Genomic DNA, 55,492 nt, shown 5'->3' with positions numbered 1-55,492 from the left:
GTAGACGATGGTCACCGTTTCAAAGCCCCGGTGCGGGTGCGAACCGACGCCGGGCGGACGCGTGCCGGGCGCAAATTCGGCGGGACCGGCATAGTCGAGCAGCAGGAAGGGACTCAGCTGCTTGCCATGGCCGCCGTAGGAAAACATCGAGCGCACGGGAAAACCGTCGCCGACCCAGTGCTGGCGCGGTGCGCTGTAGATACCTGTGACTGTGTTCATCTCGATCTCCTGTTGGGGTTTCTATTACGATACAGATAGCATACTCCCGCAACGATGAAGGCGATAGACGGTAAAATTCGCCATCAGCGTTCCAAAAATAGAACGATCAAGGAGGCGGCATGCAGGACCTGAATGACTTGTATTACTTTGCGCAGGTGGTCGAGCATGGCGGTTTCGCGCCGGCCGGGCGCGCGCTGGGCATGCCGAAATCCAAGCTGAGCCGGCGCATCGCGCTGCTGGAAGAGCGCCTCGGCGCGCGCCTGCTGCAGCGCACGACGCGGCATTTTTCCGTCACCGACTTGGGCCAGACGTTTTACGAGCATTGCAAGGCCATGCTGGTGGAAGCGGAGGCGGCGCAGGACGCGATCGAGCTGACGCGGGCCGCGCCACGCGGCACGGTGCGCCTGTCCTGCCCCATCGCCCTGCTGCATTCCCTGGTCGCGCCCATGCTGGCCAGCTTCATGCGCGCGCATCCGCAGGTGACCCTGCTGCTCGAAGCGAGCAACCGCCGCGTCGACCTGGTGGCCGAAGGCATCGACGTGGCCATCCGCGTGCGCCCGCCGCCGCTGCCCGACAGCGACCTGGTGCTGCGCGTGCTGGCCGAACGCAGCCAGTGCATGGCGGGCAGCCCGCTGCTGTTCGCCGGCGCGCCGCTGCCGCAAGCGCCAGCCGACCTGGCCGATTGGCCCAGCCTGGCCCTGGGCGCGCCGCAACAGCAGTACCAGTGGGATTTGCATGGCCCCGATGGCGCGCGCGCCCAGCTGCGCCACACACCGCGCTTCGTCACGGGCGACATGCTGGCCCTGCGCGACGCGGCCGTGGCCGGCGTGGGCGTGGTGCAGCTGCCGACCATGATGATCACCGCGCAAGTGGCCGATGGCAGCCTGCTGCCGCTGATGGCGCAGTGGCGGCCGCAGCGCGAAATCATCCACGCCGTCTTCCCGTCGCGGCGCGGCCTGCTGCCGGCCGTGCGCGCGCTGATCGACCACCTGGCGCACGGCTTCGCCGCGCTGGAGGAAGAGTGAGGGTTTTCAGGTACGATGGCGCATTCGCCAACCGCCCGGATGCCGCATGCGTTTACTGATTTTGTCGGACCTGCACCATGAGCTGTGGCGCGACGAAGCGCCGCAGGGCGACCTTGCGCTCAGCTGCCCCGACGCCGTCATCCTGGCGGGCGACATCGACACGGGGTCACGCGCCGTCGCCTGGGCCGCCACCACGTTCGCGGGCCTGCCCGTGCTGTACGTGCATGGCAACCACGAAGGCTATGGCCACCACCTCGACAAGGTGCGCCAGGAGCTGCGCGCGGCCTGCGCCGCCACGGACAACGTGCATTTTCTCGACGCCGACAGCCACGTCATCGCCGACCAGGCAGGCAACAAGGTGCGCTTCCTGGGCGCCACCCTGTGGACGGATTTCCGCCTGCTGGGCGACGACACGCGGCAGGCGGCCATGCGCGACGCGGAAGCCGTCATGAACGACTACAAGCGCATCCGCCTGGCCAACATGGGCTTTCGCAAGCTGCGCGCGGCCGACACGGCCATGTTCCACGCGCAGCAAAAAGCCTGGCTGGCGCGCGAACTGGCGCAGCCCTTCGACGGCCGCACGGTGGTCATCAGCCACATGGCGCCGTCCCTGCTGTCGGTCGACGATGCCTACGGCAGCGAGGGATGTTCGCCCGCCTACGCCTCGCGCCTGGACGAGCTGGCCGCGCAGGCGGACCTGTGGGTACATGGCCACATCCATGCTTCGCGCGATTATCGCATCGGCCCGTGCCGCGTCGTCAGCAATCCGTGCGGCTACAAGTCGCGCAGCGGCACGCCGCAAAATCCCGCTTTTGATCCGAACCTCATCGTCGAGCTGGCCGCACCTTAATCCTCCGGCTTCAGACGGCCCGCCAGCCATTGCTGCAGGCGGTGCTTGCCGGCCCGGCGCGCCGCGCGCGGCGATGCCTCCGACTGGTGCGCACCGGCGCCGCCGCGCAGCCTGGCGGCCGCCACGAGCGGATTGCGCGGCTTCGGCGTGGCTTTCAGTTTGATTTTCATGGTTGCTCCTTTCAGCCCTTGATGCAGACGACCTGGCGCAGGGTATGCACCACTTCCACCAGGTCGCTCTGGTGCGCCATGACGGCGTCGATATTTTTATACGCGGCCGGGATCTCGTCGACCACGCCGCCATCCTTGCGGCACTCGATGCCGGCCGTCTGCTCGGCCAGGTCGAAGCGGTTGAAGCGGCGCTTCGCCTCGCTGCGGCTCATGCTGCGCCCCGCCCCATGCGAGCAGGAACAGAACGATTCCGGGTTGCCCTTGCCGCGCACGATGAAGCTGCGTGCCCCCATGCTGCCGGGGATGATGCCCAGCTCCCCCTGCCGCGCCGAAATGGCGCCCTTGCGCGTCACATACAAATCCGCATTGCCATGCGTTTCGCGCGCAATGTAGTTGTGATGGCAGTTGATCGCTTCGCCATCGAGCCGGAACGGCGGCGCATGCTTCGCCAGCACGTCGAGCACGCGGCGCATCATCTCGCTGCGGTTGAGCAGCGCATAATCCTGCGCCCAGTCCACGGCCTCCACGTAGTCGTCGAACACCGCGGAGCCTTCGCTCAAGTACGCCAGGTCGGCGTCCGGCAGCTGCAGCTGGTGGCGCCGCATGTCCTTCTGCGCGGCGGCGATGAAGTAACGGCCAATCACGTTGCCGATGCCGCGCGAACCCGAATGCAGCATGATCCACACGCGCTGTTCCTCGTCGAGGCAGATTTCGATGAAGTGATTGCCGCCGCCCAGGGTGCCTGCCTGGCAGATCCACGTGCGCTCGAACTGGCGCAGCATCTTGGCGATGCCGCGGTGGCGCTCGACGATGCGCGCCAGGCGGTCGCCGAGGGGCCGCACGGCGCGCGCCTGGCGCGAGCCTTGCACGCGGCTCCATTCGTGCTGCTCGAAGCCGACGGGCACTTCCGCTTCGATGGCGCTGCGCAGGCGCGCCAGGTTGTCGGGCAGGTCGCTGGCCGTCAGCGTCGTGCGCACGGCATTCATGCCGCAGCCGATGTCGACGCCGACGGCGGCCGGGATGATGGCGCCGCGCGTGGGAATCACGCTGCCGACGGTGGCGCCGATGCCGGCATGCACGTCAGGCATGGCCGCCACATGCGGATGGACGATGGGCAGGCTGGCGATATTGTGCAGCTGGCGCAGCGCCTGCGCATCGATATCGTCGGTAAAAATATGCACGGGCACCTGGGCGCCGTGCAATGTCTGATGGATGGGCATAACGTATTCCTTGGTCTTGTCGTCATGCCGGGGCTCCCATGAAACAAAAAACCCCGGCGAGTTTCCTCACCGGGGTTTTGAAGGACACCGGCTCGGGATCGGCAATGTGCCGATGGCCCCGAGCGTCATGCACGGGGCTAGTGGTCGTACTTGCTGCCAGCCTGCTCGAACATGGGTTTCCTTTCTTTTATCTGGTTAATCTGAACTGCGGACGATGATTCTGCACCTTATGCTGCAGTGCGTCAACCGCTTTTCATGGCGAAGACGCCAACGTTGTTATTTTGTCGCAGCCGCCTTTTCTTTCGCGATGCGGGCATCGAGCCTGGCTTCATTGTTGGCCGCGTAATGGCTGCACGCCTGCGCATCGATGAAGGGATTCGGCGTGACGCCTTCCAGCAATTGCGTCAGCTTCTGGTCGCCGCCGGAGTGGTCGGGGTGGGCCGAGATCAGGATGTCGCACGGCAGTTTGGCGAAGTCCTGCATGACGCGGCGGAAGGCCGGCGTCAGGTCCGCATGGCGTTCATCGCCCAGGTAATGAAAATCGTCGGCCGCCACCGGCGTGAGGCTGGCGCCGAACACCACGCTCAGGCATTCCTGACGCTCGGCATCCTCGCACGACACCCAGGTCCAGCTGGTGCTGCCCGGCGTATGCCCGGGCGTGTAGCGCGCCGTGATGGTCACGTCGCCCAGTTGCAGGGTTTCGCCATCGGCGATCTCGCGCACGTTCTCCACGGCCGGCATGGGATCGATTTCGCCCGCTTGCGGGTCCATGGCGAGCACCGATCCCGCGCGCAGCGCCTGCGCGCCGAGCGGGCTGGCCACCACTTGCGCGCCGCTGTCGCGGGCCAGGGCGGCGATGCCGCCCGAATGGTCGAAATGCGCTTCCGTATTCAGGATGAACTTGATGTCTTGCAGGCGAAAGCCCAGCTCGAGGATGTGTTCCTTGATGGCGGCCACCGATTGCGGCAACGCGCCGTCGATCAGGATCAAGCCTGCGCGCGTATCGATCAGCACCACGCTCAAGCCGCCCACGCCCACGTAATACGTGTCGCCGTGGATGCGCGCCGGCTGCTGCGGGCGGTTCCATTGCGCCGCATACGGCGAGGCGATCGGCTGCGTCAAAGGATCGACGGCGGGCGTGGCGGCATGCGCCGTCAACGGCAGCGCCATGGCGGCCAGCGCGACACTGAGCAAGGTCTTGGGAAAGAAGAAAGGCGGCATGCGGCTCCAGGAAGATAGGCGGGATGAATCGATGCCATAGAGTAACGTCGCCAGCCTCGCACGGTCAAGCGGACGGACGCGGCCACTTGCGCTACGATAGAGGCCCATCGACTGCCGTGCGCCTTGCCGCGCCCACCGCCATGCGCTTGCTGATCCTGTCCGACCTGCACCTGGAAGTCTGGGGTGAAGACACGCCCGCCATCGAGCTTGCCGCCTGCCGCCCCGACGTGGTGATCCTGGCCGGCGACATCGACACGGGCAGCCATGCCGTCGCCTGGGCCGCGCGCACCTTCGGCGCCCTGCCCGTGCTGTACGTGCATGGCAACCACGAAGGCTATGGCCATCAGCTCGAACGCATGCAGGACGCCGTGCGCGACGCCTGCGCCAGCGCGAATGCGCACGGCGCCAACATCCGCCTGCTCGACGGCGACGCCGTGGAACTGGGCGGCGTGCGCTTCCTCGGCGCGACCCTGTGGACGGATTTCCTGCTGTTCGGCGCCGAGCGCCAGGAAGAAGCGCTTAACGCGGCGCAAGCCTACATGCCCGACTACAAGCGCATCAGCACTGGCGGCGATGCGCCGCGCCTCTTGTGCGCGGCCGACACGGCGCAGCTGCACGCGCGCCACCGCGCCTGGCTGGAACGGCAGTTGGCGCAGCCCTTCGATGGCAAGACGGTCGTCATCACGCACATGGCGCCCTCGATGCTGTCGGTGGAAGAACAGTACGCGACGAACCTGGGTTCGCCCGCCTTCGCCTCGCGGCTGGACGATCTCGTGGCGCAAGCGGACCTGTGGGTACATGGCCACATGCATGCATCGCTCGACTATCGCATAGGCGGCTGCCGCGTCGTGTGCAACCCGTGCGGCTACAAGCGGCCGGACGGCACGCCCGAAAACGAACGCTACGATCCCGGCTGCATCGTCGACATCGCCAGCGCGGTTTAATTTTTCCGATAGCGCAGCTGCGCCACGCCGCTGGGCAGCTGGCGCGTGCCGTCCAGGCGCCAGTCGCTGCGCGGCAAGCCATCCTCGAACAGGCGCACGCCCTTGCCCAGCACCACGGGCAGCACGGACAAGGTGACGCTGTCGATGACGCCTTCGCGCAAACCGGCGCGGATGACGGCGCCGCCGTCCAGATACACGTGGCGGCACCCCTCCTCTGCCAGCTCCCGCAGCACTTCCCGCACGCTGCCTTCGCGGCGCTGCTCGCCATGGCGCGGCGCGAAGTCGCGGTGGCTCAAGACCACCACGCGCTTGCCCGCATACGGCCATGGCTCGAATCCCAGCACGGCGTCATACGTGGTGCGGCCGATCAGCAGGGTATCGACCTGCTCCATCAAGGCCGCGTAGCCGGTCGCCTCGGGCGAGTCGGGCGCCAGCTCGGCCAGCCAGGACAGGTCGCCATTCTCTCCCGCGATACAGCCGTCGATACTGATGCCGAGAAAAACGCTGACAGAAGATTTTTGCATGGGTGTGCTTTCATTTAATTCTACGGTGTAGAATTATGCCCATGAAAACCGCAAAACTTCAAGCCATCGCCTCTCCCGTGCGCCGCGCCGGGCGTCCGCGCCGCGCCGCGCCCGCGCTGGACAGCGCCAGCATCCTGCAGGCGGCCCTGGCCCTGCTGGAAGAGCAAGGCGAAGCGTTTTCCATGCGCGCGCTGGCGCAACGCCTGGGCGTCGACGCCATGGCCGTGTATCACTACTACGCGGGAAAAGAGGAATTATTGCTGGCCTTGATGGCGCAGCGTTTTGCCGCGCTCGATCCGCAGCGGCCGCCGTTTACGCGGCGCCAGGCCGCGCCACGACGTGTGCTCGCGCTGTGCGCGCTGTACCTGGAACTGGTCAGCGCCACGCCGTATTTCGTGCGCCTGATGGCGCGCGGGCTGGTGACGCAAGCCGACGTGACCGAGCGCTTCACGGCGCTGTTCGAGCTGGCCGTCGACGGGCTCGCGCTGGACAAAAAAACCCGGCTGCGCGGGCGCGATGCGCTCGTCGATTTCCTGCACGGCTACGCGCTGGCGGGCCGGCCCGCCAGCGAGACAGCCTGGCATGCTTCGGTCGGCCTGATCCTGGCGGGCATGGCCGCCCGCAGCTAGCCTGGCATCAGGCCAGCAGCTTGAGCAGCGCCTGGGCGGCCGCTTCCGACGACGCGGGATTCTGGCCCGTGACCAGCAAGCCATCGGTGACGGCGTACGGCTGCCAGTCGCCCAGCCTGGAGTAAACGCCGCCGTTTTGCTTGAGCATGTCCTCGACCAGGAAAGGCACGATGGCACTCAGGCCGACGGCATCTTCCTCGCTATTCGTAAAGCCCGTCACCTGCTTGCCGCGCACCAGCGGCGTGCCATCCGCCGCCTTCACGTGGCGCAGCACGCCGGGCGCGTGGCAGACGGCGGCGACGGGCTTGCCGGCGGCGATCATCCGCTCGATCAGCGCGATCGAGTGCGCATCTTCGGCCAGGTCCCACAGCGGGCCATGGCCGCCCGGGTAGAACACGGCGTCAAAGTCGGCCGCCTTCACGTCGGCCAGCTTGCCCGTGTTGGCCAGCACGGCTTGCGCAGCGGCGTCCTGCTTGAAGCGGCGCGTGGCGTCCGTTTGCGCATCGGGTTCGTCGCTTTTCGGATCCAGCGGCGGCTGGCCGCCGTGGGGCGACACCACCGTCAGCCTGGCGCCCGCTTCCTGCAGGGCATAGTAGGGCGCGGCGAATTCTTCCAGCCAGAAGCCGGTTTTCTTGCCGGTGTCGCCGAGTTGGTCGTGCGAGGTCAGTACCATCAGGATGTTCATGTTGCGTCCTTTTATGTCAGGGTTACAGTGCTGCTTCGAGGATACGGCGGCTGCGCGCGAGGTCGATATCGCGGTGTTCGCCGAGGGAGGTCATGCCATGTGCTTCCAGCTGTTTCAGTACCGCTTCCACCGCGTCCTGGCCCAGCTGGTAAGCGGACAAGCGGGTCGGGATGCCCAGGCCTTCAAAGAAGGCGCGGGTGCGGGCGATGGCCGCGGTGATGCGCTCGTCGTCGCTGCCGCTGCTGATGTTCCAGACACGTTCGCCATACTGTAGCAATTTTCCGCGTTTCTGCTCGCGCTGCACATCCAGCAGCGCGGGCAGCACCAGGGCCAAGGTGCGCGCATGGTCGATGTCGTACAGGGCCGTCAGTTCGTGGCCGATCATGTGGGTGGCCCAGTCCTGCGGCACGCCGGCGCCGATCAGACCATTCAGGGCCAGGGTGGCAGTCCACATCAGGTTGGCGCGGGTGGCGTAATCGTCGGGCGCGGCGACGGCCTGCGGCGCGATCTCGACCAGGGTTTGCAGCAAGCCTTCGGCAAAGCGGTCCTGCACCCTCGCCTGCACCGGATAGGTCAGATACTGCTCCGTGGTGTGGACAAAGGCGTCGACCAGGCCATTGGCCACCTGCGTGGCCGGCAAGGTGAACGTTTTACTGGGGTCGAGCACGGAAAACTGCGGATACAGCAGCGGGTTGCGGAAACTCAGCTTGTCGTGCGTGGCTTTTTTCGTCACCACGCCGCCACTGTTCATTTCCGAGCCCGTGGCCGGCAAGGTCAGCACCGTGCCAAACGGCAGGGCGCGCTGCACGTTGGCGCCGCCGCGCTCGGCGATTTCCCACGGCTCGCCGTCGTACAGGGCGGCAGCGGCGACGAACTTGGTGCCATCGATCACGGAGCCGCCGCCGACGGCCAGCAGGAAGTCCACTTTCTCGCTGCGCACCTGGGCCACGGCGCGCATCAGGGTTTCGTAGCTGGGATTCGGTTCGATGCCGCCAAACTCCTGCACGCTGCGCTGGCCCAGCGCGGCGCGTACCTCGGCCAGGGTGCCGGTCTTTTCCGCGCTGGCGCCGCCGTACAAGATCAGCACGCGCGCATCGTGCGGCACCAGGGTGGACAATTTGGCGACGCTATCAAGACCGAACACGATACGGGTCGGGTTATGGAATTCAAAGTTTTTCATCATGTCGCTCCTTATTATTAGACTGGTCGTCTAGAATGGGTTTTCAAAAAAAGCGGACGTGGTGCGTCCGCTTGCCTGCTGTCTATCGGTCGTAGCTGTCCGGCGGCAGCTGCAACATGGCCAGGGTCGCCCGCCAGGCCGTTTGCAGGGCGCTGGCATCGCGCCGCAGCTTGGTCAGCAAGGCCGCGCCCAGCCACAACTGGTACAAGGTGGCTGCCATCTGCGCCGGATCGGCCACCGATGGCAGCGTATCGTCCACCCTGCCCCGCGCGATGGCCAGGGCCAGCCGGGCGATGATGCGATGGGTGCCATCGAGCAGCGCCACGCGCATCGGTTCCGACATGTCGGCCACTTCGCTGCTGAGCTTAACCACCAGGCAACGGCAGTCGCAACCGCTGCCATCGACGCTCTCGCTGGTCCAACTGGCCCAGTAATCCATCAGCGACTGCGCCGCGCTCCGGCCAGGCTGGCCCAGCACGTCTTCCATCGCGGCCAGGTAGCCGGTGACGTAATCTTCCAGCATCGCCTCGCCAAACAATTCTTTGGACTTGAAGTAATGGTAGAACGAGCCCTTGGGCACGTCGGCGGCCGACAGGATCTCGTTGAGCCCCACGCCGGCAAAACCCTTGCGCGTGATGATGGCCTTGCCCTGGTCGATAATGTGCTGGCGCACGTCGGTGTATTCAGCTTTCATGCGAAGCATTGTAGCACAATTAGACCAGTCGTCTAGATTAAAGCGAGTCCAGAGAAAAATTCTGGGGTCAGACCCCCAAGGCCGCTAACTCAGCGGCTTGCACTCACGGGCGCGGGGGGCTGACCCCGGCGGTCAGCTTAGGCGAACTGCTTGAAATCCGGCTTCCTCTTTTCAAAGAAGGCCGTAAACGCTTCCTTCGCCTCGGCGCCGCCCAGCATGGCGCTGAACAGTTTGTTTTCGTCGGCGATGGCGGCCTTCATCGGCTCCATGCGGCTTTGCTTCATCAGGCGCTTGGTGGCGCGAATCGAGGCGGCAGGCAGGGCCACCAGCTTGGCGGCCTGGCCTTGCGCGAAGGTCATCAATTCGTACAGGGGCACGACTTTCGACACGAGGCCCATTTCCAGCGCTTCGCTGGCTGGGAAGGCTTCGCCCAGCATCAGCTTTTCCGCCGCGCGCGGGTAGCCGGCCAGTTGCGTGAGCAGCAGGCTGGAACCGAATTCCGGACACAGGCCCAGCTGCGTGAACGGCATCGAGAAGCTGGCGTTGTCGGCCGCATACACCAGGTCGCAGTGCATCAGCAGGGTCGTGCCGATGCCGATGGCCGGGCCGGAGACGGCCGCCACCACGGGCTTGCTGCTGCCGTACAGGGCGCGCATGAACTGGAACACGGGGCGGTCGTGGTCGAGCGAACCATCCTTCGGACGCGCCGTCTTCATGAAGTCATCGAGGTCGTTGCCAGCCGTGAAAATCTCGCGCTTGCCGCAGATCAGGATGGCGCGTATTTCGTCGTCCGTCTCGGCCGCCACCAGCGCATCGGCCAGGGTCTGGTACATGGCGCCCGTGATCGCATTCTTGCGTTCCAGGCGGTTGAATTCCAGGGTCAGGATGCCCTCGCTCTTGCTGCACACAATATCCATGTCGTCTCCAAAAGATAAAGGGCGCCGGGGTAATCCCGCAGCGCCCAAGTGTTGACTAATCTAATCTGACCTCTTGCGTCACGACGCCTGTGTCATCAGACGCGCTCGAAGATGCCTGCGGCACCCATGCCGGCGCCCACGCACATCGTGACCATGCCGTATTTCTGCTTGGTGCGCTGCAGCGCGTGGATCACGGTGGCCGCGCGGATGGCGCCGGTGGCGCCCAGCGGGTGGCCCAGGGCGATCGCGCCGCCCATCGGGTTGACCTTCGATGGATCCAGGCCCAGGTCGCCGATCACGGCCAGGGCTTGCGCGGCAAACGCTTCGTTCAGCTCGATCCAGTCCAGCTGGTCTTGCGTGATGCCGGCGGCGGCGCACGCCGCGGGAATCGCGAATTTAGGACCGATGCCCATGATTTCCGGCGGCACGCCGCGCACGGCGAACGAGGAGAATTTCGCCAGCGGGGTCAGGTTATGCTCGCGCAAAATCTTCTCGCTGACGATCAGCAGCGCGCCGGCGCCGTCGGACATCTGCGAGCTGTTGGCGGCCGTGACGGTGCCCTTGGCGGCGAAGACTGGCTTCAATTTTGCCAGCGACTCCATCGACGAATCGGCGCGCGCGCCTTCGTCGGTGTCGACGGTGCGGCGGCTCACGTCCACCTGGCCGGTGGCCAGGTTCGGCGTGCGCGTGATGATCTCGACGGGCGTCGTTTCCGCCTTGAAGAAGCCGGCTTGCTGCGCGGCGATGGCGCGGCGGTGCGATTCGACGGAGAACGCATCCTGCTGTTCGCGCGACACCTTCCATTGCTGCGCCACTTTCTCGGCCGTCAAGCCCATGCCGTAGGCCATGCCGATGTTTTCATCGCTGAACATGTCCAGGTTCATCGACGGGTGGTGGCCCATCATCGGCACCATCGACATCGATTCGATGCCGCCGGCGATCATCACGTCGGCTTCGCCCACGCGGATACGGTCGGCCGCCATGGCAATCGCCGTGATGCCCGAAGCGCAATAACGGTTGACGGTGACGCCGCCCACGGTTTTCGGCAGGCCGGCCAGCAGCACCGAGTTACGCGCGATGTTGAAGCCCTGCTCCGCTTCCGGGAACGAGCAGCCGATGATGGCGTCGGTGATCAGCGCCGGGTCGAGGCCAGGCGCTTGCGCCAGGGCCGATTGCAGCACGCGCACCAGCAGGTCGTCCGGGCGGGTGTTCTTGAACATGCCGCGCGGCGCCTTGCCGATCGGGGTGCGGGTTGCAGAGACGATGTAGGCGTCTTGAAGTTGTTTGCTCATTTTGTTCTTTCAAAGATGTTGAACGAGGTTCGTGTTCTGTCGAATGTCCGGAGTGGCGGCTTATCGCTTCTGCGACAAATACCAGTCCACCGTCACCTGTGCCGCCAGCGTGCCTTCCGCGTCGAAAATGTCGACTGCCACGGGAAACGCCACCTTGCCGTCCTGCGCCAGCTGCGCCTTCAAGGCCGCCAGGTCGCCCGGCACCCGGCCTTCGGCGCGCGTCGCGCCCCGCGCCACTTTCTGGTAGGCGATGCGCGACGACTTGGCCACCGGGCGCAAGCCCAGTATCAGCTCGGCGAAGCCGCCAGCCATGGCCGCGCCGGATGCCGTTTCAGCCAGGGTAAACAAGGCGCCCGCATGCTGCGTGCCCAGGTGATTATTCAGTTTGGGATCTTCCGGCATCGACACCTTCGAGGTGCCGGCGCCGATCTCGTCGATGCTGATCCCCAGCAGCCGCACGAAGGGCAAGGTGTCCATCATCTGTTGTTTGATACGGTCATACACCATGCTTGGCCTCACGCGCAGCAGTACTTTAAAAACGAGGGACAGGATCGTCATCGACGTTGTGCTTAGTTGCGTACCGGCTTACCGGTCTGCATCATGCCCATGATCCGTTCCTGGGTTTTCGGATGGTTCAACAGCTCCAGGAATGCCTTGCGTTCCATATCCAGCAGCCACTGTTCGCTGACGAAGCTGCCCTGGTCCACGTCGCCGCCCGATACGATCTCGGCGATCATCTCGCCCAGCTTGAAATCGTGCGCCGAAATGAAGCCGCCGTCGCGCATGTTGACCAGCTGCGCCTTGATGGTGCCCCAGCCGTAACGGCCCGTGACCTGGATCAGCGACGGCAGTTGCGGACGGAAGCCGGCGTCGAACATGGCGCGCGCTTCGACCTTGGCCACGTGCAGCAGCTCGTAGGCGTTGAACACGATCACGTCGTCTTCCTTCAGGTAGCCCATTTTTTTCGCTTCCAGCGCCGATTTCGACACGTTGGCGGTGGCCGCATTGGTGAAGCCCGTTTTCAGGAATTGCAGGATGTCGTTACCCTTGGCTTCCTTGTAGGCGCGCTGCGCCGCTTCCTTCAAGCCGCCGCCGGCTGGAATCAGGCCCACGCCCACTTCCACCAGGCCGATGTAGGACTCGATCGAGGCCACGCGCTTCGATGCGTGCAGGGCCAGCTCGCAACCGCCGCCCAGCGCCAGGCCAGCGACCGCGGCGATCACCGGCACGTTCGCGTATTTCAGCGACATGAAGGTGTTCTGCAGTTCGGCGATGATCGGATCGACGGCTTTCACGCCGCCTTGCATGAACGCCGGCAGGGCCGATTGCAGGTCGGCGCCGGCCGAGAAGGCGCCGCCTTCGGCTGCGTCGGCGTGCCAGATCACCAGGCCCTTGAAATTCTTCTCGGCTTCGGCCAGCGCGAGCTTGAGTCCGTTAATCACGCCTTCGCCGATCACGTGCATCTTGGTCTTGAACGAGATGATCAATACATCGTCGCCCGTGTGCCAGACGCGCACGGATTCGTCTTCGAAGACGGTGGTGCCGGCGGTCTTGGGGTCGGCAGCGCCGCTGCCCAAGTTGGTGCCAAAAACGGGCGCGCGGAATGGCTGGCGGTCGTACACGGCCAGGCTCGAACGGGGCACGAAGCTGTTCGACACGGCCGAGTAGGAGCCTTCCGGCGTATGCACGCCGCCTTTTTCAGCGACCGGACCTTCGAATACCCAGGCAGGCAAAGGTGCGTTGCACAGCGCGTGGCCGGCGTCGATGTCTTCCTTGACCCAGTTGGCCACTTGCAGCCAGTTCGATGCCTGCCACGTTTCAAACGGGCCGACGTTCCAGCCGAAGCCCCAGCGCATGGCGAAGTCGATGTCGCGCGCGTTGTCGGCCACGGTGTCGAGATGGATGGCGATGTAGTGGAAAGCATCGCGGAAGATCGCCCACAGGAACTGGCCTTGCGGATTGGTCGATTCGCGCAGCGCCTTCATCTTCTTGACCGGATCCTTTTCTTTCAGGATGCGGGCGATGATGTCGGCGGCCTTGGCGCCGCCGGCCACGTATTCACCGGTGGCGAAGTCCAGGCGCAGGATATCCTTGCCGACCTTCTTGTAGAAGCCCGCGCCGCTCTTCTGGCCCAGCGCGCCTTTTTCCACCAGCTGCGCCAGCACGGCCGGCGTCTTGTAGACGGCGGCGAACGGATCGTTCGGCAGGTAGTCCTGCATGGTCTTGATCACATGGCCCATGGTGTCCAGGCCGACCACGTCCGCCGTGCGGAAGGTGCCCGACTTGGCGCGGCCCAGCTTGGAGCCGGTCAGGTCATCGACGACGTCCACGGACAGGCCGAATTTCTCCGCTTCGTGCACGATGGCCAGGATGCCGAACACGCCAACGCGGTTGGCGATGAAGTTCGGCGTGTCCTTGGCGCGGACCACGCCCTTGCCCAGGGTGGTGGTCAGGAAGCCTTCCAGCTGGTCGGCAATCTCCGGCTTGGTGAATGCGGTCGGGATGATCTCGACCAGGTGCATATAGCGCGGCGGGTTGAAGAAGTGCACGCCGCAGTAGCGCGATTTCAGGTCGGCGTCGAAGCCTTCGGCCAGCTTGGTGATCGACAGGCCCGAAGTATTCGAGGCGAAGATCGCGTTCGGGCCGATGTGCGGCGCGACCTTTTGATACAGGTCGTGTTTCCAGTCCATGCGCTCGGCGATGGCTTCGATGATCAGGTCGCAACCGGCCAGCAGGTCCAGGTTGTCTTCGTAGTTGGCCACCTGGATCAGCGCGGCGTCATCCTTGTTGCCCAGCGGCGCAGGCGACAGCTTTTTCAGGTTCTCGATGGCGCGCAGCACGATGCCATTCTTTGGACCTTCCTTCGCAGGCAGGTCGAACAGCACGACCGGCACTTTCGCGTTGATGCAGTGGGCGGCGATCTGCGCGCCCATCACGCCGGCGCCGAGGACGGCTACTTTTTTAACGATGAAATTGGTCATATTTTCCTCAAGTCTTAGAACAGGTCTGCGTCGAGTGCCATCAGGTTGGCCGAACCGGAACGCGCCTGACGGATCAGGGTTGCCGTCTCAGGCTGCAAGCGGGCGAAGTAGAAACGTGCGGTAGCCAGTTTGGCGGTATAGAAGGTGTCGCCGCTGGACTCTTTTTCGAGGGCGATCTTGGCCATCTGCGCGAACAGGTAGCTGTAGATCATGTGGCCGACGACGCGCAGGTAAGGCACGCATGCCGCGCCCACTTCGTCCGGATTCTGGAAGGCCTTCATGCCGATTTCCATGGTCAGCTTGGTGACTTTGTCGCCCAGGTCGCCCAGTGGCGTGACGAATTCGCTCATCGCTTCATCGGTGCCGTTGTCTTCGACGAAAGCCTTGATCTTTTCGCCGAACTTGCGCAGCTTGGCGCCGTTGTCGCCCAGGATCTTGCGGCCCAGCAGATCCAGCGACTGGATCGTGTTCGTGCCTTCGTAGATCATGTTGATGCGCGCGTCGCGCACATACTGTTCCATGCCCCATTCCGCGATGTAGCCGTGGCCGCCGAACACTTGCATCGCGTCCGAGGTGGCGATCCAGGCGTTGTCGGTGATGAAGGCCTTGATGACGGGCGTCAGCAGCGCCACTTCGTCGGCCGCTTCCTTGCGCACGTCGGCGTCCGGGTGATGCAGTTCGCGGTCGATCTGCAGCGCCACGTACGAGGTGAAGGCGCGCGCGCCTTCGGCGTAGGCTTTGCCCGTCAACAGCATGCGGCGCACGTCAGGGTGCACGATGATGCGGTCGGCCGGCAGTTCCGGGTTCTTGATGCCGGACAGCGAACGCATTTGCGTGCGGTCCTTGGCGTAGATCAGCGCGTTCTGGTAAGCGATTTCCGTCAGGCCCAGCGACTGCATGCCCACGCCCAGGCGGGCCGCGTTCATGAAGACGAACATGGCGTTGAGGCCCTTGTTCGGCTGGCCGATGATCCAGCCTTTCGCGCCGTCCAGGTTCATCTGGCAGGTCGAATTGCCGTGGATGCCCATTTTTTCTTCGATGGCGCCGCAGGTGATCGGGTTGCGCGCACCGACCGTGCCGTCGGCGTTCGGCAGGAATTTCGGCACCAGGAACAGCGAGATGCCTTTCGAGCCTTCCGGCGCGTCCGGCACGCGGGCCAGCACCAGGTGCAGGATGTTTTCCGCCATGTCGTGCTCGCCGGCCGAGATGAAGATCTTGTTGCCGGTGATGGTCCAGGAACCGTCCGCCTCAGGCAGCGCCTTCGAGCGCAGCAGGCCCAGGTCGGTGCCGCAGTGCGGTTCGGTCAGGCACATGGTGCCCGTCCACTCGCCCGACACCAGTTTCGGCAGGTAGACTTCCTTCTGGTGTTCGGTGCCGTGTTCCTTCAGGCACTCGTAGGCGCCGTGCGACAGGCCTGGGTACATGGACCATGCCTGGTTCGACGAGTTCAGCATTTCATAGAACGAATTGTTCAGCACGACCGGCAAGCCCTGGCCGCCGTATTCCGGATCGCACGCCAGGGCCGCCCAGCCGCCTTCGACGTACTGCTTGTAGGCTTCCTTGAAGCCTTTCGGCGTGGTCACGCTTTTCGTGACGGGATCGTGGTGGCAGCCTTCGCGGTCGCCGGAGTGGTTCAGCGGGAACAAGACTTCGGAGGTGAATTTGCCGCCCTCTTCCAGCACCTGGTTGATGATGTCGGCGTCGACGTCGGCGTACGACGGCATTTGCTTCAGTTCTTCTTCCACTTGCAGGAACTCATGCAGGACGAATTGCATATCCCGGATTGGCGCGACGTATTGACCCATAATTTTCTCCTGAAGGCGATTAGCTAAAGTGTTGTACTTGTAAGTGCGTGTGCGTTGTTGCGGATACTGTCTGACGGCTTATTTGCTGGTGACGGAGTTCTGGTACGACGCCAGCAGGCGGATAAAGCCCGCTTGCGCCCGTTCGATGCTGCCCGGCACGCGCAGGAAGCGCGCGTCGTGATGCAGGGCCAGGATCAGGCCATACATCTCGTACACCAGCTGCTGGGCGTCCGTGTCCGCTTTCAGGTCGCCCGTGGCGATCGATTGCTCGACACAGCGCAGCAGCGCGCCCTGCCAGGCCCGCACCATGGCCACCAGGGCCTCGCGGATGGGACCGGGACGGTCGTCATACTCGACGGCACCGCTGATGTAGATGCAGCCGGAAGCGATTTCCACGCTGACCCGCTTGACCCAGCGCGCAAACATCGATTGCAGGCGGGCGATGCCGCGTGGTTCTTTCATGCTGGGGAAAAAGACTTCTTGCTCGAAACGATAGTGGTAAAGCTTCAGCACTTCCATCTGCAAGTCTTCGCGCGAGCCAAAGTGGGCAAACACGCCCGACTTGCTCATGTTCATTTTGTCCGCAAGCAACCCAATCGTCAGGCCTTCCAGGCCGTCGCGGCTGGACAAGTCCAGCGCCACGTCGAGGATGGCTGCACGGGTCAGTTCGCCCTTGCGCATGAATTTGACTGAAGTATTCAAGATGTCCGTTCTAAAAGTGATGTTGCCGATTTGGCGGACTGAAGCGAGTGTAAAAAAAAGCACGCTCCGAAAAAATCCGAACGCTCGTACTATTATCCACTACCACGTAAAAGTCAAACGGGAACTTTAGAGCCAGCATTCTATTGGTGCGGCGCAGCATTATCGGGCTGCGCGTTTCCATCGATTGCAGGAGGCGAAAGCGGCGCGCGCCCTTGCCTTACAAGCACAGACGAGCCTCAGTCGAGGCCGCCTGCCTTGTTCAATTGACGGCGGTCGCGCTTGGTCGGCCGCCCCTTGATGGTGCTGCCCGGCTCACGGAACAGCTTGCGCTCCTCGGCCAGCTGCTCGCGGCGGGCGATGCTGGCCGGCGTTTCGCCATACAGCAGGCGCGCCACGGGCGCCGCGCCGCGCTTGTCGGACAGGCCCAGCACGGCCACCTCCCACGTATCAAAGCCATTGTCGATGGCCAGCTCGTCGCCCACGCGCACGCTGCGCGCCGGCTTGACCTTCTCTCCGCCCACCTTCACCTTGCCCGTGTCGACGGCTTCGCTGGCCAGCGAGCGCGTCTTGAAAAAGCGCGCCGCCCACAGCCATTTGTCCAGCCTGACCGTTGTCATCTCGTTCATGCGTATTTGCCTACTGAAAAAATGCGCATCACCAGCCGGTACACGAGAAACGCCGCTTCGTAGCCGATGCGCCGGAAACGGCCGATGTGCTTGAAGTCATCCTGGTGAATGACGATGCCGTCGGCCACGCCCTGCTCGATATGCTGGCGCAGGCTTTGCGCGAAGGTCACATCCTTGATGACCACGTTCGCTTCCTGGTTCAGGAACAGGCTCAGCGCGTCAATATTGCTCGAACCCACCGTCGCCCAGTCATCGTCGACGACGGCTACCTTGGCGTGCAGCTGCGTCTTGCGGTATTCGACGATTTTCACGCCGGCGGCCAGCAGTTTCGGGTAAAACGAGTGCGCCACGGCATCCTGCATGCGGAACTCGCCCACGCCGATCAGCAGCACCACGTCGACGCCCCGCTGGGCCGCCTGGGCCAGCGCGCGGCGCAGCTTGTGCCCGGGCGCGAAATACGGGTTGGCCAGCATCACGCTTTTCCTCGCCTGACCCAGCGCCTGCAGGTAGGCGCGCTGGATGGTGCGGCGGTTGCGCAGGTTGTCGCGCACGACAAAGCCGGCCACGACGGGGTTTTTCGCCAGCTCCTTGCTGACGACGCGCATCTTGCGATACAGCTTGATGCGCCGCACCAGGTTCATCTTGCCCAAGCGCGCCCACTGCGCCTGGACTTCTTCATGGATGGCGTCGACCAGCGGCCCCTTCACCTGCACGGCGAAATCCCAGCGCGGCGCTGCCAGACTGATGCTGTGGTCGTAGTCGCAAAACATGTCGTCGTTGATATTAATGCCGCCCACCAGGGCGATTTCGCCATCGGCCACGCAGATCTTGCGGTGCGTGCGCGTGATTCCGCGCCGGAACCAGGGGTTGAAGATGCGGTGGTGCACGCCCGCCGCTTCCAGCTGCGCATGCATGGCCTTGACCCGGCGGTTGCCCGTGCCGAACCAGTCCGTGATCATGCACACCAGCACGCCGCGCGCGGCCGCGCGCTTCAAGGCGTCGAGCACCAGCATGCCCGTGGCGTCATCGGCGAAGATATACGTTTCGAAATAGACTTCCGAACGCGCACCGTCGATGGCCGCGATCAGCGCGGGAAAGTACTCAGTGCCGCAATACAGCAGCTCGATGTCGTTGTGGGCGATGAAATTGACTGTGCGCATGCCGGCAGTCTACGCGAGTTTCAAAGCGGCAACTATCGGCGCGTGGTCCGACAATTTGGCCCACAGGGTGCCGTGCATCACTTGCGCGCCTTCCACGTGGAAACCGCGCACATAGATGCGGTCCAGGCGGAACCATGGCAAGGCGGCGGGAAAGGTGCGCGCCGGCACGGGCACGGGCGGCTTCGTCTGGCGCCGCGCCAGGGTGCGCACCAGGTCGCCCAAGGCCGAGTTCGACGCGCGCTGGTCGAACACTTCCACCACGCCGAGCGCATTGCGCAGCTTGTCGCTGAGCGTGTTGCGCCAGTCGTTGAAGTCGCCGGCGATGATGACGGGTTCGCCGTTCGGCGCCGATTCCATGACGGCGTCGATCAGCGCCTGCGTCTGGCGGCCCCGTCCCGATTCGAACAGGCCCAGGTGCACCACGTAGCAGTGCACGTCGGCCTGCGGCGTGTTGAGCACGCAATGCAGGATGCCGCGCTGCTCATAGGCATGGTCGGACACGTCGTGGTTGGTTTGCGAGGCGATGGGAAATTTGCTGAGCAAGGCGTTGCCATGGTGGCCATGGTCATACACGGCATTCATGCCGTAGGCGGAGTGGTGCTCGGCGCCGGCAAAGAACTCATGCTGCGACGCTACAGGCCAGTGCTTGTGACCATGTTTTTCGGCGCCATAGCGGGCCGCATTACGGTCGTGCTTGCCCTGCACTTCCTGCAAAAAGACGACATCGGCATGGAAGAGAGCGATCGCCTGCTTCAATGCGTGAACTCTGGGCAAGCCTCGCACGGAGGAGACACCCTTGTGGATATTATAAGTTGCTACGCGGATTTTCATGCATTGATTCTACTCCCAGACGGGCCCCGCGCGGCGCCATCCTCGGTGCGCGTGCGCACCCAAATCCCACTTTATCTGCCTGCCATCGCAACCAGCAAACTATCGACGGCACTGATGCTGCCCACGACGCTGCCGATGAGCCATAAGCCCTTCACAAGCACGGGTGCGCTGCTCCAGCTGAAAGCGCCCCGTCCGCCGGCAAAGCAGCGGGGGTGCAGAAGAAATCCCAGCATCAGCAGGGGCAAGCCAGCCTGCGGCAAGCGGGCATGCGGCTGATCGGGGAAACACACGGCATACAGGGCGCCAAAGATCCAGGACAGAAATATGGCACCCCAGAGGCGCTGCTGAAAAGAAAGTTGAGACCAGTTCAGCATGTACACCTTTCGTCAGGAGTGGAATTGCGATTAAAGCAATAATACCATACAACAATATTTCCAGCGCCTCAGGCCAGCATGCGGCCCACGCCCGCCGTCACGCTGACGATCAGCGCGGTGATGCCGGCCGCCCAGACGATTTTCACCAGCAAGGGCGCGCCGCGCCAGGCCACGCTGCGCTTGCCCTTGGCAAACGCGCCCGGATGCAACAGCCAGCCGATCGCCATCAGCGGCATGCCGATGGGCGGCGTGCGGCCAGGCACGGTGGAGCTGAACAGCAAGAAAATAAAGCACAGGCAGAAAACGATGCCCAGGGTGCCCAGCAGTTTTTGCTGCGCGGTCAAATGTAACCAGTTCAACATGGTGCGCTTTCTAGAAAATCAGGTGGGACGCGCCAGGCCCGTGATGGCCGGCAATTGCAAGATCGCTTCCGCGTTGGACGACGAGAAACAGCGGTCGGCCGCCGCCAGGTACGGCAGCCACGCATACTGCAAGTGTTCGCGGGGACTCAGGGTGATGGCGATATCGCGCGGCACTTGCACGCTGAACACGTGTTCCGTGTTGCGCGTCACGCCCGGCGCATAGCGGTGGCGCCAGATCGGATAGATCTCGTACACATTCGACACCTTCCAGTCGCGCAGCGCGATGTGCCGTCCATCGGCGACGATGCCGGTTTCTTCAGCCAATTCGCGCGCGGCCGTCTGCAGCAGCGGTTCGTCGACGGCGTCGACGGAACCGGTCACCGATTGCCAGAAACCGGGTTGGCCCGCGCGCTCGATCAGCAAGACGTCAAGGTCAGCCGTATGGATGACGACCAGCACGGAAACGGGAATTTTATGGCTCATATCAAGAATGAAAAAGGCGCCTCGCAGCGCCTTTTTTTGCCTCAGCAAGTAAAACGGTAGCGGCCGCCTGAGCGGCCGCATGCTTCATTACACTACTTTTGGCTCGGCGCTGCGCAAACGGATGTGCAGTTCGCGCAATTGCTTCTCGTCCACCTCCGACGGCGCATGGGTCAGCAAGTCTTGCGCGCGCTGGGTTTTCGGGAAGGCGATCACGTCGCGGATCGATTCGGAACCCGTCATCATGGTCACGATACGGTCCAGGCCGAATGCCAGGCCACCATGCGGCGGCGCGCCGTATTGCAGGGCGTCGAGCAGGAAGCCGAATTTCAGCTGCGCTTCTTCGGCGTCGATCTTCAACGCGCGGAAGACCTTGCTCTGCACTTCTTCGCGGTGGATACGGATGGAACCGCCACCCAGTTCCCAGCCGTTCAAGACCATGTCGTAGGCCTTGGCGATGCAGGCGCCCGGATTGGTTTCCAGCATGTCTTCATGGCCGTCTTTCGGCGCCGTGAATGGATGGTGGGTCGCCGTCCAGCGGTCCGCTTCCTCGTCGTGCTCGAACATCGGGAAGTCGACCACCCACAATGGCTTCCACACGTCTTCGAACAGGCCGGCCTTCTTGCCGAACTCGCTGTGACCGATTTTCACGCGCAGCGCGCCGATGGCGTCGTTGACGACCTTGGCCTTGTCCGCGCCGAAGAAGATCAGGTCGCCGTCTTGCGCGCCCGTCTGCTCGAGGATCGTGGCCAGCACGTCGGCAGGCAGGAACTTGACGATCGGCGACTGCAAGCCTTCAGGACCCTTGGCTTTCTCGTTGACCTTGATGTAGGCGAGGCCCTTGGCGCCGTAGATGGCGACGAACTGGGTGTAGGCGTCGATTTCCGAACGGGGCATGCTGCCGCCCTGCGGTACGCGCAGGGCCACCACGCGGCCGCCCTTCATGTTGGCGGCGCCGTTGAAGACCTTGAATTCGACCGACTTCATGACTTCGGTCAAGTCCGTGAAGGCCAGCTTGACGCGCATGTCCGGCTTGTCGGAACCGTACAGGCCCATCGCTTCGGCGAAATCCATCACCGGGAACGGGTTCGGCAGGTCGATGTTCAAGGTGTTCTTGAAGACGACGCGGATCATGTCTTCGAACAGGTCGCGGATTTCCTGTTCCGTCAGGAACGAGGTTTCGCAGTCGATCTGCGTAAATTCAGGCTGGCGGTCAGCGCGCAAGTCTTCGTCGCGGAAACACTTGGTGATCTGGTAGTAACGGTCGAAGTTGGCAACCATCAACAGTTGCTTGAACAACTGTGGCGATTGCGGCAAGGCGAAGAAGCTGCCCGCGTTCACGCGCGACGGCACCAGGTAATCGCGCGCGCCTTCTGGCGTCGACTTGGTCAGCATCGGCGTTTCGATGTCGATGAAGCCCAGCGCGTCGAGGTACTTGCGCACTTCCATCGTCACCTTGTAGCGCAGGCGCAGGTTGTTCTGCATTTGCGGGCGGCGCAGGTCCAGCACGCGGTGCGTCAGGCGCGTCGTTTCCGACAGGTTGTCGTCGTCCAGCTGGAACGGCACGGGCACGGAAGGGTTCAGCACTTCCAGCTCCGAGCAGACCACTTCGATCTTGCCCGATTTCAGGTTGTTGTTGATCGTGCCTTCGATACGGTTGGTCACGACGCCCGTCACGCGCAGGCAGAACTCGTTACGCACGGCTTCGGCGACCTTGAACATCTCCGCTTGTTCCGGGTTGCAGACGATTTGCACCAGGCCTTCACGGTCGCGCAAGTCGATGAAAATCAGGCTGCCGTGGTCGCGGCGGCGATGTACCCAGCCGCACAGGCTGACGGTTTGTCCCAGCATGGCTTCGGTAACGAGGCCGCAGTATTCAGTACGCATAGACATAAAATTCTCAGTTCAGGTTAGTGAGTGTTCAATCCGGCCACGTCCCGCATGGGACGCCTGCCTCTATTCTTTGGCTGCCGGGGCCGGTACAGCAACAACTTCCGCAGGCGCCACCACGCCCATCGAGACAATATATTTGAGCGCCGCATCGACGCTCATGTCGAGTTCGACGACATCGCTGCGTTTCATCATCAGGAAAAAGCCCGATGTGGGATTCGGCGTCGTCGGCACATACACGCTGACATAGTCGCCCACCAGGTGGTTCGCCGCATCGCCGCCCGGCACGCCGGTCAGGAAAGCGATGGTCCAGGAGTTCTGGTGCGGATACGGCACCAGCACGGCCTTGCGGAAGGCATTGCCCGACGAGGAAAACAGGGTATCGGACACTTGCTTGACGCTCGAATACAGGGAATTGACGATGGGTATGCGTTGCAGCAATTTTTCCCACAGTTTCACCACGTAGTTGCCGACCAGGTTATTCGTCAACAATCCCGTCAGGAAAACGATGAGTATCGTCAGTATCGTGCCCAGGCCAGGAATGTCAAAGCCGAACAGCGAGTTCGGACGGAAACGCTCCGGCACCAGCAGCAGCGACTGGTCCAGCGTGCCGATCACCAGATTCAGTACCCAGACGGTGATGGCCAGCGGGACTAAAATCAGCAATCCGGTAATAAAGTATTTACGCATCGGTTTCTCGGTAATGGAATGGGTCGGCGCGGCGCGCGTGTCAGTCCGCTTTCGGCGCAGCGGCGGCAGGCGCGGATGCGGCAGGCGCGCTCTCGGCAGCAGGCGCTGGCTTGGCGTTGTCGGCCGGGCCCGTCGGAATGGCCGTGGTGGGCGCCGTGCCGCCGCGGAAATCGGTCGCGTACCAGCCGGTGCCCTTCAATTGGAAACCGGCGGCCGTCAATTGTTTCTTGAAACTGGGCTTGCCGCACGACAGGCACACCGTCAGTACTGGATCGGAGATCTTTTGCAAGACATCCTTGGCAAAACCACACTCGTCACAACGGTAAGCGTAAATCGGCATCTCTACTCCGAGAAAATCATCAAAAACCCTGAATTATAAAGCTTTTCCACCATTCCCAGCGGAAAATGCCCGCTCGCCCGGCCTGCCAAGCTCAGTCCGCCCGGCGGCGCCAGCTCATCCAGCGCTCCTTGCCGGCGAACACGGCGATGGAATCGTCCACGGTTTCATCGGCCAGGCAGTCGAAATGCGGCGCCAGCAATTCCTGCAGTGTCTCGCGCGACATGCCGAACGGCGGTCCCTTGGCATTGTCGTCAAAGAAAAAGTAACCGGCCAGCATGGCGCCCGGCGCCAGCAGCTGCGCCCAGCGGGCCGCCACTTGCGGCCACATGGCGCGCGGCATGGCGCACAGGAACGCCCGTTCATAGATCAGGTCCAGCGGCGCTGCGGGTTCCCAGGCAAAAAAATCCGCTTCCGCCACCTGCCCTGCCCGTTCGCCCAGCTGCCCGCGCGCGGCGGCCACGGCGGCCGGAGAAAAGTCGATGGCCGTGGCATCCCAGCCGTGATCGAGCATGAACACCAGTTCATACGCCGAGCCGCAGCCGGGAATCAGGCAGCGCAGCGGCGCAGGACTGCCGGCAACGAAGCTGCGCAGGCGCGACGGCACGCCGCCGTGGTCCCAGGGCGTGAATTGCTTCTCGAAACGCTCGTCCCAGAAGGCGGGCGAGAGTGGATCGCGGGTATGGAAGTCAGCCATCACTTACATCCTCAGGCAGTTAAAACGGCAGTTGATGCCAGCGCATGAACACTTGCAAGCCCAGCGCGCCGAGCGCGAAGGCGCCCACGAAGTACACGATAAAGCTCAGCAAGCGATTCGTCTGGCGTTGCTCCGCCAGCAAGGTTTTCATCAATTCCACGTCGTTTTCGCGCGGTTCGCCATGCACCGTCAAGGCCTGGTGCAGCAGGCGCGGCAACTGCGGGAAGATGTGCGCGTAACGGGGCGCCTCGGCGCGCAGGCGTTCCATGAAGCCTTGCGGCCCCACCTGGTTGCTCATCCATTTTTCCAGGTAGGGCTTGGCCGTTTGCCACAGGTCCAGTTCCGGGTCCAGCTGGCGGCCCAGGCCTTCGATGTTGAGCAGGGTCTTTTGCAGCAGCACCAGCTGCGGCTGCACTTCCACATTGAAGCGGCGCGAGGTCTGGAACAGGCGCAGCAGCACCTGGCCGAACGAGATATCCTTCAGCGGACGGTCGAAGATCGGTTCGCAGCAGGCGCGCACGGCTGCCTCCAGCTCATCGACGCGCGTATCCTTGGGCGCCCAGCCCGATTCGATGTGCGCCTCGGCCACGCGCTTGTAGTCGCGGCGGAAGAAGGCCAGGAAGTTTTGCGACAGATAATCCTTGTCGTAGTCGTTCAACGTTCCCACGATGCCGAAGTCGAGCGCGATGTAGCGGCCAAACGATGCGGGGGCGATCGACACGAGAATATTCCCCGGATGCATGTCCGCATGGAAAAAGCCGTCGCGGAACACTTGCGTGAAGAAAATCTCCACGCCATCGCTGGACAGCTTGCGCAAGTCCACGCCGGCCGCCACCAGGCGTTCGGTCTGCGACACGGGAATCCCGACCATGCGTTCCATCACGATGACGCTGCTGGAGCAGTAATCCCAGTGCATTTCCGGCACCAGCAGCAAGTCCGAGTTGGCGAAATTGCGGCGCAGCTGGCTGGCGTTGGCCGCCTCGCGCATCAGGTCCAGCTCGTCATGCAGGTATTTATCGAACTCGCCCACCACTTCCTTGGGTTTCAGACGCTTGCTGTCGGCCCACAGGCGGCTGATCCAGCCGGCCGCGATGTGCATCAGGGCCACGTCTTCATCGATCAGCTTTTTCATGCCTGGACGCAAGACCTTCACGGCCACTTCACGGCCATCTTTCAAGGTGGCGAAGTGCACTTGGGCAATCGAGGCGGACGCCACCGGCTCGCGCTCGAAGCGGTCAAACAACTGATCCGGGTGCGCGCCGAGCGACTTGACGATCTGCGCCACGGCCAGGTCGGAATCGAAGGGCGGCACCCGGTCTTGCAGGCGCGCCAATTCTTCGGCGATGTCGAGCGGCATCAGGTCGCGCCGGGTCGACAGCACCTGGCCGAATTTGACGAAAATCGGGCCCAGCTCTTCCAGCGCCAGGCGCAGGCGCAAGCCCCGCGGCGACGACAGGTCGCGCCAGAAAATCAGGGTGTCGATCAATTTGGCGGTGCGGGGAACTTGCAGACCAGAAATCGCTATCTCATCCAGACCGTACTTGATGGAAACACGGATGATTTTAAACAGGCGCAGGAATTTCAATATCATGTAGACAAATCCGGTGAGGAGGACTGCGGCTGGACGGCGGCGGCCGCCTTTTCCAGCCGGGCAAGGCGCTTGGCCAGGCGTTCGACGTCATCGCGCACGCGCGTCACGCCAGCGGAATACTCTTGCAGGGTGGAAGGACGGATCAGCATGGGCTGTTCGTCGAGAAAATACTCGGCCACGTTTTCCGCCAGCTTTTGCTGGCCCGTGCGCACAAAGGCGGCGGCATCCTTCGCGCCGGAAACGAGGCGCGTGGCCAGCATGGGACCGACCAGCTTTTCCAGGTCGTGCTCGGCTTCCCAGCGCAAGCCCTTGCTCAATTGCGAAATCGCATTGGCAAACTCGGCATCGCCCTCGATCTTGACGTAGGAAAACGCCCGTTCGCGGTTTTGCAGGATCAGCGGCACATCGGACAGTTTCACGCGGATGGTGACGTTGGCCGGCATGTCGGCCGGCGCAGCCTCCAGCATGCCGGCGCTGTCGACGCGCAAGCGCAAGGCCACGGCGCCCGTGTCGATGCAGGCCAGCTTGCCGGCGTGCACGGCCAGCTGCTGGCGCGCCCACGGCTCCTGCGCCAGCAAATGGTTGATAGTCGCGATGACGGGCGTCATCAGGGAAAGGTCGGAAAGTGGTGCCATCTGTATACAGCGCGCCAGGCGCGCCCCTAAAAAGAAAAAACCGCCCGTAAAACAACGCGGGCGGTTTCGATCTTACCAGTTCGGCAGGAAATATCTGTCAAGCATCACGCATTCAGCATGAACTTAAGCCATTATTCAGCAAGTTTTGACAATTAATTCAATTGCTGGATGCCTGCCAGGACCCAGCCGCTATTGCCGCTGACGGGTTTCGACATATTCCACACTTCCGCGAACGGTTCGGCCGCCGCGCCCGGCGCCGAGCGGATCAGGCCCGTAAATTTCACGCTGGCCAGGTAATCGTTGACGCTCGTCTCGATCCCCAGCAGTTCGGCGTCGATGGTGACGACGTCGGTGAAGTCCGGCTGCGCGCCCCGTTCCTGGATTTGCATGCGCAGTTCCGCATACACTTCCGGCGAGGTGAATTCGCGGATATCGTTGACGTCGGCCTTGTCCCAGGCCGCTTGCAGGCGAATGAAATTGCTTTTCGCGTGGCGCAGGAAGGCTTCCTTGTCGAAGTCGCCTGGCACGCCCCATGGCGCGGCAGCCGGGACCGGCTTATCCAGGCCGACGCCCGACGAGACCGGCTGCAGCGGCGGCAGCGGTGGAATGCGCGAACCGATGTCGGGCACGTTGCCTGCCGGCGCAGGCTGGTTGCCGAAGCCGGCGAACGGCGCATTGCCGCTGGCGTTATTGTCGCGCTTGCCGCGCACCATGCGGTAGATGAAGAAGGCCACGCCGGCCAGCAAGGCCACCATCAGCAGGGTGCTGATCATGCTGGCCAGGGCGCCGCCCAGGCCGAAATGCGACAGCAGCGCGCCCAGGCCCAGGCCCAGCAAGGCGCCGCCCAGCAAGCCCTTCCAGCGGCTCGGCGCCTTGGCGGCAGGCGCCGGTGCGGGAGCTGGCGCCGGTTGCGCCTGGCGTGGCGCGGCGGCCGGCGCCGGGGTTGGCGCAGGCGCGGGCGCCTGGCGGCCCACGTTTTGCGACTGGCGGCCAAACGAACGGCCACCGCCCATGGGACGGGCCAGCGCCTCGCCCAGCATGGATACCGTGGTCGCGGCCAGCATCATGCCGACCATAAATTTCTTCAATTTCATTCCATCTCCTAAAATCACCAACGTTGATGCATTACATCTTGATGCCGGTGTGTAAAGCGGCTATGCCTGCCGTCAAATTGTAGTACTGCACGCGCTCCAGGCCCGCCGTTTCCATCATGGTCTTCAGCGTCTCCTGATCCGGGTGCATGCGGATCGATTCGGCCAGGTAGCGATAGCTTTCCGCGTCGCCGGCGATCTTCTGTCCGAACCACGGCAAGACCGAGAACGAATACAGGTCGTACGGCTTTTGCAGGGGCGCCGCCACCTTGGAAAACTCCAGCACCAGCAGCTTGCCGCCCGGTTTCAGCACGCGGCGCATTTCCGCCAGCGCCACATCCTTGTGCGTCATGTTGCGCAGGCCAAAGGCCACGCTGACACGGTCGAAATAATTATCGGGGAATGGCAGTTTTTCCGCGTCACACAACAAGGTGGGGGTGAGCAAGCCGCGATTCAAGAGGCGGTCGCGGCCCACGCGCAACATCGATTCATTGATATCGGTCAGCCACACTTCGCCGGTGGGGCCGGCCTGCCTGGCGAACGCCTTCGACAGGTCGCCCGTGCCGCCGGCGATGTCGAGCACCTTGAAACCGGGGCGCACGCCCGCGTTGGCAATGGTGAACGTCTTCCACAGACGGTGCAGCCCGCCCGACATCAAGTCGTTCATCACGTCGTATTTGGCAGCGACGGAATGGAACACCTTGGCGACTTCGCGCACTTTGTCGTCTTCTGCAACTGTTTTATATCCGAAATGGGTCGTATTGGTCATGGTAGGCAGTCTGTTTGAACTTGGGAGCATTATACAAGCGGCAGGCGCATTTCCCCGTGACGCCGGAGAAGGTATTGCCTTTCCACGGCATTCGCAGCCAGCATTGCCGCCCGGGCATACGCCGCCAGCGCCCCCGGGCGGTCGCCCTGGCGGCGCAACAGGTCGGCCCGGGCCGCGTGCAGATAGTGCGAGCTGGCCAGGCTGGGCACGGCTTCCAGGCGCGCCAGCCACGCCAGGCCGTGTTCGGCGCCATGCGCCATGGCGCAGGCGATCACGGCATTGAGCAAGATCAAGGGCTCCGGCTTGTGCCGCAACAAGGCGCCGTACAGGGCGCTGATCTGGCGCCAGTCCGTCTGGCTGGCCGCAGCCGCCTTGGCATGCAAGGCGGCAATGGCCGCCTGCAACTGGTATGGCCCTGGCGCGCGCGCCGGCAAGGCCAGTTCCAGCGCGGCCAGTCCCTCGGCGATCACGTCCGCCTGCCACAGGCGGCGGTCCTGCTCTTCCAGGGTCAGCAACTGGCCTGCGGACGAGAGGCGGGCCGGGCCGCGCGACGCCTGCAGCAGCATCAAGGCCAATAGTCCCTGCACTTCCGGCTGGCCCGGCAGCAGGCCGTCGAGCAGCCGCGCCAGGCGCAGCGCTTCCGCGCACAGGTCGGCGCGCAGCAAGCTATCACCGCCGCTGGCGCAATAACCTTCGCTGAACACCAGGTAGATGACATGCAGCACTTGCGCCAGCCGTGGCTGCAATTCTTGCTCCGGTGGCAACTCGAATGGGATGCGCGCTTCGGCGATCTTGCGCCTGGCGCGCAGCAGCCGCTGCGACAGGGCCGTCTCCGCCAGGCCGAAGGCGCGCGCGATCTCCGCCGTGGTCAAGCCGCACAGGGTGCGCAGGGCCAGCGCCACCTGCGCCTCGGGCGCCAGCGCGGGATGGCAGCAGATGAACAGCAGGCGCAAACGGTCGTCCCCGATGGCGGGCGGCTCTTCCATTACGGATGCAGGCAAGTTCGACAGCACGGCCTCGGCATCGACGACGCCCTTGCCCGCGCGGCGCACGTGGTCGAGGCCCGCGTTGCGCGCCACGGAACTGAGCCAGGCGGCGGGATTGGACGGGATACCCGTGCGCGGCCACAGTTCCAGCGCCTTGCGGCATGCCTCCTGCAACACATCTTCCGCCAGGCCCAGGTCGCCGAAGCGCCGCATCAGGCCGGCCAGCACCCTGCCCCGCTCCTGGCGAAAGACCTGTTCGACGGCCGCAATGGCGTCGCCGGCCATGCTCACGCCGTGACGGGCCGCACTTCGATGGTGCCCAGGGAAGCGGCCGGACAACGCCCGGCCCAGGCCAGCGCCTCGTCCAGGTGGGCGCAATCGAGCAGGTAATAGCCGCCCAGCTGCTCCTTGGTTTCCGCGAACGGCCCGTCCGTGATGATGGGCTTGCCGTTTTGCACGCGCACGCTGGTGGCGCTGCCCACGGGCGCCAGCTCGGCGCCGCCGCGCAGCACGCCGGCCGCCTCCAGCGCCTGCGTATAGCGGGCAAAGTCGGCCATCAGGCTGGCCATCTGTCCTTCCGCCATGGTTTCATAGCGGGATTCATCGGCGTAGATCAGGATCAGGTATTCCATAGTCTCTTCTCCAAAAGAAAAATGCCCGCAAGCGCGGGCATTCATACGACGAATGGATATGCGGCAATCCGACAAGCTTACCGCACTATTTTTTCTAAACGCCTAAAAAACCGTAGCGAGCGGAAGCAAGTTGTGGCCGAGACGCGGAACTGTGCTAAGCACGGGGCCGCCGAGGCAGTAAGCATCGGCGGCCGCAAATGGCGACGTGCAGTAGGTTTTTCAGGTGTTTTAATGTTTATGCCCGCAGCTGGGACCATGCACGTGGCCGCCGGAAGATTGCTTGACCGTCATGTCGGCCTTGGCGTCGCGGCCGCTGTCGCCCGGGTAGCCGGCGGCCGCCAGGCGGTCCAGGTAATCCTGCCACAGGGTCGCTTGCTCGGCGCCCAGCTTGTACAGATAGGCCCAGGTGTACAGGCCGGAATTGTGGCCATCGCTGAAGGTCGGCTGCACGGCGTAATTGCCGACGGGCTCGATGCCCGTGATGCCGACCAGGCGCTTGCCTAATTGCAAGGTTTCCTGGCCCTTGCCATGGCCCTGCACTTCGGCCGACGGCGAGTACACGCGCAGGTATTCGAAGGGCAGCGCAAATGTGCTGCCATCGTCGAAAGCCACGTCGAGCACGCGCGACTGGTTGTGCACGGTCAAGCCGGTGGGTTGGGGCGTTGCTGCTTTTTCAGTCATGACGATACTTTATGCGGATAAACGTTGAATGATGGCGGCGCGCAAGGCCGGCAGCAGGGCGCGGCGCGCGGCCAGCACCTCGGGCGCCGTCTCGCGCTGGATCACCGCCCAGCTGGGGTTCGGAAAATGCGCGTCGTCGCGGTAGCGGGGAATCACGTGCCAGTGCACATGCGGCGTCATGTTGCCGAAACTGGCCACGTTGACCTTTTCCGGCTGCATCACTTCGCGCACGGCCAGCTCGACTTGCCACACGACTTCCATGACATAGTTGCGCTCGCCGGGAGTCAAGTCCGTCATTTCCTTGACGTGCTTGTTCCAGATCACACGGCAAAAACCGGGGTAGCCTGGGTCGTCGACGGCCACGACGGACAGGCGCTCGCTGCGCCACAGCAAGGTCTCCAGACCCTGCTTGTTGGCGTAGCCGTCCAGCAAGCTGCACAGATCGCAAGGCATGGACATTACACCAACACCCGTTCAATGCCGCCGTCATTGGCGCGTTTCACGTAATCCGGCATCCAGTTCTCTCCCAGCAAGTGTTTGGCGATCTCGACGACAATGTAGTCGGCCGTCGTGCCCGAATCGTCATTGTAGCGCGACAAGCCTTGCAGGCACGACGGGCAGCTGGTGAGGATTTTCACGTCGCCCGTAAAGCCGTCGCCGCGCAGCTTGTCGGCGCCCTTGACCATCTCTTCTTCCTTGCGGAAGCGCACTTGCGTGGAAATGTCGGGGCGCGTGACGGCCAGGGAACCGGATTCGCCGCAGCAACGGTCATTCTTCTCGATCTTCACGTTGTCTACCGTGCTGATCAGGGAATTGATGGTCTTGCCCGATTCCTGCAGCTTCATCGGATTGTGGCATGGCTCGTGGTACATATAACGGGTGCCGTTCACGCCTTCCAGCTTCACCTGTTTTTCCAGCAAATACTCATGGATATCCATGATGCGGCAGCCGGGGAAGATCTTCTCGAACTGGTAGGTGGCCAGCTGGTCGTAGCAGGTGCCGCACGAGACGAGCACCGTCTTGATGTCCAGGTAATTGAGCGTGTTGGCCATGCGGTGGAACAGGACGCGGTTGTCCGTCATCATCTTCTCGGCCTTGTCGAACTCGCCCGCACCGCGCTGCGGATAGCCGCAGCACAGGTAGCCTGGCGGCAAGACCGTCTGCACGCCCACTTCCCACAGCATCGCTTGCGTGGCCAGGCCCACTTGCGAGAACAGGCGTTCCGAACCGCAACCAGGGAAGTAGAACACGGCTTCCGTATCGGCCGTCGTCGTCTTCGGATTGCGGATGATCGGGATGACTTTATCGTCTTCGATATCGAGCAGCGCGCGCGCCGATTTCTTCGGCAGGTTGCCCGGCATCTTCTTGTTGATGAAGTGAATCACCTGCGCCTTCACGGGCGGCTTGCCGGTCGACGGCGGCGGCGCCTTGGTCTGCTTCTTGGCAAACTTCTTCAGCAAATCGTGGCCCAGGCGCTGCGCCTTGTAACCCCAGCCGATCATGACCTGGCGCGTGGCGTTGATGGTCACGGGATCGGTGGCGTTGAGGAACATCATCGTCGCCTTGGTGCCCGGATTAAAGCTCTTCTTGTCCATCTTGCGCAGCAGGTTGCGCATGTTCATCGACACGTCGCCGAAGTCGATGTTGACGGGGCAAGGCGTGACGCATTTGTGGCACACGGTGCAATGGTCAGCCACGTCCTCGAACTCTTCCCAATGCTTGATGGAAATACCGCGGCGCGTCTGTTCTTCGTACAGGAAGGCTTCGATCAGGGACGAAGTCGCCAATATCTTGTCGCGCGGCGAGTACAGCAAGTTCGCGCGCGGCACGTGGGTCGAGCACACGGGTTTGCACTTGCCGCAACGCAAGCAATCCTTGACGCTGTCGGCGATGGCGCCGATATCGCTTTGCTGCATGATCAAGGATTCGTGGCCCATCAGGCCGAACGATGGCGTGTAGGCATTGCGCAGGTCGGCGCCCATGCCTGGCAGGTTCAGCAGTTTGCCCTTGTTGAAACGGCCTTCCGGATCGATGCGCTGCTTGTAGCTGCGGAAGTCGCCGATCTCTTCTTCCGTCAAAAATTCCAGCTTGGTGATGCCGATACCATGCTCGCCAGAAATAACACCATTGAGCGAACGGGCCAGGATCATGATACGGCCCACGGCTTCGTGGGCGTCCTGCAGCATGGCGTAATTGTCCGAGTTGACGGGCAAGTTCGTGTGCACGTTGCCGTCGCCCGCGTGCATGTGCAGCGCGACGAACACGCGGCTACGCAAGATGCGCGCGTGGATGGCCGTGGCCTCGTCGAGGATCAGCTTGAAGGCGGCGCCGTTGAAGATCTGGCGCAGCTGGGCGCGGATCTCTTGCTTCCAGGTCACGCGCACGGTGCGGTCCTGCACCACGTCGAACAGGGTGGCGTCCGGCTGGGTTTCCAGGCGCGCCTCGAACACGGGCAGCAAGCGCTCCATGCCCAGTTCGGCCAATTCACCCTTCACGTCGGCCAGCGGACGGTCCAGCTGGGCCAGCAGATAGGTCCAGCGTGCCGTCACTTGCGCCAACAGCTGCTGCGCCTGCTCGGCCCGGTCGCCCAGCATTTCCGCATCGTCGACGCGGTCGTCCGATGCATCGTCGCTCTTGCCAACAGGCAAGTTACCCTTGCCAAAGAATTCGCTCAAGGCGTCGGCCAGTTGCAGCTTGTTCTTGATCGACAATTCGATATTGATGCGTTCGATGCCATCCGTGTATTCCCCCATGCGATTGAGCGGGATCACGACGTCTTCATTGATCTTGAACGCATTCGTGTGCTTGGCGATCGCGGCCGTGCGGGCGCGGTCGAGCCAGAATTTCTTGCGCGCTTCCGGGCTGACGGCGACAAAACCTTCGCCCACGCGGGTGTTGGCGATGCGCACCACTTCCGACGCCGCCTGCGCGACGGCGTTTTCATCGTCGCCGACGATGTCGCCAAACAGGGCCATCTTCGGCAGCACGCCCCGTTTCGACTTGGTGGCGTAGCCGACGGCGCGCAGGTAGCGCTCGTCCAGGTGCTCCAGGCCCGCCAGGCGGATGCTCGCGTATTGCTCGCCCTTGGCCGGCAAGCCGTCCAGGTAATCCTTGATTTCCACGATAGACGGGATCGCGTCGCGCGCCTGGCCGAAGAATTCCAGGCAGACGGTGCGGGCGAATTTCGGCATCTTGTGCAAAATCCAGCGCGCCGACGTGATCAGGCCGTCGCAGCCTTCCTTCTGGATGCCCGGCAAGCCGGCGAGGAATTTGTCCGTCACGTCCTTGCCCAGGCCTTCCTTGCGGAACTTACGTCCAGGAATTTCCAGGATTTCCGTCTTGAACGGTGCGTTTGGCTTCGCGGCGTCGCGCGTGCTCGGGTGGCGCCATTCCAGCTGGAAACGTGCCAGCGCGATATCGTGGATCTTGCCCAGGTTATGGTCGAGGCGGGTAACGTCGAGCCAGTCGCCGTTCGGGTCGACCATGCGCCACGAGGCCAGGTTATCGAGCGCCGTGCCCCACAGCACGGCCTTCTTGCCGCCCGCATTCATGGCGACGTTGCCGCCGATGCAAGAGGCGTGCGCCGAGGTGGGGTCGACGGCGAAGACGAAGCCGGCCTTTTCCGCCGCTTCCGACACTTTATTCGTGATCACGCCCGCGCCCGAATGGATCGTCGCGTACTCGTGCGTGAGGCCCGGCAAGACAGTCATTTCCACGGCGCCCAGGGTGATGAGTTTTTCCGTGTTGATGACGGCCGACATCGGCGTCAATGGAATCGCGCCGCCCGTGTAGCCGGTGCCGCCGCCGCGCGGGATGATGGTCAGCCCCAGCTCGATACAGCCCTTCACCAGGCCGGCCATTTCCTCTTCCGTGTCGGGCGTCAGCACGACGAACGGGTATTCCACGCGCCAGTCGGTGGCGTCCGTCACGTGCGACACGCGCGTCATGCCGTCGAAGCGCACATTGTGTTTTTCCGTGTAGCGGCCCAGCACCTTGACCGTGCGTTTGCGCAAGTCATAGGTCTTGCGGAATTCGTCGCCAAAGTCGGCCACGGCCTTGCTGGCCGCTTTCAGCAGCAGCTCCACATTGCGGCTGCGCGCTTGCGCCACTTCCGGCGCTTCACCGGCAGCCAGCGCGTCGCCGCCGGCCGCATCGATGGACAGGCGGCGCTTGTCGACTTCGGCCAGGCGGTGATGCAAGGCATCGATCAAGCCCTGGCGGCGCTTCGGATTGTCGAGCAAGTCATCCTGCAGGTAGGGATTGCGGCGCACGACCCAGATGTCACCCAGCACCTCGTACAGCATGCGGGCCGAACGGCCCGTCTGGCGGGCGCCGCGCAGCTCGTCGAGCAGGTGCCAGGAGTCTTCCCCCAACAGGCGTATGACGATCTCGCGATCGGAAAACGACGTGTAGTTATATGGGATTTCGCGCAGGCGGCTTGCTGCGGGACCATTCGGCGTTTCTGCCAGTAAAGCTTGGATTTGTGCGGGAGCGTTCATGGAGTGTGGTGACGGTGTGGACTGGACCCTAAAGGCCCATTTTATCTTATTGCGCCGCACCATGCCGGAACAGCCTTAAGCCGCCTAAGGGTTAAGCACCGCATCGGCCACCATAGCAAATATGGAAAATCCCACATTCGCATGAATAAAAAATCAGTTTCAATGATTTTTTGACGCAAAAATGCCAAGAATCGCACTCGGTCACAAACTATCGAACTGCCCAGAAATGGGGCAAACTGGCGTTGCATTACGCCCGTTTGCCTGCCGTTTACGCCAGCATTTGTCCAATCCTGTGCCATACGCCATCGGGCACGTATAGCAGCAAGCCCGTCATGGTGAGATAGCGCGCGCACTTGCCGATGGCCATGTAGGCCACGCTGGGCCAGAACGGCAGCTTGAGCCAGCCGGCCAGGGTGCACAGCGGGTCGCCCACGATGGGCAGCCAGGCCAGCAGCATGGTCTTGGCGCCATAGCGGGCCAGCCAGCGGAACCAGCGCGTATCGCGCTCCTTGGCGAATGCCTGCTTGGCCCGATAACCCATCCAGTAGTCGACGATGCCGCCCAGGGTATTGCCCAGGGTGGCAACGCCGATGGCGGCCCAGAACAGCGCGGGATTGGCCTTGATGACGGCAAAGACGGCCGGTTCCGAGCCGAGCGGCAACAAGGTGGCGGAAATAAAGCTGATCAGAAAGACCGATGTCAGCCCGACTTCCGGTGCGGCGATCAGCTGCAGCAGCCAGGCGATTGCGGATTCGATCATGGAACACTTCGCGATGCGGTAAGGCTCTCCATTATAATGAAGAGCAGCCCGGGCGCCGCACAATCCGCGCCGGCCGGCAAAGGCATACCCGCCCGCAGTTCCACAGAGCATTATTGTCGCCAGGCTATCCGCCGCGGCGCCGCCGCTATCGCCCGACACGCTCCAGACCCTTTCTGGCCCAGAATCACTTGCTTGCAGACTATGAACATCGACTACCTCAAGAAAATCCTGACCGCCCGCGTCTATGACGTCGCTACCGAAACGCCGCTGGAACTGGCCCCTGCCCTGTCGCAGCGCCTGAACAACCAGATTTACTTCAAGCGCGAAGACATGCAAAGCGTGTTCAGCTTCAAGATTCGTGGCGCCTACAACAAGATGTCCAAGCTCAGCGAAGCGGAACGCAAGCGCGGCGTGATTTGCGCCTCGGCCGGCAACCATGCCCAGGGCGTGGCCCTGTCGGCCGCGCGCATGGGTTGCCGCGCCGTCATCGTCATGCCGACCACCACGCCGCTGGTGAAAGTCGAGGCGGTCAAGGGACGCGGCGGCGTGAACGTGGAAGTGGTGCTGCACGGCGAGTCGTATACCGATGCCTACAACCATGCGCTGACCCTGGAGAAGGAACAGAAGCTGACCTTCGTGCACCCGTTCGATGACCCGGACGTGATCGCCGGCCAGGGTACGATCGGCATGGAAATCCTGCGCCAGCACGCCGGCCCCATCCACGCCATCTTCGCCCCCATCGGCGGCGGCGGCTTGATCGCCGGCATTGCCGCCTATGTGAAACAGATTCGCCCCGACATCAAGATCATCGGCGTGCAAAGCGTCGATTCGAACGCCATGGCCCGCTCGCTGAAAGCGGGCGAGCGCGTGACCCTGAACGACGTGGGCCTGTTCGCCGACGGCACAGCCGTGCGCCTGGCCGGCGAGGAAACCTTCCGCCTGGTGCAGGCGTATGTCGATGAAATCATCACCGTCGACACGGACGCCATCTGCGCCGCCATCAAGGATGTGTTTACGGATACGCGCTCCATCCTGGAACCGTCGGGCGCGCTGGCCATCGCCGGCGCCAAGGCCTATGTGGAACGGGCCAGCCTGACCAGGCATCCCGTCAACAATGAAACCCTGGTCACCATCGCCAGCGGCGCGAACATGAATTTCGACCGTTTGCGCTTCGTCGCCGAACGGGCCGAACTGGGCGAATTCCGCGAAGCCGTGTTTGCCGTCACCATGCGCGAACAGCGGGGCAGCTTCAAGCGTTTCTGCTCGCTCATCGGCGCGCGCAACGTGACGGAATTTAACTACCGCATCAGCGATGAAAAAGCCGCGCACGTCTTCGTCGGCATCCAGATCGCCGACCGGCATGAATCCAGCGTGCTGGCCAAGACGTTCGAGGAACATGAATTCAAGACCCTGGACCTGACCCACGACGAGCTGGCCAAGTCGCACATCCGCCACCTGGTGGGCGGCAAGAGCCAGCTGGCGCAGGACGAGCTGCTGTACCGCTTTGAATTCCCCGAGCGCCCCGGTGCGCTGATGCGCTTCCTCGACAGCATGGCGCCGAACTGGAATATTTCCCTGTGCCATTACCGCAGCCAGGGTGGCGACGTGGGCCGCATCCTGATCGGCCTGCAAGTGCCACCCGACGAGATGGGCGAATTCGCCCGCTTCCTCGATACCCTGGGCTACCGTTACTGGGATGAAAGCAGCAATCCCGTCTATAAGCTGTTCCTGGGTTAAGCATCACCTCCCGGCGGCGCCTACTCGCCGTCGGGGGAATTAGGCTACCATGCGTCCTTGACTGAATTCACGCCACACGACCATGACCACCACCAACGACCTCGCCGAACAATCCCCGCTGGGCAAAAGCTCCGCCTACCGCACCGATTACGCGCCGGAACTGCTGTTTCCGATTCCGCGCCAGGGCAAGCGCGACGAGCTGGAATTGCGCGGCACTCTGCCGTTCTTCGGCCTCGACATCTGGAATGCGTATGAACTGTCGTGGCTGAACCAGCGCGGCAAGCCGCAGGTGGCCATCGCCAAGGTGAGCGCACCGGCCGATTCGCCCAACATCATCGAATCGAAATCGTTCAAGCTGTACCTGAACTCGTTCAACCAGACCAAACTGGACAGCCCGGAAGCCTTGCTGGCCCTGCTGAAACAGGATTTGTCGAACGGTTTCGGCGCGCCCGTGCAAGTGGAACTGACCTTGCAGGACGATTTCGGCAAGCTGAAAATGGGCGAGTTCGACGGCGTGCTGCTGGACCGCCTGGACCTGGAAATCACGCAATACACGCCCTCGCCGCTGCTCCTGAAGGCGGCACTGGACGAGGCGCCAGTGGAAGAAAAACTCGTCTCGCACTTGCTCAAATCGAATTGCCTGGTGACGGGCCAGCCTGACTGGGGCAGCGTGCAGATCGAGTATGCGGGGCCGCAGATCGACCAGGAAAGCCTGCTGCGCTACCTGATCGGCTTCCGCGAGCACAATGAATTCCACGAGCAGTGCGTGGAGCGCATCTTTGTCGATATCTTGCGCCAGTGCAAACCGCAAAAGCTGTCCGTGTATGCGCGCTATACGCGCCGCGGCGGCCTCGATATCAATCCCTGGCGCAGCAATTTCAGCACGGGAGCGATGCCGGGCAATCTGCGCAATGCGCGCCAGTAATACCAGCACGCAACACCACAAAACCATGCCAACAGGAATGTTGGCTGTGTTTTAAAACAACGTTGCAGTAATGCCGCAGAGCATGTCACAGACGCTGAAAAATCGGAAAATCCGCATTCGGCGGCGGAAAAACCGGCGCGCCGCGTGTTTTTCATCAAGAAATAGCCGATACACCCCGGCGTTATTTTTTTGCTAAAATGATGACGGCATGGGTTGTAGCGTCCACTGCGCCCGCAGCGGGCGTATACTGTTGAGAATTGGCGTTACAGGCCGCGAAAACAGGCCTATAATTCGGCTCGCAAGCCCTCTGCGCATTGCACCATTTCATTGAGTGTCATGACTAATCTTAGCAAAATATTATCACTCGAAAACGTCCTGCTGGACCTGGAAGTCTCCAGTAAAAAGCGCGCCTTCGAGCAAGCCGGCCTGATCTTCGAAAACAATTACGGCATCGCCCGCTCCACCGTCTCGGACAATCTGTTTGCCCGTGAACGCCTGGGCTCGACCGGCCTGGGCCATGGCGTGGCCGTGCCGCATGGCAGGGTCAAGGGCAGCAAGACCTTGAAAGCGCCACTGGGCGCCTTCGTGCGCCTGGCCGAACCGATTCCGTTCGAGTCGCCCGATGGCAAGCCCGTCAATCTGCTGTTTTTCCTGCTGATTCCCGATCATGTCACCCAGCAACATCTGGAAATCCTGTCGGAAATCGCCGAAATGTTTTCCGACGACGCCTTCCGCACGGCGCTGGCCACGGATCCGGAACCGAAATCCGTGCATTCGCGCATCGTCAATTGGCAACCCAGTCTGCAAGCGGCGGGTTAAACTTCAGGTATTCCTCCACTCCTGAAGAAGACCGCCATGTTGCAAACGCCGCTGACGATACAACGCCTGTACGACGATAATCGTGAAAGTCTGCAACTGGGCTGGTTCGCCGGCTTCCCCGGCGGCGAGCGCCTGATCTCGGGCGACGTCTCGTCGGCCGCCGACCAGGTGGGCCACTTGAACCTGATCCATCCGGGCCGCATCCAGGTCTTCGGCCACCAGGAAATCAATTACTACCAGCGCCTGAAGGTCAACACGCGCACCCACGTGATTGGCGAACTGATCGCCGGCGGTCCGCCCGCGCTGATCATCGCGCAAGGGCTGGAAACGCCGCCCGACATCCTCGCCATCTGCGACGAACAAAACATTCCCCTGTTCTCCACGCCGCTGCCGGCCGCGCAAGTGATCGACTTCCTGCGCGTCTACCTGTCGAAAAAACTGGCGCAGCGCATCATCATGCATGGCGTCTTCATGGACGTGCTGGGCGTGGGCGTGCTGATCACGGGCGATTCGGGCCTGGGCAAGAGCGAGTTGGGGCTGGAGCTGATCTCGCGCAGCCACGGCCTGGTGGCCGACGACGCCGTCGAATTCTCGCGCATCGCGCCCAACATGATCGAAGGCCGCTGCCCGCCCCTGCTGCAGAACCTGCTGGAAGTGCGGGGCCTGGGCTTGCTCGACATCAAGGCCATCTTTGGCGAAACGGCCGTGCGCCGCAAGATGCGTTTGAAACTGATCGTGCACCTGGTGCGCCGCAATGCGCTGGAAGAGGAAGTCGAGCGCCTGCCTTTCCTGTTCCCCACGGAAGACGTGCTCGGCCTGCCCGTGCGCAAGGTCGTCATCCCCGTCGCCGCCGGCCGCAACATCGCCGTGCTGCTGGAAGCGGCCGTGCGCAATACGATTTTGCAACTGCGCGGCATCGACACCTTGCAAGAGTTCATGGAGCGGCAGAGATTAGCAATGAGTGGCGACTAATTACCGGGATCCGACCCGACGGGTCCGACCCCACATTGACGCCAATGGCAACAATTAAATGCAAGCAATGCGCGAACAATAATTGCAATAATTTGTAAAGCTGATTGCCTTGGGAGCAGAGCGCCGGTCTTTATTGTATGATCGGCGTATGCATATCGTCCTTATCACCGGAATATCCGGCTCCGGTAAATCCGTCGCGCTCAATGTGCTGGAAGATACCGGCTACTATTGTGTCGACAACCTGCCACCGGCCTTGTTGCCCAGCCTGGTGCAAACCCTGCTCGACGAAGGTACACCGCAACTGGCCGTCGCCGTCGATGCGCGCAGTGCCGAATCGCTGACCAGCCTGCCGCACAATGTGGCGCTGCTGCGCGACCAGGGGCACGACGTCAAGGTCATGTTCTTGACGGCCACCACGCATTCGCTGGTGGCGCGCTTCTCGGAAACGCGGCGCAGCCATCCGCTGTCGCATGAATTGCGTCCGAACCAGAATCCGGCCAGCCGCCGTACCCTGATCGAATGCATTTCGGAAGAACGCGAACGCCTGTCGACCATCGAGCAGCTGGGCCATGTGATCGACACCTCGGAACTGAGCGCAAACAAATTGCGTGCCTGGATCAAGGATATCGTCGCCTCCGAACGCGCGCCGCTGACCCTGTTCTTCGAATCGTTCGCCTTCAAGCTGGGCGTGCCGCTGGACGCCGACTTCGTCTTCGACGTGCGGGCCTTGCCGAATCCCTATTACGACCTGGCGCTGCGCCCCCTCGACGGCCGCGACGCGCCCGTGATCGCCTTCCTCGACGCGCAGCCCAGCGCGCTGGAACTGCTGGCCGACATCCGCGCCTTCATCGAGAAATGGTTGCCGTCATTTAAGTCCGACAACCGCAGCTACCTGACGGTGGCCCTCGGCTGCACGGGCGGCCAGCACCGCTCCGTGTACATGGCGGAGCGGCTGGCGCAATACTTCGGCCCCAACGAACGCGTGGTCTTGCGCCACCGCGAGCGCAGCTAGAGAACGCCAATAAAACCTACTGCGCGTCGGTATAGGTGGTCTGCGATGCTCACTGTGCGTAAAGCACAGTTCCGCTTCTCAACCACCTCTCCCTTCCGCTCGCTACGGTTTTATCCAGCGTTGTTACTTCAGATGATAAAGCGGATGCGCCTGCGCCGGCCAGACGGGCGCGAAGAAGCGCGCCACCATGGCCGCGTCGACCTCGTCCAGGCTGGCAGGGTTCCAGCGCGGCGCATTGTCCTTGTCGACCACCAGCGCGCGCACGCCCTCGAGCACTTCGCCATGTGCGAAATTGTGGCGCACCACCGTGCGCTCCATGCGCAGGCAATCGGCCACGCCCAGGTGGGCGCCCCGCTGCAGCAATTCCAGGGTCACCGACATCATCAAGGGAGAGCGCAGGCGCATGGCCGCCAGGGCCTTGGCGGCGAACGCGCCGTCGTCCTGCGCCAGCGAGGCCATGATGGCCGCCACCGAACCCGCGCCGAAATGGCGGTCCAGCGCCGCGCGCGCCGTGGCCAGGGCAGAAACGCCCGCCTCGGCCTGGAACGGCGCCGCCAGCGCCTTGATGGCCACCGGCAAGGCCTCGCCCGGCGTCGATTCGAACAGGGCCAGCAGCGCCCCCATCTGCGCCTCGGGCAGGTAGACATCGGCCAGGCCCGTGTACAGGGCATCGGCCGCGTTGATCGTCAAACCCGTCAAGCCCAGGTACAGGCCCAGCTGACCGGCCAGGCGGGACAGGAAATAACTGCCGCCCACGTCGGGAAACAGGCCGATATTGACTTCCGGCATGGCCATGCGCGTGCGGCCCGTGACGATGCGCAAGCGGTTGCCGGGCCCAGCTTGCGCCACGCCCATGCCGCCGCCCATCACCACGCCATCCATCACGGCGATATACGGTTTCGGGTAAAAATGAATTAAATGATTTAAAGCATATTCTTCCGTGAAGAAATCTTCCAGCAAGGCGCTGCCGCCTTGCGGCGTGGCCCGGCCCGCATCGTAAAAGAAGCGGATGTCGCCGCCGGCGCACAGGGCCTTGTCGCTGCTGGAGCGGATGACGACGGCGTCCACCTGCGGATCGTCGCGCCAGGCCAGCAGGGCCGCGCTGAGGGTGCGCACCATGTCCAGCGACAGGGAATTCAAGGCTTTGGGACGGTCGAGCACGATGTGCCCGGTGCGGTGGCGGATGGAGGTCTGGACGAAGTCGCTCATGGCAGGCAGGAAAGAAGTGAAAGTGCAAACATTCTAGCGCCTGCGCGGGGAACATTGCGTTCCGCTGGGCGCAAAAAAGGGCGCAAGATGTGCGCCCTTAGTTGATCACAGCCAGTTGAAAGTCGCGGCCCGCTCAGGCGGCGGCGAATTCTTCTTCCGAGCTGTCTGGCAGATGCTTGATCGCCTCTTTACCGTGCCCTTGCACTTTGGTTTTGTACTTCATCACTTGCCTGTCCAGCTTGTCGATCAGGGTATCGATGGCGGCATACAGGTCGTGCGCCAAGCTTTCTACATAGACAGTTTTGCCACTCAGACGCAGGTTGACTTCGGCCTTTTGACGTTTTTCTTTCTCTTTGAGGTTATCCACGGTCAGAATCACGGCGATATCGATGACTTGATCGAAATGACGTTTCACGCGCTCCAGTTTCGTTTGTACGTATTCACGGATGGCTGGTGTCACTTCGAGATGATGTCCGCTGATGGTGAGATTCATACACACTCCTAAAGATGATCGGGTTCGTGCGGTCCATCGTATCCGGCCCGCAGAGGAACCGAAAAAAACTTACAAACACTTACGCAGGCTCACTGGCGGAATTTTTAATGCTTCCCGGTATTTGGCAACAGTACGTCGCGCAATCACCATGCCTTGTTCCCCCAGCATGTCCGCAATCTTACTGTCGGATAAAGGATTTTTAGGGTCTTCTGCTCCTGTCAGTTGCACGATCAATGCCCGTATCGCCGTCGATGACGCTTCGCCCCCCGCTTCGGTGGCGACGTGGCTACCAAAGAAATATTTCAACTCGAACATGCCGTGCGGGGTCAGCATGTACTTTTGAGTTGTTACCCGCGAGATAGTACTCTCGTGTAAACCCAGTGTATCAGCTATTTCACGGAGCACAAGGGGACGCATGGCAACGGCCCCATGCGAGAAAAAGTTCTTTTGTCTTTCTACTATCGCCTGCGCCACGCGCAGGATCGTGTCGAAGCGCTGGCGCATGTTCTTGATCAGCCACTTGGCTTCCTGCAACTGCGCGCCCATGGCGCCCTCGCCCTTGCCCTGCTTGAGCAGGTTGGCGTACATGGCGTTGACGCGCAGGCGCGGCATGACGTCGTTGTTCAGGGTCACTTGCCAGCCATTGCGCGCGCGCTTGACGACGACGTCAGGCACCACGTAATCGGACACGTCCGAGGCGAATACGGCGCCCGGATGCGGATTGCACTGGCGAATCACCGTCTGCGCCTCGCGCAAGTCTTCATCGTCGCAATCGAGGGCTTTTTTCAGCTTGTTGAAGTCGCGCTGGGCAAACCAGGCCAGGTGCTTTTCCACGATGACGAGGGCCATGCGCCGCGTCACCATGGCAACGTGCGGCAAGCGCTTGATTTGCAGGGCCAGGCATTCGGACGCATTGCGCGCGCCCACGCCGGGCGGATCGAAACTTTGCAGTAGCGACAAGGCCGTGCGCATCTCGTCGGCGTCGATTTCCAGCTCTTCCGGCAGGCGCGCCAGGATGTCGTCGAGCGACTCTTCCAGGTAGCCATTGTCGTCGAGCGCATCGATGATCAGCTCGACCAGCGCGCGGTCGCGCAATTCGAGCACCGTCACGCGCATCTGCTCCATCAGGTGCTCGCGCAGGGTGCAGTGATGGGCCTCCAGTTGCGGGCGCGAATCTTCGTCGTCGGGCGCCTTGCCCCGGCTCGCCTCGCTCCAGTCGCTGTCGCCGCCGTCCGCAGCGGCCGGGCCGTCACCGGCCTCGCCGTCAAACGCCTCCGCTTCGGCCGGCGCCGCGGGCGCCTCCTGGCCTGGCGGCTGGGGCGGCGCTTCGGCCGGCGCGGCCGTGGAACTCAAGGCCCCGTCGGACAGCAGGCGCAGCGAACGGTCGAGCGGATCGTCGAGGCGTTCGAGCAAGGGATTGTCCGTCAGCAATTGCTCCAACTCCTGGTGCAATTCCAGGGTAGACAATTGCAACAGGCGTATCGATTGCTGCAACTGCGGCGTCAGTGCCAGGTGCTGCGAAGTGCGCAGCTGCAATGATTGTTTCATTGGCTTACATGCGGAAGTGTTCGCCCAGATAGACCCGGCGTACCGACTCGTTCGCGATGATGTCGTCGGGGCGTCCCGACGCCAGTACCGAGCCCTGGTTGATGATGTAGGCACGGTCGCAAATACCCAGCGTCTCGCGCACATTATGATCGGTGATCAGCACGCCGATATTGCGCTCCTTCAAGAAGCGCACGATGCGCTGGATCTCGATCACGGCGATCGGATCGACGCCGGCGAACGGTTCGTCGAGCAGCACGAAACGGGGATCGGTGGCCAGCGCGCGGGCGATTTCCACGCGGCGCCGCTCGCCGCCGGACAGCGACAGGGCCTGGTTCTCGCGCAGCTTTTCAATCTGCAAGTCGGCCAGCAGTTTATCCAGGCGCTCATCGATCTCGGCCTTCGTCAACGGTCGGCCTTCGACGGTCTGGATTTCCAGCACGGCGCGGATATTGTCTTCCACCGTCAGCTTGCGGAAGACGGACGCTTCCTGCGGCAGGTAGGACAGGCCCATCTGCGCGCGGCGGTGGATCGGCAGGCTGGAAATGTCCACGCCGCTGATGTCGATGCTGCCGCCGTCCGACGGCACCAGGCCGACGATCATGTAGAACGAGGTGGTCTTGCCGGCGCCGTTCGGGCCCAGCAAGCCCACCACTTCGCCGCATTCGACTTGCAGCGAGACATCATGCACGACTTGGCGCTTGCCATAGGTTTTTTGCAGCCCGCGAACGATCAGGGTGCTGCCGCAACGAGTATTGTCCATTATTTCTTTCCTGGCGCAGGCGTGGCCGGCGCTTTCTCCGCCGCCGGCGCCTTGGTCTTCGGCTGGATCACCATGCGCACGCTGCCGCCATCGGCGGTGCTGGTGCCGCTGTCGGAATTTTCCATCGCAAACACTTCCTTGCGGCTGTCATACGAGATGAAGGCGCCATTGGCCACGTCGGTCACTTTCGTGCCTTCCAGGCGCGTCAGCTTGGCTTTGGAAAACAGTTTCACCACTTCCGTCTTGTTGTCGTACTCCACGCGCTCCGCTTCGCCCTCGACCCACAGGTCGCCCGCGCCATCGCGCTTCTGGCGGAAGGTGGCCAGCTTGCCGGGATCGGCCCAGAAGGTGATGAACTGGTAGCCTTGCGGGTCTTCCGTGATCAGGGCCCGGCCCGCCTTCATGGTCAGGGTGCCCTTGACCAGCACGACGTCGCCCGTCAGGGTACGCACCTGCTTGACGTCGTCGACATGGCCGCTGCGCGCCGTGATGACGGCTTCCTTCTCGGAATCGGCTTTCTCGGCATGCGCCACGCCTGTCATGGCCAGAGAAAATACGGTCAACAGCAAGATGTTCTTCATAATATGGTTTCCTTGTTTCATTCTGTCATTTTGCCGCCGCGGCCGGGCGCGGTTTCGGCGGGAGGACCATGCGCAACGCATTCTGCACTTCCACCACGCCGGTGGCGTTATTGGCCTTCATGCCGATGCCATTGATGCGCGAGGCGCCCGTCAGGATATCGACAGGCACGTCCGTTTCCATTCTTTCCTCGTCCGGGAACACCGTCAGCGCTTCCGTCCTGACCGTCAGGTTCTGCGCCTTCGGACTGGCCACGCGGTCGATCACGACCTTGCGGTGCAGTTGCAGCCGGGTATTGTCCTGGTCGATATGCGCCAGTTCCGCATGCATGTTCAACGGCGGCATGCCGGGCGTGAGCTTGCGCACGAAAGGCTGGTCGATATCGGACGAATCGTCCAGCGGATAATGCGTGAGCTTGGTGCCCGAGACGATATAACTGGGTTTACCCGTCAAATCCATGCGCACCATGCTGAAATTGGTGATGAAATAGTCGGGCTCATCCAGATGCTTGCTGGCCGTGATGTCCTGGCTGTTCTTGTTCATCACCTCGAGCAGCCAGAAGCTGCCCAGCGCGACGACAACCGCGCCCAGCATGGTAAAAATCATGCGCCAGCGATGGGCGCCTCCTGGCTTACGCATAGGGCTTCACTCTTTCAAAGGTCACTGGCGAGGCGGCGCGCCTCACTCCAGGAACGGCGCCATGACGCGCGCATAGTTGTCCTGGGCGCGCAGCAGGAATTCGCAGATCTCGCGCACCGCGCCGCGGCCGCCGCCGGCCTGCGTCACATGGTGCGCCAGCCCCTGCGCCTCCGGACGCCCGCCCGGCACGCTGACGGCAAAGCCGACGCGCTTCAGGATGGGCGCGTCGATGACGTCGTCGCCGATATAGCCGCATTGTTCTTCCGTCAAGCCCGTCAGCGCCAGCAGTTCGCGAAACGGCGTCAGCTTGTCATGGCCGCCCTGGTGCACATGGGTAATGCCCAGGTCTTGCGCGCGGCGCGCCGTGATCGCCGAGCGGCGCGCGCTGATGATGGCCGTCTGCACGCCCGATTCCTGCAGCAGCTTGATGCCCAGGCCATCATACACATTAAACGTTTTCATCATCTCGCCGTCCGGGCCGAAATGCAGGCTGCCGTCGGTGAGCACGCCATCGACGTCAAAGATCATCAGTTTGACCTTGGCCGCGCGCGCCAGGTTATCCGCCACGCTGTCCATCAGATCACCTTCGCTTGCGTCAGGTCATGGATATGCAGCGCGCCCACCAGCTTGCCGTCGGCATCGACGACCAGCATCTGGTTGATGCGGTACTGCTCCATCACGGCCACGGCGTCGACGGCCAGGCGTTCGGGCGCGATGCTGCGCGGCTGCGCATGCATGACGTCGCGGATCGCCACTTGCGTGAAATCCTGCACGCGCTCGAACATGCGGCGCAAATCGCCATCCGTAAACACGCCCACGGGACGGTCGTCCGCATCGACGACGGCCGTCATGCCCATGCCCTTCTTCGTCATTTCTTCCAGCGCCTGCAGCAGCGAGGCGTCCACCGGCACCTTCGGCACCCGTTCGCCGCTGCGCATGACGTCATGCACGTGGGTGAGCAGGCGGCGGCCCAGGGCGCCGCCCGGATGCGAACGGGCAAAATCTTCTTCCTTGAAGCCGCGCAAGTCGAGCAAGGCCACGGCGATCGCGTCGCCCAAGGCCAGGGTGACGGTGGTGCTGGCCGTCGGCGCCAGGTTCAGCGGACAGGCTTCTTTCTCAACAGAAATATCCAGGTGCACGTCGGCCAGCTGGGCCAGGCTGGAGTTCGGTTTGCCCGTCATGGAAATGAGTACGCCGCCCATGCGCTTGACGACGGGCATGATGGCCATCAGTTCCGACGATTCGCCCGAATACGAGATGGCGATAAACGCATCGTCCGAGGTGACCATACCCAGGTCGCCATGGGCCGCTTCGGCCGGATGCACGAACAGGGCCGGCGTGCCGGTGGAAGCGAGGGTGGCGGCAATCTTGCGCGCGATATGGCCGGACTTGCCGATGCCCGAGACGACGACACGCCCTTTGCATTGCAGCAACAGCGCCACGGCGCGGCCCACGCTGTCGTCCGTGGCCAGGCGCGCGTGCAGGGCGTTGATGGCGTCGGACTCGATCTGCAAGGTGGTGCGGGCCAGCGCGACGGCGCGCTCGGTCATCGCTTGCATGTCAATTCGATCAAAAGCTTTCAGCATTGTTTTTTCATGGGTTACACTCATGCCCAAAGTATAAACGAATTAGGAAAGCAAAAAACTTGCCAGTCACAACAAACAACGATTTCCATTGACCGCACCGGGCAACCCATGTTTTCCTCGCTTGAACTGACCCTGATGTTACTCGGCAGCGCCGTGCTGGGCGTGGTCGCTTTCAGAATGTTGCATTTGCCACCCATGCTGGGCTACCTGGCCGTCGGCATCGTCATCGGCCCCCACGCGCTGGGCCTGGCGGCGGAAAACGAGGCCAGCCACACCTTGGCCGAGTTCGGCGTCGTCTTCCTGATGTTTTCCATCGGGCTCGAATTCTCGCTTCCCAAATTCCTCGCCATGCGGCGCATCGTCTTCGGCTTGGGGCTGGCGCAGGTGGTCACCACCATCATCGCCACCGTCGTCTTCGGCTGGTTCGTCGCCCGTTATCTGTCCGCCTACATCCACCTGAGCTGGCAAGCCGCGTTCGCCCTGGGCGGCGCGCTGGCCATGTCGTCGACGGCCATCGTCTCCAAAATGCTCACGGAGCGGCTGGAACTGGAAAGCGAACACGGCCGCAAGATCATCGGCATCCTGCTGTTCCAGGACCTGGCCGTCGTGCCCCTGCTGATCCTCATTCCCGCCCTCACACGCGATTCGGACAACCTGGCCGAAACCCTGGCCTGGGCCGGCGGCAAGGCCCTGGTCGTGCTGATCTTGCTGCTGTTCATCGGCCAGAAGATGGTGCGCGGCTGGCTGACCATCGTCGCCAAGCGCCGCTCGCAGGAATTGTTCATGCTCAACCTGCTCCTGATCACGCTGGGCGCGGCCTGGATCACGGAACGGGCAGGATTGTCGCTGGCCCTGGGGGCGTTTGTAGCCGGCATGCTCATTTCCGAGACGGAATTCAAGCACCAGGTGGAAGAGGATATCAAGCCCTTCCGCGATGTGCTGCTGGGCCTGTTCTTCATCACCGTCGGCATGCTGCTCAATATCCGCGTGGTGCTCGACAACTGGTGGCTGGTCCTGCTGCTGCTGTGCGGCCCCGTGCTGCTGAAATTCGCCCTCATCGCTGGCCTGGCGCGGCTGTTCGGGTCCAGCAACGGCGTGGCCCTGCGCACGGGGCTGGGACTGGCGCAGGCGGGCGAGTTCGGCTTCGTGCTGCTGAACCTGGCGGGCGGCATCAAGCTGATGGACCCGTTCGTCGTGCAGGTGGTGCTGGCCTCGATGGTGCTGTCGATGCTGGTGGCGCCCTTCCTCATCGCCAAGTCCGACGCCATCGTCATGAAACTGGCGGCCAACGACTGGATGATGCAATCGCTGGCGCTGACCAAGATCGCCACGCGCACCATGGCGTCGCAGAAACACGTGCTGATCGCCGGCTTCGGGCGCAGCGGGCAAAGCCTGGCCACCCTGCTGGCGGAAGAAAAGATCGAATACCACGCGCTGGACCTGGACCCGGAACGGGTGCAGGAAGCGCAGCTGGCCGGCGCCCACGTCTCATATGGCGACGCGGGGCGGCGCGAAAGCCTGGTGGCAGCCGGCATCTATCGGGCCAGCGCCGTGGTGATCACCTACGCCAACACGCCTTCGGCACTGAAGTTATTGCATTTACTCAATGAAATGGCACCGACCTTGCCCGTCATCGTGCGCAGCCACGACGATAGCGACCTCGACCAGTTGAAGAAGGCGGGTGCGGCCGAAGTGGTGCCGGAATTGATGGAAGGCAGCCTGATGCTCGCTTCGCACGCGCTGATCATGATGGGCGTGCCCCTGCGGCGCGTGGTGCACCGGGTGCAGGCGGCACGCGAAGAACGCTATGCATCCCTGCGCGGCTATTTCCACGGTTCCAGCGACGCGGGCGACGATGCCGAGCTGGAGCGCCTGCATACGGTCACCGTCAGCGAGGGCGCGCACTGCGTGGACTTGCCCTTGAGTGCGATCGACGTGGCCGGCTGCGGCGCGTTCGTGACGGCCATCCGCCGTGGCCGCGACCGCCTCGAGGTCACCCCCGAGACGCAGCTGATCAGCGGCGACGTGGTGGTGCTGCGCGGCACGGCCGACGCCGTGGCCAAAGCGGAAACTTTGCTCTTAAAATAATCAGCCTGGCTGCGCCTGCCAGCTGACGACCTTGTTGCGGCCATCGGCCTTGGCCTGGTACAGGGCCTGGTCGGCGTGCGCCACCAGTTGCTGCGCCACCGTTTCGATCGGCAGCAGGGCCGCGTCCGCTTCCAGGCTGGCCACGCCGATCGACACGCTGACCCACGCCTGCGCGCTGCCCGGCAAATCAAACATGGTGCCGGCGATGCTGGCGCGGATGCGTTCGGCAACGAAGGTCGCGCTGTCGAGGTCGGCGTCGATCAGCAGCACGACGAATTCCTCGCCGCCGAAGCGGCCCAGCGCATCGGAGCGGCGCAATTCCGTGCGGATGCGCGTGGCCACTTCGCGCAGCACTTCATCGCCGCCCTGGTGACCATAGGTGTCATTGACCAGCTTGAAATGGTCGATGTCGATGTACATGCACGAAATGCAATAATTCTGGCGCCGCGCGCGGGCGATCTCTTCCAGCAGCCGGCGGTCGATATAGCGGCGGTTGTAGACGCCCGTCAGGGAATCGGTCAAGCCGATGTATTTCAACATTTCATTGCTGATCACGTTTTCCAGGCAAATGGCGATGATGGACGCCATGTGCTTGATGAAATCCGTGCCGAGCGCGGGCGTAAAGCGGGTCACGTCGCCGCTGGCCAGGTTCAGGCTGCCAATCAGGCGCTTGTTGCGCAGCAAGGGCACCAGCGCCACGCTGCGCAGGGGAACGTCGATCTGCGGAAAGCGCGGGCCATGCACGGCCGCATCGAAGGCACCCAGCAGCGGCAACGGCGGCAAGGCCGCTTCCCCCTCGGCCACGGGCGCCGGCGGTGCAAACCCCAGCTCCGCCACGGCATGCACGAACAGCAACTGCGGAAAGGCGCTGAAATCGACGCCCAGCTTTTCCATCACCAGCACGATATCGTCATCCTCGTCGAGCAGGCTCAAGGTGACGCCGTCGAGGTCGGAAATCACGGGCAGGGTGCGGAAGATGGTGCCGATCAGTTCGGGAAACGTGGACGCGCCGACGATTTCCAGGTCGAACGCCTGGTGGCGGCACATGATGTCGTGGTTGCGCTCGACCTGTTCCAGCAGGAAAGCCATGCGCGCGCGCAAGGCCTGGTTTTCGGCTTCGAGGCTGGCAATGCGCGGATCCGGCGGTATTGCTTGATTCATAGAAACCTTAAACCCTTCTGTACGGGCGCCATGCTTAAAATGCCAGTTCGAAACCGATATCCTGCCCCACCACGATACGCTCGTCGCCGCCTTCGGTGACGATGGCGTTCATGCCGAAGCAGATGGCGCCGTCGAGCTCGGGCTTGGCGCGATAGCCATGCATGACGTCGAGCGGGTCCGGTCCAGGCACGCCCGTGGCCTGGTCCACCGACGGGATCGGGCAACGCGAGCACGGTTTGACGGGTTTTAACACGGTGGCGCCAAATTGCAGGAAGTCGGCGTAATCTTCCTCGAAGGCGCCGATGTCGCCGATCACGAGGTTGGGCCGGAAACGGTTCATCGGCAGCGCTTCACGGCCGGCGGCGCGCAGCTTGTCATTGACATCGTCCAGCGAGGCACTGCCGGCGATCAGCACGGGGTAGCCATCGGCAAACATGGTCGAGGCGGCCACGCCATCGGTCCAGGTGGTGCTGGTGGCGCGCACCACGTCCGGGTGAAAGCGCACCAGGCGGCACGGCACGCCGATGGCGTTGGAAAACCAGGTGGCCGTGACCTCGTCGCAATCGTAGGCGCGCACGCTATCGTCCCACACTTGCACGTCCAGCATGGGCGCCAGTTGCGGATGCGGCAAGCCCAGCTCGATTTCCAGGCGCAGCATGCCCGGCGCGCGCAATTCCAGAGTGGAGGCCTTGATGGACGGCACGATCAGCGCCATGCGCGGATGTTCGCGCTGGGTCAGGAAACGGCCGTGCTCGTCCACCACCATCCATTCGCGGTCGAACACGTGCTCGCTCATCAGCCCTGAACGCGTCAGGACCGCCTCGCGCAGGTGGATGCCGGCGCAGGATTTGATGGGGTACAGAATGATGTCGGACAGGATAGCCATGGGCCGGGGCAGTATTGCAACTTCTGCCAGGAAGTTATTCAGAAACGCAGTATGGCAGCAAAGACGGCAAGCGTAAATCGGCCAGGCTCAGCCAAAGAGGCTGGCCTGGCGCGGCAGTGATCAATACGTGTAGAAAATACGCTGGATTTCTTGCGTGCTATTCGTCTTGGTCAAGGCCAACATCAGCAGGATGCGGGCTTTTTGCGGGTTCAGGGTGTCGGACACGACACTGTCGAGTTCATCGTCGTTGGCCTCGCCATTGCGCGCCACGATGCCCTGGCCGACGCGGCTCGAACGCACGATCAGCACGCCCTTCTGGCGCGCTTCCACCAGGGCCGGCTTCATTTGCGCGGCCACGCTGCCATCGCCCACGCCCGCGTGGATGATGCCCTTGGCGCCGGCGGCAATGAAGGCGTCCATGCCGACGCGGTTCATGTTGGCGTAGCCATACACGATATCGACTTGCGGCAGAGCGTCGAGCTTGCTGATGTCAAATTCCGATTCCAGTGTGTGCTTGCGCGTCGACTGGCGGTAAAAGAAGGCCTTGCTGCCCTGGATGTAGCCGAGCATGCCCAGTTCCGGCGACTTGAAGGTGTCGGTCGTCGAGGTGTTCGTCTTGGTCACTTCGCGCGCGGCGTTGATCTGGTCGTTCAAGGCCACCAAGACGCCCTTGCCCACGGCTTCCTTGCTGCCGGCCAGCATCACGGCGTTGTACAGGTTGATCGGGCCGTCAGCCGAGATGGCCGTCGACGGACGCATGGCGCCCACCACCACCACCGGCTTGTGGCTTTTCACGGTCAGGTTCAGGAAATACGCCGTTTCCTCGATGGTGTCGGTGCCGTGCGTGACGACCACGCCATCGACATCGTTCGAGGCCAGCAGCACGTTGATGCGCTTGGCCAGGGCCAGCCAGTGGCTATTGCCCATGCTTTCGCTGGCGATCTGGAACACTTGCTCGCCTTTCACATTGGCCACTTTTTTCAGTTCCGGCACGGCGGCGATCAGGCGCTCGACGCCCACGGTGGCCGAGGTGTAGCCGACGGTGGTGGTGCTGTCGGCGCCGCTGCCGGCGATCGTGCCGCCCGTGGCCAGAATCACCACATTCGGCAATTTGACGGCCGCCTGCTGCGCGCGCGCCGGAGATGCGGCGATAAAGCCCATCAGCAAGGTAGCCAGCATCAGCTGTGCACAAGAATGGAATTTGCGTGAAAACATGGTGCTCCCGTGAGGTGTACTGTCAAAAATAACAAAGTCGTGTGCAAATTATATGTCATCCATGCCGGCGCAAATCCCGAATTCATGCGTATCGCGCAAACGTGCGCGCCTGCCGATGCGCTAGAGTGGCGCCATGCCCACACTACGCCCCTTCCGCGCTTGCCGCATCCTGCCGCTCGTCCTGATGGCGCTGGGCGCCTGCTCGACGCAAATCGAACTGCGCACGGCGGCGCAGCAGGAACAGTTCGCGCGGGAGGCGGCCGGGCAGGGCGACTGGGAGCGGGCCATGCGCAACTACGCGGCCGCGGCCGAGAATGCGGAACTCGGTCATGGCGATGCTGCCTGGCAAGCCCGCCTGCACTACCAGGCGGGACGCACCGCCAGCGCCGCCTGCCGCCATGACGCGGCCGCATTTCATTTCCGCCAGGCCAACGCGCTGGCAAAGAAAGCGGACGCCTTGACGGACCTGGAAGCGCTGCCAGTCGGCAAGCCTTGCGGAGTCCGGCCATGAACATCGCACGCGCCTTGCTGGCCGCCGGCCCCCTCTTCGCCGCCATGGCGCCGGCACTTGCCGCCGAGCGGGCCTTGCCCTTATGGGAAGCGGGCGTGTTTGGCGGCACGGCCGTCACGCCCGCCTATCCGGGCGCCGGCGAACGCTCGACGCGCAAGCTGGCCCTGCCCTATCTGATTTATCGCGGAAAAGTATTGCGCGCCGACCGCTCCGGCGTGGGCGCACGCCTGCTCGACACGGACCGTCTCGACCTCGATATCGGGTTCGCCCTGTCCTTGCCGGCGCGCTCCAGCGACGTGCCGGCCCGGCGCGGCATGCCGGATCTGGGTACCCTGGTGGAATTTGGCCCGCGCCTGAAAATCAAGCTGGCCGAGCCGACGCAACACAGCCGCCTGGGGCTGGAACTGCCCTTACGCGCCGTCATCGAAGCGCGCGGCGGCCTGCGCCGCCAGGGCGCCACGTTCGAGCCGCGCCTTGTCTACGCGCTGCAAGGCGAGCAGCAGGCCTGGCATGTCGATGCCAGCTTGGGCGCCGTATTCGGCAATGCCGCCATCAACGATTACTTGTATGGCGTCAGCCCCGCGCTTGCCACCGGCCAGCGCCCCGCGTATGCGGCAAAAAGCGGGCTGATGCTCACGCGGCTGGGCCTGGGCGGTTCGTACCGGCTGCAGCGGGACTGGCGCGCCTTCGCATTCTTGCGCTACGACAACTACTCAGGCGCCGCCAACCGCGCCAGCCCCCTGCTGCGCCAGAACAGCGGCACCTCGGCCGGCATCGGCCTGATGTGGACCTGGCAACGTTCAAGCAGCCTGGCACGGGGCCGCGAGGACTAGAACACCGTCCGATTGCAGGCATGCTGGCTATCCGGGCAATAAAAAACCCTGCAAATCAAAGACTTGCAGGGTTTCTTGCAGCCCGCGCGAAGCGCGTGTGGGAAGTTAGACGTTGAACAGAAAGTTTGATCATATATCATTGATTTAATTGAAAAAATATACACACTTTCCTCTTCTGTACTCACTAACGTACCCACTTTCACCAAGGCTATACAAAAAATTGACGAGCATGTTTCTCCTGAAATATTTCCCCAAGAGCAACACTGGGATATCCTGCCCTCTTCCACTCTTAAGCCGGCCACGGGAATCCCAATGCAAATTTCCGGCGACTGCGCGGGCTACGATATCGGAGGGCATATGTCCGGGCATT

Annotated in this window: 57 protein-coding genes (1 of these 57 cut by a window edge); 12 read left to right on the top strand and 45 right to left on the bottom strand. The window is 62.9% G+C overall.

The features are described 5' to 3' along the window. On the bottom strand, positions 1–219 hold the beginning of the coding sequence (locus J0O65_RS11245) for a pirin family protein (RefSeq protein WP_215406784.1). The gene continues 645 nt to the left of window position 1, outside the view; the window shows 219 of its 864 coding nt (coding positions 1–219); the start codon lies at positions 217–219; its stop codon lies off the left edge, out of view. Positions 220–338: 119 nt separating this feature from the next. Between J0O65_RS11245 and J0O65_RS11240 the strand changes: the two genes are divergently transcribed. Together J0O65_RS11240 and J0O65_RS11235 are read left to right on the top strand one after the other, a co-directional pair. Next, complete coding sequence (locus J0O65_RS11240; protein WP_215406783.1) at positions 339–1,244, top strand: LysR family transcriptional regulator; 906 nt, start codon at positions 339–341, stop codon at positions 1,242–1,244. Between the two features lie 46 nt (positions 1,245–1,290). Further along, the gene (locus J0O65_RS11235) at positions 1,291–2,094 is read left to right on the top strand and encodes a metallophosphoesterase family protein (protein ID WP_215406782.1); all 804 of its coding nucleotides are present in this window, start codon (positions 1,291–1,293) and stop codon (positions 2,092–2,094) included. Here J0O65_RS11235 and J0O65_RS11230 read toward each other — a convergent pair. The 3 genes from J0O65_RS11230 to bla all read right to left on the bottom strand — a co-directional run bounded on the left by J0O65_RS11230 (position 2,091) and on the right by bla (position 4,705). After that, positions 2,091–2,264, bottom strand: coding sequence for a hypothetical protein (locus J0O65_RS11230; RefSeq protein WP_215406781.1), 174 nt, complete (start codon positions 2,262–2,264; stop codon positions 2,091–2,093). The genes J0O65_RS11235 and J0O65_RS11230 overlap by 4 nt on opposite strands. Positions 2,265–2,275: 11 nt before the next feature. Beyond that, positions 2,276–3,484, bottom strand: coding sequence for an RtcB family protein (locus J0O65_RS11225; RefSeq protein ID WP_215406779.1), 1,209 nt, complete (start codon positions 3,482–3,484; stop codon positions 2,276–2,278). A gap of 276 nt (positions 3,485–3,760) precedes the next feature. Then, positions 3,761–4,705, bottom strand: a complete 945-nt coding sequence (bla, locus tag J0O65_RS11220) for a subclass B3 metallo-beta-lactamase (RefSeq protein WP_215406777.1) — start codon at positions 4,703–4,705, stop codon at positions 3,761–3,763. An 86-nt stretch (positions 4,706–4,791) separates the two neighbouring features. Between bla and J0O65_RS11215 the strand changes: the two genes are divergently transcribed. Then, positions 4,792–5,649, top strand: a complete 858-nt coding sequence (locus tag J0O65_RS11215) for a metallophosphoesterase family protein (protein WP_353056181.1) — start codon at positions 4,792–4,794, stop codon at positions 5,647–5,649. Here J0O65_RS11215 and J0O65_RS11210 read toward each other — a convergent pair. Next, positions 5,646–6,173 (bottom strand): dihydrofolate reductase family protein, encoded by a 528-nt coding sequence (locus J0O65_RS11210; RefSeq protein ID WP_215406775.1) that lies wholly within the window; start codon positions 6,171–6,173, stop codon positions 5,646–5,648. The genes J0O65_RS11215 and J0O65_RS11210 overlap by 4 nt on opposite strands. A 41-nt stretch (positions 6,174–6,214) precedes the next feature. Here J0O65_RS11210 and J0O65_RS11205 point away from each other — a divergent pair, with 41 nt between their 5' ends. Further along, positions 6,215–6,802, top strand: coding sequence for a TetR/AcrR family transcriptional regulator (locus J0O65_RS11205; RefSeq protein ID WP_215406773.1), 588 nt, complete (start codon positions 6,215–6,217; stop codon positions 6,800–6,802). Between the two features lie 7 nt (positions 6,803–6,809). Here J0O65_RS11205 and J0O65_RS11200 read toward each other — a convergent pair whose 3' ends face one another. The 29 genes from J0O65_RS11200 to J0O65_RS11060 form a co-directional block, all read right to left on the bottom strand. Beyond that, positions 6,810–7,487, bottom strand: coding sequence for a type 1 glutamine amidotransferase domain-containing protein (locus J0O65_RS11200; RefSeq protein ID WP_215406771.1), 678 nt, complete (start codon positions 7,485–7,487; stop codon positions 6,810–6,812). A 22-nt stretch (positions 7,488–7,509) separates the two neighbouring features. Then, complete coding sequence (locus J0O65_RS11195; RefSeq protein WP_215406962.1) at positions 7,510–8,667, bottom strand: iron-containing alcohol dehydrogenase; 1,158 nt, start codon at positions 8,665–8,667, stop codon at positions 7,510–7,512. A gap of 82 nt (positions 8,668–8,749) precedes the next feature. Beyond that, positions 8,750–9,361, bottom strand: a complete 612-nt coding sequence (locus J0O65_RS11190) for a TetR/AcrR family transcriptional regulator (protein ID WP_215406769.1) — start codon at positions 9,359–9,361, stop codon at positions 8,750–8,752. Between the two features lie 137 nt (positions 9,362–9,498). After that, positions 9,499–10,278, bottom strand: coding sequence for an enoyl-CoA hydratase (locus J0O65_RS11185; RefSeq protein ID WP_215406767.1), 780 nt, complete (start codon positions 10,276–10,278; stop codon positions 9,499–9,501). Positions 10,279–10,373: 95 nt separating this feature from the next. Next, complete coding sequence (locus tag J0O65_RS11180; protein ID WP_076565392.1) at positions 10,374–11,570, bottom strand: acetyl-CoA C-acyltransferase; 1,197 nt, start codon at positions 11,568–11,570, stop codon at positions 10,374–10,376. Positions 11,571–11,630: 60 nt separating this feature from the next. Further along, positions 11,631–12,128 carry a PaaI family thioesterase gene (locus J0O65_RS11175; protein ID WP_251373670.1) on the bottom strand — a complete coding sequence of 166 codons (498 nt, stop codon included), beginning with the start codon at positions 12,126–12,128 and terminating at the stop codon, positions 11,631–11,633. Positions 12,129–12,139: 11 nt separating this feature from the next. Then, positions 12,140–14,551 carry a 3-hydroxyacyl-CoA dehydrogenase/enoyl-CoA hydratase family protein gene (locus J0O65_RS11170; RefSeq protein WP_215406765.1) on the bottom strand — a complete coding sequence of 804 codons (2,412 nt, stop codon included), beginning with the start codon at positions 14,549–14,551 and terminating at the stop codon, positions 12,140–12,142. A 14-nt stretch (positions 14,552–14,565) separates the two neighbouring features. Beyond that, positions 14,566–16,356 (bottom strand): acyl-CoA dehydrogenase C-terminal domain-containing protein, encoded by a 1,791-nt coding sequence (locus J0O65_RS11165; protein WP_215406763.1) that lies wholly within the window; start codon positions 16,354–16,356, stop codon positions 14,566–14,568. Positions 16,357–16,434: 78 nt separating this feature from the next. Further along, positions 16,435–17,037, bottom strand: coding sequence for a TetR/AcrR family transcriptional regulator (locus J0O65_RS11160; RefSeq protein WP_215406958.1), 603 nt, complete (start codon positions 17,035–17,037; stop codon positions 16,435–16,437). Between the two features lie 257 nt (positions 17,038–17,294). Further along, positions 17,295–17,684, bottom strand: coding sequence for an RNA-binding S4 domain-containing protein (locus J0O65_RS11155; protein WP_215406761.1), 390 nt, complete (start codon positions 17,682–17,684; stop codon positions 17,295–17,297). Then, positions 17,681–18,844, bottom strand: coding sequence for a cardiolipin synthase ClsB (gene clsB, locus J0O65_RS11150; RefSeq protein WP_215406760.1), 1,164 nt, complete (start codon positions 18,842–18,844; stop codon positions 17,681–17,683). Before clsB ends, J0O65_RS11155 begins: the two co-directional genes overlap by 4 nt. A 9-nt stretch (positions 18,845–18,853) precedes the next feature. Further along, positions 18,854–19,675 (bottom strand): endonuclease/exonuclease/phosphatase family protein, encoded by an 822-nt coding sequence (locus tag J0O65_RS11145; protein ID WP_215406759.1) that lies wholly within the window; start codon positions 19,673–19,675, stop codon positions 18,854–18,856. A 71-nt stretch (positions 19,676–19,746) separates the two neighbouring features. Continuing rightward, a complete protein-coding gene (locus J0O65_RS11140; RefSeq protein WP_215406758.1) occupies positions 19,747–20,049 on the bottom strand; it encodes a hypothetical protein in 303 nt (100 codons plus the stop codon). A gap of 68 nt (positions 20,050–20,117) precedes the next feature. Further along, positions 20,118–20,411, bottom strand: a complete 294-nt coding sequence (locus J0O65_RS11135) for a hypothetical protein (protein WP_215406757.1) — start codon at positions 20,409–20,411, stop codon at positions 20,118–20,120. An 18-nt stretch (positions 20,412–20,429) separates the two neighbouring features. Further along, positions 20,430–20,894, bottom strand: a complete 465-nt coding sequence (gene nudB, locus J0O65_RS11130; RefSeq protein WP_215406756.1) for a dihydroneopterin triphosphate diphosphatase — start codon at positions 20,892–20,894, stop codon at positions 20,430–20,432. 87 nt (positions 20,895–20,981) lie between these two features. Continuing rightward, on the bottom strand, positions 20,982–22,784 hold the full coding sequence (gene aspS, locus J0O65_RS11125; protein ID WP_215406755.1) for an aspartate--tRNA ligase: 1,803 nt from the start codon (positions 22,782–22,784) through the stop codon (positions 20,982–20,984). A 63-nt stretch (positions 22,785–22,847) separates the two neighbouring features. After that, positions 22,848–23,471, bottom strand: a complete 624-nt coding sequence (locus J0O65_RS11120) for a DUF502 domain-containing protein (RefSeq protein ID WP_215406753.1) — start codon at positions 23,469–23,471, stop codon at positions 22,848–22,850. 40 nt (positions 23,472–23,511) lie between these two features. After that, entirely contained in the window at positions 23,512–23,811 is a 300-nt protein-coding gene (locus tag J0O65_RS11115; protein ID WP_215406751.1) for an FmdB family zinc ribbon protein, read from the bottom strand. 91 nt (positions 23,812–23,902) lie between these two features. Next, positions 23,903–24,505 carry a methyltransferase gene (locus tag J0O65_RS11110; RefSeq protein WP_215406749.1) on the bottom strand — a complete coding sequence of 201 codons (603 nt, stop codon included), beginning with the start codon at positions 24,503–24,505 and terminating at the stop codon, positions 23,903–23,905. Positions 24,506–24,524: 19 nt separating this feature from the next. Further along, positions 24,525–26,096, bottom strand: coding sequence for a ubiquinone biosynthesis regulatory protein kinase UbiB (gene ubiB / locus J0O65_RS11105; protein WP_215406747.1), 1,572 nt, complete (start codon positions 26,094–26,096; stop codon positions 24,525–24,527). Next, entirely contained in the window at positions 26,093–26,731 is a 639-nt protein-coding gene (locus J0O65_RS11100) for a ubiquinone biosynthesis accessory factor UbiJ (protein WP_251373669.1), read from the bottom strand. The genes ubiB and J0O65_RS11100 overlap by 4 nt, the downstream gene beginning before the upstream one ends. Positions 26,732–26,883: 152 nt before the next feature. Further along, positions 26,884–27,825, bottom strand: coding sequence for a Tim44 domain-containing protein (locus tag J0O65_RS11095; RefSeq protein WP_215406745.1), 942 nt, complete (start codon positions 27,823–27,825; stop codon positions 26,884–26,886). Positions 27,826–27,856: 31 nt separating this feature from the next. Beyond that, on the bottom strand, positions 27,857–28,591 hold the full coding sequence (ubiE, locus tag J0O65_RS11090; protein ID WP_010394608.1) for a bifunctional demethylmenaquinone methyltransferase/2-methoxy-6-polyprenyl-1,4-benzoquinol methylase UbiE: 735 nt from the start codon (positions 28,589–28,591) through the stop codon (positions 27,857–27,859). Between the two features lie 29 nt (positions 28,592–28,620). After that, positions 28,621–29,862, bottom strand: a complete 1,242-nt coding sequence (locus J0O65_RS11085) for an RNA polymerase sigma factor (protein WP_215406743.1) — start codon at positions 29,860–29,862, stop codon at positions 28,621–28,623. Positions 29,863–29,864: 2 nt separating this feature from the next. Next, positions 29,865–30,209: a YciI family protein gene (locus J0O65_RS11080; protein WP_215406741.1), complete on the bottom strand. Its 345-nt coding sequence runs from the start codon at positions 30,207–30,209 to the stop codon at positions 29,865–29,867. A 228-nt stretch (positions 30,210–30,437) separates the two neighbouring features. Continuing rightward, complete coding sequence (locus tag J0O65_RS11075) at positions 30,438–30,890, bottom strand: gamma-butyrobetaine hydroxylase family protein (protein WP_215406739.1); 453 nt, start codon at positions 30,888–30,890, stop codon at positions 30,438–30,440. Positions 30,891–30,899: 9 nt separating this feature from the next. After that, positions 30,900–31,343 (bottom strand): HIT family protein, encoded by a 444-nt coding sequence (locus J0O65_RS11070; protein WP_251373668.1) that lies wholly within the window; start codon positions 31,341–31,343, stop codon positions 30,900–30,902. 5 nt (positions 31,344–31,348) lie between these two features. Continuing rightward, positions 31,349–35,389 (bottom strand): DUF3683 domain-containing protein, encoded by a 4,041-nt coding sequence (locus J0O65_RS11065; RefSeq protein WP_215406735.1) that lies wholly within the window; start codon positions 35,387–35,389, stop codon positions 31,349–31,351. Between the two features lie 268 nt (positions 35,390–35,657). Beyond that, complete coding sequence (locus tag J0O65_RS11060; RefSeq protein WP_215406733.1) at positions 35,658–36,149, bottom strand: YqaA family protein; 492 nt, start codon at positions 36,147–36,149, stop codon at positions 35,658–35,660. 201 nt (positions 36,150–36,350) lie between these two features. Between J0O65_RS11060 and ilvA the strand changes: the two genes are divergently transcribed. From ilvA to rapZ, 5 genes are all read left to right on the top strand, one after another. After that, on the top strand, positions 36,351–37,886 hold the full coding sequence (gene ilvA, locus J0O65_RS11055; RefSeq protein ID WP_215406732.1) for a threonine ammonia-lyase, biosynthetic: 1,536 nt from the start codon (positions 36,351–36,353) through the stop codon (positions 37,884–37,886). A gap of 82 nt (positions 37,887–37,968) precedes the next feature. Continuing rightward, on the top strand, positions 37,969–38,811 hold the full coding sequence (queF, locus tag J0O65_RS11050; protein WP_215406730.1) for an NADPH-dependent 7-cyano-7-deazaguanine reductase QueF: 843 nt from the start codon (positions 37,969–37,971) through the stop codon (positions 38,809–38,811). 336 nt (positions 38,812–39,147) lie between these two features. Then, the gene (locus tag J0O65_RS11045) at positions 39,148–39,630 is read left to right on the top strand and encodes a PTS sugar transporter subunit IIA (RefSeq protein ID WP_071079718.1); all 483 of its coding nucleotides are present in this window, start codon (positions 39,148–39,150) and stop codon (positions 39,628–39,630) included. Between the two features lie 36 nt (positions 39,631–39,666). Beyond that, positions 39,667–40,602 (top strand): HPr(Ser) kinase/phosphatase, encoded by a 936-nt coding sequence (gene hprK, locus J0O65_RS11040; RefSeq protein WP_034753337.1) that lies wholly within the window; start codon positions 39,667–39,669, stop codon positions 40,600–40,602. Between the two features lie 148 nt (positions 40,603–40,750). After that, positions 40,751–41,614, top strand: coding sequence for an RNase adapter RapZ (gene rapZ, locus J0O65_RS11035; RefSeq protein WP_099665687.1), 864 nt, complete (start codon positions 40,751–40,753; stop codon positions 41,612–41,614). A gap of 123 nt (positions 41,615–41,737) precedes the next feature. Here rapZ and J0O65_RS11030 read toward each other — a convergent pair whose 3' ends face one another. The 8 genes from J0O65_RS11030 to J0O65_RS10995 all read right to left on the bottom strand — a co-directional run bounded on the left by J0O65_RS11030 (position 41,738) and on the right by J0O65_RS10995 (position 48,452). Beyond that, positions 41,738–42,823: an enoyl-CoA hydratase/isomerase family protein gene (locus J0O65_RS11030; RefSeq protein ID WP_215406728.1), complete on the bottom strand. Its 1,086-nt coding sequence runs from the start codon at positions 42,821–42,823 to the stop codon at positions 41,738–41,740. Between the two features lie 133 nt (positions 42,824–42,956). Then, the gene (hpf, locus tag J0O65_RS11025) at positions 42,957–43,316 is read right to left on the bottom strand and encodes a ribosome hibernation-promoting factor, HPF/YfiA family (protein ID WP_215406726.1); all 360 of its coding nucleotides are present in this window, start codon (positions 43,314–43,316) and stop codon (positions 42,957–42,959) included. Between the two features lie 69 nt (positions 43,317–43,385). Further along, the gene (locus tag J0O65_RS11020) at positions 43,386–44,864 is read right to left on the bottom strand and encodes an RNA polymerase factor sigma-54 (protein ID WP_215406724.1); all 1,479 of its coding nucleotides are present in this window, start codon (positions 44,862–44,864) and stop codon (positions 43,386–43,388) included. A 4-nt stretch (positions 44,865–44,868) separates the two neighbouring features. Beyond that, a complete protein-coding gene (gene lptB / locus J0O65_RS11015; protein ID WP_215406722.1) occupies positions 44,869–45,624 on the bottom strand; it encodes an LPS export ABC transporter ATP-binding protein in 756 nt (251 codons plus the stop codon). Continuing rightward, positions 45,624–46,205 carry a lipopolysaccharide transport periplasmic protein LptA gene (lptA, locus tag J0O65_RS11010; RefSeq protein ID WP_215406720.1) on the bottom strand — a complete coding sequence of 194 codons (582 nt, stop codon included), beginning with the start codon at positions 46,203–46,205 and terminating at the stop codon, positions 45,624–45,626. Before lptA ends, lptB begins: the two co-directional genes overlap by 1 nt. Before the next feature lie 25 nt (positions 46,206–46,230). After that, positions 46,231–46,842, bottom strand: a complete 612-nt coding sequence (lptC, locus tag J0O65_RS11005; protein ID WP_251373667.1) for an LPS export ABC transporter periplasmic protein LptC — start codon at positions 46,840–46,842, stop codon at positions 46,231–46,233. A 42-nt stretch (positions 46,843–46,884) separates the two neighbouring features. After that, positions 46,885–47,418, bottom strand: coding sequence for a KdsC family phosphatase (locus J0O65_RS11000; protein WP_077398943.1), 534 nt, complete (start codon positions 47,416–47,418; stop codon positions 46,885–46,887). Then, positions 47,418–48,452, bottom strand: coding sequence for a KpsF/GutQ family sugar-phosphate isomerase (locus J0O65_RS10995; protein ID WP_502793557.1), 1,035 nt, complete (start codon positions 48,450–48,452; stop codon positions 47,418–47,420). The genes J0O65_RS11000 and J0O65_RS10995 overlap by 1 nt, the downstream gene beginning before the upstream one ends. Positions 48,453–48,536: 84 nt before the next feature. Here J0O65_RS10995 and J0O65_RS10990 point away from each other — a divergent pair, with 84 nt between their 5' ends. Next, a complete protein-coding gene (locus tag J0O65_RS10990) occupies positions 48,537–50,516 on the top strand; it encodes a monovalent cation:proton antiporter family protein (protein WP_215406716.1) in 1,980 nt (659 codons plus the stop codon). On the opposite strand, the gene J0O65_RS10985 is transcribed toward J0O65_RS10990, so the two are convergent. From J0O65_RS10985 to J0O65_RS10975, 3 genes are all read right to left on the bottom strand, one after another. Next, complete coding sequence (locus J0O65_RS10985; protein ID WP_215406714.1) at positions 50,517–51,677, bottom strand: GGDEF domain-containing protein; 1,161 nt, start codon at positions 51,675–51,677, stop codon at positions 50,517–50,519. A gap of 34 nt (positions 51,678–51,711) precedes the next feature. Then, positions 51,712–52,563, bottom strand: a complete 852-nt coding sequence (locus tag J0O65_RS10980) for an MOSC domain-containing protein (protein ID WP_215406713.1) — start codon at positions 52,561–52,563, stop codon at positions 51,712–51,714. A 120-nt stretch (positions 52,564–52,683) separates the two neighbouring features. Continuing rightward, a complete protein-coding gene (locus J0O65_RS10975; RefSeq protein WP_152252267.1) occupies positions 52,684–53,778 on the bottom strand; it encodes a type II asparaginase in 1,095 nt (364 codons plus the stop codon). Between the two features lie 133 nt (positions 53,779–53,911). Here J0O65_RS10975 and J0O65_RS10970 point away from each other — a divergent pair, with 133 nt between their 5' ends. Next, on the top strand, positions 53,912–54,289 hold the full coding sequence (locus J0O65_RS10970; protein ID WP_215406711.1) for a hypothetical protein: 378 nt from the start codon (positions 53,912–53,914) through the stop codon (positions 54,287–54,289). Further along, positions 54,286–55,122, top strand: a complete 837-nt coding sequence (locus tag J0O65_RS10965) for a MipA/OmpV family protein (protein ID WP_215406709.1) — start codon at positions 54,286–54,288, stop codon at positions 55,120–55,122. Before J0O65_RS10970 ends, J0O65_RS10965 begins: the two co-directional genes overlap by 4 nt. The last annotated feature ends 370 nt before the right edge of the window (positions 55,123–55,492 follow it).

This window comes from Janthinobacterium sp. JC611 (genome assembly GCF_018682595.1).
Classification (GTDB): Bacteria; Pseudomonadota; Gammaproteobacteria; order Burkholderiales; family Burkholderiaceae_D; genus Janthinobacterium.
The sequence above is the reverse complement of the archived record's forward strand: the minus strand, read 5'-3'. Positions and strand labels throughout refer to the sequence as shown.

Excerpts from the sequence above, each read along its gene's own strand:
- lptA (WP_215406720.1), bottom strand. The coding sequence starts at position 46,205 with ATGAAGAACATCTTGCTGTTGACCGTATTTTCTCTGGCCATGACAGGC.
- J0O65_RS11120 (WP_215406753.1), bottom strand. The coding sequence starts at position 23,471 with ATGCGTAAATACTTTATTACCGGATTGCTGATTTTAGTCCCGCTGGCC.
- nudB (WP_215406756.1), bottom strand. The coding sequence starts at position 20,894 with ATGAGCCATAAAATTCCCGTTTCCGTGCTGGTCGTCATCCATACGGCT.
- J0O65_RS11065 (WP_215406735.1), bottom strand. The coding sequence starts at position 35,389 with ATGAACGCTCCCGCACAAATCCAAGCTTTACTGGCAGAAACGCCGAAT.
- J0O65_RS11165 (WP_215406763.1), bottom strand. The coding sequence starts at position 16,356 with ATGGGTCAATACGTCGCGCCAATCCGGGATATGCAATTCGTCCTGCAT.
- hprK (WP_034753337.1), top strand. The coding sequence starts at position 39,667 with ATGTTGCAAACGCCGCTGACGATACAACGCCTGTACGACGATAATCGT.
- J0O65_RS11160 (WP_215406958.1), bottom strand. The coding sequence starts at position 17,037 with ATGCGCAAGGGCGAACTGACCCGTGCAGCCATCCTCGACGTGGCGCTG.
- J0O65_RS11110 (WP_215406749.1), bottom strand. The coding sequence starts at position 24,505 with ATGGCTGACTTCCATACCCGCGATCCACTCTCGCCCGCCTTCTGGGAC.
- J0O65_RS10980 (WP_215406713.1), bottom strand. The coding sequence starts at position 52,563 with ATGGCTATCCTGTCCGACATCATTCTGTACCCCATCAAATCCTGCGCC.
- bla (WP_215406777.1), bottom strand. The coding sequence starts at position 4,705 with ATGCCGCCTTTCTTCTTTCCCAAGACCTTGCTCAGTGTCGCGCTGGCC.
- J0O65_RS11155 (WP_215406761.1), bottom strand. The coding sequence starts at position 17,684 with ATGAACGAGATGACAACGGTCAGGCTGGACAAATGGCTGTGGGCGGCG.
- lptC (WP_251373667.1), bottom strand. The coding sequence starts at position 46,842 with ATGCGTAAGCCAGGAGGCGCCCATCGCTGGCGCATGATTTTTACCATG.
- J0O65_RS11100 (WP_251373669.1), bottom strand. The coding sequence starts at position 26,731 with ATGGCACCACTTTCCGACCTTTCCCTGATGACGCCCGTCATCGCGACT.
- ilvA (WP_215406732.1), top strand. The coding sequence starts at position 36,351 with ATGAACATCGACTACCTCAAGAAAATCCTGACCGCCCGCGTCTATGAC.
- queF (WP_215406730.1), top strand. The coding sequence starts at position 37,969 with ATGACCACCACCAACGACCTCGCCGAACAATCCCCGCTGGGCAAAAGC.
- J0O65_RS11140 (WP_215406758.1), bottom strand. The coding sequence starts at position 20,049 with ATGCTGAACTGGTCTCAACTTTCTTTTCAGCAGCGCCTCTGGGGTGCC.
- J0O65_RS11180 (WP_076565392.1), bottom strand. The coding sequence starts at position 11,570 with ATGAGCAAACAACTTCAAGACGCCTACATCGTCTCTGCAACCCGCACC.
- J0O65_RS11185 (WP_215406767.1), bottom strand. The coding sequence starts at position 10,278 with ATGGATATTGTGTGCAGCAAGAGCGAGGGCATCCTGACCCTGGAATTC.
- hpf (WP_215406726.1), bottom strand. The coding sequence starts at position 43,316 with ATGAATCTCACCATCAGCGGACATCATCTCGAAGTGACACCAGCCATC.
- J0O65_RS11225 (WP_215406779.1), bottom strand. The coding sequence starts at position 3,484 with ATGCCCATCCATCAGACATTGCACGGCGCCCAGGTGCCCGTGCATATT.
- J0O65_RS11115 (WP_215406751.1), bottom strand. The coding sequence starts at position 23,811 with ATGCCGATTTACGCTTACCGTTGTGACGAGTGTGGTTTTGCCAAGGAT.
- clsB (WP_215406760.1), bottom strand. The coding sequence starts at position 18,844 with ATGCGCACAGTCAATTTCATCGCCCACAACGACATCGAGCTGCTGTAT.
- J0O65_RS11205 (WP_215406773.1), top strand. The coding sequence starts at position 6,215 with ATGAAAACCGCAAAACTTCAAGCCATCGCCTCTCCCGTGCGCCGCGCC.
- J0O65_RS10985 (WP_215406714.1), bottom strand. The coding sequence starts at position 51,677 with ATGAATCAAGCAATACCGCCGGATCCGCGCATTGCCAGCCTCGAAGCC.
- J0O65_RS11080 (WP_215406741.1), bottom strand. The coding sequence starts at position 30,209 with ATGGAATACCTGATCCTGATCTACGCCGATGAATCCCGCTATGAAACC.
- J0O65_RS11095 (WP_215406745.1), bottom strand. The coding sequence starts at position 27,825 with ATGAAATTGAAGAAATTTATGGTCGGCATGATGCTGGCCGCGACCACG.
- J0O65_RS11235 (WP_215406782.1), top strand. The coding sequence starts at position 1,291 with ATGCGTTTACTGATTTTGTCGGACCTGCACCATGAGCTGTGGCGCGAC.
- J0O65_RS11200 (WP_215406771.1), bottom strand. The coding sequence starts at position 7,487 with ATGAACATCCTGATGGTACTGACCTCGCACGACCAACTCGGCGACACC.
- ubiB (WP_215406747.1), bottom strand. The coding sequence starts at position 26,096 with ATGATATTGAAATTCCTGCGCCTGTTTAAAATCATCCGTGTTTCCATC.
- J0O65_RS11190 (WP_215406769.1), bottom strand. The coding sequence starts at position 9,361 with ATGAAAGCTGAATACACCGACGTGCGCCAGCACATTATCGACCAGGGC.
- J0O65_RS11020 (WP_215406724.1), bottom strand. The coding sequence starts at position 44,864 with ATGAAACAATCATTGCAGCTGCGCACTTCGCAGCACCTGGCACTGACG.
- J0O65_RS11195 (WP_215406962.1), bottom strand. The coding sequence starts at position 8,667 with ATGAAAAACTTTGAATTCCATAACCCGACCCGTATCGTGTTCGGTCTT.
- J0O65_RS10995 (WP_502793557.1), bottom strand. The coding sequence starts at position 48,452 with ATGAGTGTAACCCATGAAAAAACAATGCTGAAAGCTTTTGATCGAATT.
- J0O65_RS11210 (WP_215406775.1), bottom strand. The coding sequence starts at position 6,173 with ATGCAAAAATCTTCTGTCAGCGTTTTTCTCGGCATCAGTATCGACGGC.
- J0O65_RS10975 (WP_152252267.1), bottom strand. The coding sequence starts at position 53,778 with ATGTTTTCACGCAAATTCCATTCTTGTGCACAGCTGATGCTGGCTACC.
- J0O65_RS11240 (WP_215406783.1), top strand. The coding sequence starts at position 339 with ATGCAGGACCTGAATGACTTGTATTACTTTGCGCAGGTGGTCGAGCAT.
- J0O65_RS11000 (WP_077398943.1), bottom strand. The coding sequence starts at position 47,418 with ATGGACAGCGTGGCGGATAACCTGGCGCGCGCGGCCAAGGTCAAACTG.
- J0O65_RS10970 (WP_215406711.1), top strand. The coding sequence starts at position 53,912 with ATGCCCACACTACGCCCCTTCCGCGCTTGCCGCATCCTGCCGCTCGTC.
- J0O65_RS11030 (WP_215406728.1), bottom strand. The coding sequence starts at position 42,823 with ATGAGCGACTTCGTCCAGACCTCCATCCGCCACCGCACCGGGCACATC.
- ubiE (WP_010394608.1), bottom strand. The coding sequence starts at position 28,591 with ATGACCAATACGACCCATTTCGGATATAAAACAGTTGCAGAAGACGAC.
- J0O65_RS11085 (WP_215406743.1), bottom strand. The coding sequence starts at position 29,862 with ATGGCCGGCGACGCCATTGCGGCCGTCGAACAGGTCTTTCGCCAGGAG.
- J0O65_RS11230 (WP_215406781.1), bottom strand. The coding sequence starts at position 2,264 with ATGAAAATCAAACTGAAAGCCACGCCGAAGCCGCGCAATCCGCTCGTG.
- rapZ (WP_099665687.1), top strand. The coding sequence starts at position 40,751 with ATGCATATCGTCCTTATCACCGGAATATCCGGCTCCGGTAAATCCGTC.
- J0O65_RS11070 (WP_251373668.1), bottom strand. The coding sequence starts at position 31,343 with ATGCCTTGCGATCTGTGCAGCTTGCTGGACGGCTACGCCAACAAGCAG.
- J0O65_RS11145 (WP_215406759.1), bottom strand. The coding sequence starts at position 19,675 with ATGAAAATCCGCGTAGCAACTTATAATATCCACAAGGGTGTCTCCTCC.
- lptB (WP_215406722.1), bottom strand. The coding sequence starts at position 45,624 with ATGGACAATACTCGTTGCGGCAGCACCCTGATCGTTCGCGGGCTGCAA.
- aspS (WP_215406755.1), bottom strand. The coding sequence starts at position 22,784 with ATGTCTATGCGTACTGAATACTGCGGCCTCGTTACCGAAGCCATGCTG.
- J0O65_RS11045 (WP_071079718.1), top strand. The coding sequence starts at position 39,148 with ATGACTAATCTTAGCAAAATATTATCACTCGAAAACGTCCTGCTGGAC.
- J0O65_RS11175 (WP_251373670.1), bottom strand. The coding sequence starts at position 12,128 with ATGACGATCCTGTCCCTCGTTTTTAAAGTACTGCTGCGCGTGAGGCCA.
- J0O65_RS10965 (WP_215406709.1), top strand. The coding sequence starts at position 54,286 with ATGAACATCGCACGCGCCTTGCTGGCCGCCGGCCCCCTCTTCGCCGCC.
- J0O65_RS11135 (WP_215406757.1), bottom strand. The coding sequence starts at position 20,411 with ATGTTGAACTGGTTACATTTGACCGCGCAGCAAAAACTGCTGGGCACC.
- J0O65_RS11075 (WP_215406739.1), bottom strand. The coding sequence starts at position 30,890 with ATGACTGAAAAAGCAGCAACGCCCCAACCCACCGGCTTGACCGTGCAC.
- J0O65_RS11170 (WP_215406765.1), bottom strand. The coding sequence starts at position 14,551 with ATGACCAATTTCATCGTTAAAAAAGTAGCCGTCCTCGGCGCCGGCGTG.
- J0O65_RS10990 (WP_215406716.1), top strand. The coding sequence starts at position 48,537 with ATGTTTTCCTCGCTTGAACTGACCCTGATGTTACTCGGCAGCGCCGTG.
- J0O65_RS11060 (WP_215406733.1), bottom strand. The coding sequence starts at position 36,149 with ATGATCGAATCCGCAATCGCCTGGCTGCTGCAGCTGATCGCCGCACCG.